The sequence below is a fragment of the Lujinxingia vulgaris genome (assembly GCF_007997005.1).
In the GTDB taxonomy this organism is placed as follows: Bacteria; Myxococcota_A; Bradymonadia; order Bradymonadales; family Bradymonadaceae; genus Lujinxingia.
The window spans coordinates 1-57,671 of sequence record NZ_VOSL01000141.1 but is presented as its reverse complement, the minus strand read 5'-3'; the positions used below and the strand labels follow the sequence as shown (position 1 = coordinate 57,671).

Genomic DNA, 57,671 nt, shown 5'->3' with positions numbered 1-57,671 from the left:
CCCCACTCCGGCGCGCGCCAAAAGCTGCATCGCCCGAAGTTTGTCGCGCGAGCGCGAGATCCCCTGGGAGGTGTTCGCCGAGAACACCCCCATCATCTCAAACTGGCGCACCACCGAGAGCCCGTAAAAGGTGTACGTCGCCCCGATGCGCGGGACGATCGCCTCCACATCCTTGATCTCCTCGCCCGCGAGCATCACCCGGGGGCGTTTGGAGGTGATGTCCATAAAGCAGCGCAGGTAATCGACGATCTGCACGTCATGGCCCCGCTCGATGGCGGCCTCGCGCAGACGACGGGTGGAGTAGAGCGAACTTTTGCGCGAGAGGATGGCGATCTTCATGGGGTGGTGCTCCAGAGTACCTTTAAGAGTTGCGCCGCAGGTCTGACCGGCGGCGAAGAGAACAACGTCAGCGTGGGGAGGTGTTTCCCCCCAGAAAAGATGCGGCCGGATCGACCAGAAAACGCCCCCGGACGGCGTGACGCCCGAGCAGCATACGAAAACCCATATCTTTGCGGTTGGTCAGCGTCAGATCGATCGGGAAGCGCTGGCCCAACACCTCGACCACCGGCCGAATCACCACGCGAAACTCCTCATGACCCGACGAGCTGCGCACCACGCGCCGGTCCGAGAGCGGATACTCGGCCACCGCCCCGTCGCGCGCGCTGCGCTGGTGCGGGCGAACCTCAAAACGCACCCAGGGCTCCCCATCGCGCTCAAAGAGCTCGATGTTTTCGGCGTGCAGCGCCGAGGTGCGCGCGCCGGTGTCGATCTTGGCCTTGATGCGCCCCAGCCCCAGCTCGGGCAGCCCCACCCACTCGCGCCACCCGATGATCGGGCGCGCCGCTTTCGGGCTCTTCTTCTCTGTCATAACCTCGCCGGGGTGAACGTCAGGGATCTGGCCCCAGAATGTTGCGCGCGCGTACTTTGTCAACCATCCTCACGCGACTAAAGTGACTTCGCCGCCGCGCACAGCGCGCGCGCTCCAGCCCATGAAGACTGCCAACGACCTGTCAGGCCCCGGGGATACGATGTCGAAACGCAACCTGCCCACCGAACTCTGGAAGCGCTTTCAGGAGGCCAAAGAGGCCCCCGCCCTCACCCGCCGCGACGCGGCAGGCGCGCTGCACCGCTCCACCTACTGGGAGTGGACACGCGGGGTGCAGCGCCTGGCGATGGGGCTTGTGGACTGGGGGGTCACCCCGGGTGAGCGCATCGGCTTTGCGGCGCCCAACAGCGCGGCGCTGCTCGATCTGATGGTGGCCGGCTGGCTCATCGGCGGGTGCGTGGTGCCCCTCTTACCAGGCCAGGAGCGGCGCGACACCTTAAGGGCGCTGGCCCGCGCGGGGTGCTCGGTGATCGTGGTCAAAGATGAGGCGGAGCGCCAGCGTTTGAGGGGCCCGGGGGGCCAACTTCCTCCCGATCTGAAGTTCGTGCTCACCGAAGGTGCGGCCGACGCTGAGGCCTGCCTGGGCGTTGAGGCGCTCTCGGAGCGGGGGCGCGATAAGCTGCGCCGCGGCGGGCTCAACCAGCTGGCCGAGCGCATGTTCTCGCAGAACGCCGACGCCCCCTCGCTGATCCTCTACGACACCACCCCCTCCGAGGCGATGCGCGGCGCGCACTTCTCTGGCGAGAAGGTGCTCCTGATGCTGGAGCGCATCGCCCACCAGATGAACCTCGACGCCGACGAGCCGGTGCGCCTGGGCGCGCTGCTCTCGTACGGCTGGCCAGGCTCATTCTTGCTGACGATGAGCGCGCTCTACGCCGGAAAGGAGCTGGCTGTGGCCGACTCGGCGCGCCAGCTTCACGAGCAGCTGCCCGAGCTTCAGCCCACGCACCTTCTGTGCGGACCGGCCTTTCTGGAGTCTCTGGCCACCCGGTGGCAGGAGCGCCTGGAGGGCGCCCCTGAAATCCTCAAGCAGATCTCGGGGTCGACCCAGGACGACGCCTCGCCATCTCGCGCGCCGCTGGGGCGCCTGCTCGGGGGGCTCGGTGAGAAGGCCACCGACCGGCTGCTCTACGCGCCGATCCGATCGGAGCTCGGAGGCAGGCTGCGCGCCATCTACGTGCCCGAGGGCCAGGCCGACCCCACCTGGCGCCAGATCTTAGAGCGCGCCGGCACCCGGCTCCTGGGCTACCTGGCGCTCCCGGAGGCCGGCGTCTCCCACCTGGAACATCCGCAAGCCGCTCGCCCGGGCTCCGCCGGCCGCCCCATCGAGGGCATCGCCACCCGCCAGGCCCACGCCCGCCAGGGCGAGGTCGGCGAGCTGTTGTTGCGCGGCGAGACCCTCTTCGACGGCTACTGGGGTGGGCCCGGCCCCCGCGAGCGCAACGACGAGGGCTGGCTTGCCACCGGGCTGAGGGTGCGCCTGGAGAGCGGCTTTGCCTTTATCGAACCCGCCCCGGCAGACGCCCCACTCACCGAGCCCTGAGGCCCGCCACCCTCCGCGCGCGCCGGTTTGCGCCGAGCAGCCCCCTCCCCTAAGATGCGCGCGGCCGCAGCCCGCGCCGACTTTGCAGACCCCTTTGTCGAAGATCCCTATGACACCCACACACCCGACCTTGTTGCTTCGCCTCCTCGCGCTGACCGCCCTGCTGCTCGTCGTTAGCGGCTGCGGCGAGCTCCTCGATGCTTTGCCCGGCACCTCGATCTCGGGCACGGTCTATGGCGAGAGCTTCAGCGCGATCAGCTCCACCGCCGAGGTCAGCAGCGACGGCACCTATTTTTTGACCTTCTCCGACGACGCCTCCTACAGCTGCACCTCCACCCCGCCGGGCAACTACCTCACGGTGGTCGTCGGCCAGGTGACCGGCGCCGGCACCCTGAGCGCGGCGGGCAACGTCAGCTTCAACCTCGTCGAAGACGGCACCACCTTCACCGAGAGCGCGTCTGCCGGAAGCGTCACCATCGATCGCCTCGACGCCGAATTCGATCAGCTCATCGAAGGATCGATCAGCGCCGTCGGCCCCTCCAGCGACGTCGCCGGCAGCTTCAGCACCACGATCTGCAACTGATCCCCACCTCTTTATAGGCGCGACACAAAACGCGCTAACGCGACCTTTTGCCACAGGTTTCGGCCTTGAGGGCTCGCCCCGAATCGCCTTGTCGGGGTCGGGGCCATCTGGCATATTTCGCGCCATTCCCGGGCGAAAGCCCGCCAGGTGCCACCACCTGAGCGCGCCCGCCTACCGAAACGATCCGAGATGTCATGACGCCGTTGCTCATCGTCTTGTTGCCCTTCGTCGGCCTGATCCTCCCGATCATTCTGGCCCGCCACAGCCACACCGCCGCCACCGTCGGTGCGCTGATCCCCACCACCCTCTCGTTTGGGCTCTTATTGAGTCTGGCCGGCGACGTCTTTGCCGGCGAGGTCTTTGTGGCGAGCTGGCCCTGGATCGAGACGCTGGGGATGAACCTCTCGTTTCGGGTCGACGGCCTGGGGATGCTCTTCGCCATCCTGATCTTAGGCATCGGCACGCTGGTGGTGCTCTACGCGCACTTCTACTTGAGCGACTCCGACCCGCGCGGGCGCTTCTTCGGCGCCCTCTTAGCCTTTATGGGCGCGATGCTCGGGGTGGTGCTCGCCGAAAACGTGCTTCTGCTGGCGTTCTTCTGGGAGATCACAAGCCTGAGCAGCTTCTTGCTCATCGCCTACTGGACCCACGTGCCCCTGGCCCGCCAGGGCGCGCGCATGGCGCTGGCGATCACGGGGATGGGCGGGCTTTTGCTCTTCGCCGGCCTGCTGCTCGTCGGCCACATCGTGGGCAGCTACGAGCTCAGCGCCATCCTGGCCAACGGCGCGCTCATCCAGGGTCACGATCTCTACGTGCCGGCCCTGATTTTGGTGCTGATGGGCGCGTTCACCAAGAGCGCGCAGTTCCCCTTCCACTTCTGGCTGCCCAACGCCATGACCGCGCCCACGCCGGTCAGCGCGTATCTGCACTCGGCCACCATGGTCAAAGCCGGCGTCTTCCTGCTGGCGCGTATGCACCCGGCGCTGAGCGGCACCCCGGAGTGGTTCTTCATCGTCACCGGCGCCGGCCTCGTGACCCTGACCTTTGCGGCCTACGTCGCCCTCTTCAAACACGACCTCAAGGGCCTGCTGGCCTACTCCACCATCAGCCACCTGGGCCTTATCACGGTGCTCTTTGGCTTCGGCACCCCGATGGCGGCGCTCGTTGGCGTCTTCCACATCCTCAACCACGCCGCCTTTAAGGCCTCGCTCTTTATGAGCGTGGGCATCGTCGATCACGAGACCGGCACGCGCGATATGCGCATCCTGGGCGGACTTCGTCACGCCATGCCCATCACCGCGACCCTGGCCACACTGGGCGCGGCGGCGATGGCGGGCATCCCCGGCTTCAACGGCTTCATCTCCAAAGAGATGCTCTTCTACGAGTCCTGGAAGCTGCCCTTCATCGAGAACGAATGGGTGGTGCCGGTGATCGTGACAGTGGGCGGCCTGCTCTCCATGGCCTACTCGGTGCGCCTGGTCATCGACACCTTCTTCGGTGAGGAGGGCGATACGCCCGCCAAACCCCACGACCCGCCCTTTGGCATGTGGCTTCCGGTCGCTCTGCTTGTGGCGGTCTGCGTGGTGGTCGGTGTCTACCCGAGCATCGCCGAGCCCATCGTCAACGCTGCGGCGCTGGCCACCATCGGCGGGGTGATGCCCGAGGGCTACGAACACCTCTCGCTCTGGCACGGCTTCAACGCTGCGGTCGTCATGAGCCTCATCGCCATCTTCGGCGGGGCGGCCTTCTTCATGCTGCGCCATAAGCTCTTCGCGCTGGCCGAGCGCTACTGGCCCAACCTCCACGGCAAGCTCGTCTTCGAGGGCCTGGTCGAGCGTGTTGTCGACGCCACCCGCGCCACCACGGCCTCCCTGGAGAATGGCTCGTTGCAGCGCTACGTGATGCTGCTCATCGCCTTTGTGGTCGCCGCCGGCGCGCTGCCCTTCTTCCTCTTTGACTTTGCCCCGGGCAACCTCCCGGCCACCGAGCTTGAGCCGGTGACCATCGTGATCTTCGGCATCTTTGTGGCCGCCTGCCTTGGCGTGGTTGCCAACCACAAGCGCCGCCTCACCGCGATTGTTACCCTCTCGGTGGTGGGCCTTGTGGTGAGCCTGAGCTTCGTCAAATTCTCCGCACCCGACCTCGCGCTGACCCAGCTCTCGGTCGAGGTCGTCACGATTCTCCTACTGCTGCTCGCCCTCTACGTGCTGCCCAAAGAGACGCCCAGCGAGGGTGGCTTTAGCCTGCGTAAAGTCCGCGACGGCATCCTCGCCAGCGTCGCCGGCCTGGGCACCGGCTGGATGAGCTACATGGTGATGACCCGTCCCCAGGACTCCATCAGCATGACCCACCTGGAAAAAGCCTATTACCCGGTGGGCGGCGGCACCAACGTCGTCAACGTCACGCTCGTCGACATCCGCGGCTTCGACACCATGGGTGAGGTCGCCGTGCTGGCGATGGCGGGCCTGGGCATCTTCGCTCTGCTCGCCAGGCTCAACCCCGAACATATCCACGGGGTGACCCGCCGCGTGCTCGATCGCTACCCGGTGATGCTCACCTCGGCCACCCGCCCCCTGCTCAGCCTGATCCTGGTGATGGCCGTCTACATCTTCATGCGCGGCCACTACCTGCCCGGCGGCGGCTTCATCGCCGGCCTGGTCGCCACCGTCGCGCTCATCATCCAGTACATGGCCAGCGGCCAGCAGTGGTCCTCGGAGCGTATGCCCGTCAACTTCCGCATCATGGCCATCATCGGCGTGACCATCGCCGTGCTCTCCGGGGCGACCTCGCTCGCGCTGGGCAAACCCATGATGACCATGCTCGTCCCGCTCGGTGAGCCCGGCACGGTGATGACCCTCTACTTCGACCTCGGCGTCTTTTTGGGCGTGGTAGGTGCGATGATGACCATCCTCACAAGCCTCGGTGTGTTGAGCCGCCCGGCATCGGCCGAGACCCTCGCCCACAGCAAGGAGACCAATCCATGGAAGCCCTGATAGCCTCTGCCATCGCCGTTCTGGTGGCCTGTGGGTTCTACCTGGTGCTGCGCGCGCGCACCTTCCCGGTCATCGTCGGCCTGGCCCTCTTTTCGTACGCCGCCAACCTCTACATCTTCTCCACAGGCCGGCTCACCTCCGGGATGCCCCCGGTCTTGCAAAAAGGCGTGCCCCTTGAGGCCTACGCCGATCCGCTTCCCCAGGCGCTGATCCTCACGGCGATCGTCATCGGCTTTGCCATGACCGCCTTTATCCTGGTCCTGGCCATCAGCGGTTATGTGGAGCTTGGCACCGATCATCTCGACGCGAAGGAGCAGAGCCGGTGAACAACTGGATCGTCATACCTATCCTGCTGCCGATGCTCACCGCGCTTGCCTGCGCGCTGATCCCGGCCTCAAAGATCGCCATTCAGCGCACCCTCTCGCTGGCCGCCTCCCTGGCCCTGGTGGCCACCGGCTTCTTCATGATCAGCCAGACGATGTCCGGCGAGATCTTCAGCTACGCGATGGGCAGCTGGTCGGCGCCTTTTGGGATTGTGGTCGTCGTCGACCGCCTCTCGGCGATGATGGTCGCGCTGACCAGTGTGGTCGCCTTCTGCGTGCTGGCCTACGCCTCCCAGGGCGCCGATAAACGCGGGCCCTACTTCCACTTCCTCTTCCAGTTTCAGGTCCTGGGCATCTGCGGGGCGTTCTTAACGGGCGACATCTTCAACCTCTTTGTGTTCTTCGAGATCCTGCTGCTGGCCTCCTACAACCTGCTGGTCTACTCCGGCGGCAAAAAGCGGCTTAAAGCAGGCATCCATTACGTGATCTTGAACCTGGTGGGCTCGGCGCTCTTTCTGATCGGCGTGAGCACGCTCTACGGGATCACCGGCACGCTGAACATGGCCGATATGGCCGTGCAGGTCGCCGCGCTCGGCCCCGAAGATCAGGCGATCCTGCAGGCCGGCGCCCTGGTGCTGATGGTGGTCTTTGCGCTCAAGGCCGCGCTGCTTCCCCTGTATCTGTGGTTGCCCGGTGTCTACAGCGCGGCGACCGCGCCGGTGGCCGCGCTCTTTGCCGTGCTGACCAAGGTGGGCGTCTACGCCATCCTGCGTACCTCCACGCTGATCTTCGGGCCGGAAGCCGGCGTCGGTGCCGACCTGATCGCGCCCTACCTCTTCCCGCTGGCGCTGCTGACCCTCTTCTTCGGGATGGTCGGCGCAATGGGCAGCCACCGCCTGCGCCATATGACGGGCTACCTCATCATCGCCTCGCTGGGCACCATGCTCGCCAGCATCGGCCTCTTCACCGAAGCCAGCATCTCCGGCGCGCTCTACTATCTGGTGCACTCCACGCTGAACATGGCGCTCTTCTTCTTGCTCATTGAGCGCGTCAGCGCCCAGCGTGGCCCCTTCACCGACGAGATCCGCATCGGCTGGAAGCTCACCCAGCCCACCCTGCTCGGGTTGATCTTCTTCGGGGTCGCCGTGGCCGCCGCCGGCCTGCCGCCCTTCAGCGGTTTTCTGGGCAAGCTCCTGATGCTTCAGGCCGCCATCGATGAGCCCGGCGGCTTCTGGATGTGGGCGGTGATCCTCTTTACGAGCCTTCTGGGGCTTATCGCCCTGAGCCGCGTCGGCACCCAGGTCTTCTGGAAGGGCACCGAGGTCAACGACGCGCGCGCCGAGAAGGTCGAGCGCACCACCGCGCTGCAGGCCGCCCCCCTGGTCGCCATCCTGGCCATCCTGGCAGCCTACTCCGCGTTTGCCGGCCCGGTCACCGAATACACCGACGAGGTCGCCGCCCAGCTGCTCGACCCGCAGCAGTACATCGACGCGGTGATGGTCGAACCGGCCTTCTTCCCCGACACAGGCATGAGCGATGACCTCCGCAACAAGGACCACTGACGTGATCAGCATTCGACAACGCGTTCTGCCTCAGCCCCTCTTCAGCCTGGTGCTGCTGGCGGTCTGGCTTCTGGCTCAGGGCAAGCTCGAGCTCTCCACGGTCATCGGCGGGGTGATCCTGGCGCTGGTGCTCCCGGCGCTCACCTACCGCTTTACCGACACCTTCCCAAAGGTGCGCCGGGTTCGCCCCCTGATCCAGTACATCGTCATCGTGATGTGGGACATCCTCATCGCCAACCTCACCGTGGCGCGCTTGATCCTGGGCCCGACCCGCAAGCTCAAGCCCATCTTTCTGGAGGTGCCGGTGAAGCTGACCAACCCTTACGCCATCACGATCTTCGCGGCGACCATCTCGCTGACCCCCGGCACGGTCTCGGCCAACTTAAGCGGCGACCGCAAGACGCTGCTGGTGCATGCGCTGACCTCCGATGACCCCGACGCCGAGATTCAGCTGATGAAGGCCCGTTACGAGGCGCCGCTTCTGGAGGTCTTCCAATGATCTTGACCTACGCCATCGCTACCGCCTTCGGCATCGTCTCGGCGGCCATTTTGCTCAACGCGTACCGCCTCTTCCAGGGCCCCGACGTGCTCGACCGCGTCGTGGCCCTGGACACGATGAACATCAACGCCATCGCACTCCTGCTCCTGGCAGGGATCTGGTGGTCGACGGACCTCTTCTTTGAAGCGGCCCTGCTCATCGCCATGATGGGCTTTGTCGGCACCGTCGGCTTGGCCCGCTTCCTGCTGCGCGGCGACCTCATCGAGTGAACCTCCACCGGCTGACTCGCCCTTTACCGCGCGTCACCCGAAGCCTTTTGAGACCATCATGGAAGAGCTCCCCCTCTACCTTCAAAGCATCATCGCCGCCCTGATCATCTTCGGGGCGATCTTTGCCTTTATCGGCTCGCTGGGTCTGGCGAAGCTGCCCGACTTCTACATGCGCCTGCACGGCCCCACCAAGGCCACCACCCTGGGGCTGGGCGCGATGCTCGTGGGCTCAATGGTCTACTTCAGCGTCACCAAAGGTAGCCTGACGCTGCACGAGATCCTCATCACCCTCTTCCTCTTCATCACCGCCCCGGTCAGCGCGCATATCCTCTCGAAATCGGCCATCCGCTCGCGCATCTACGACTCCACGGGCATGGTCGAAGAGAAGACCCGCGAGCTCTTCTGAGCTGCCTCTGCCTCCGGCTACGCTCCGGCCGCACCGCGCTTCCCCCCGCATCACTCCTCTCCCGCCCGGGCCCCCCGAAGATGTCTTACGCCGAACAGGCGGCGATGTTCGAGAACCGTCTCCAGAAGAACATCAGCCGCATCGAGAACGCCGCCCAACGCCTGGGCCAGAGCTGCTACCGCATCTACGACGCCGACATCCCCGAGATTCCCCTGCTCGTCGACTGGTACGAGGGGTATCTGCACGTGGCGCTGATGGCCCGGCGCAAGTTCCGCGACATGGACAACGAGGCCTGGCTCGACGCGATGCTCGAGGTCCTGATGACCCGGCTCGACATCCCGGCTGAGAAGGTCTTTGTCAAAACGCGCCGCCGCCAGAAGGGCTCCTGGCAGTATTCGAAATTTGCCCACGAGCGCAGCGAGATCGTCGTCCATGAGGACGGGCTCAAGTTCAAGGTCAACCTCTCGGACTACCTCGACACCGGCCTCTTCTTAGACCACCGCATCACCCGCCAGATGGTGCGCGAGGAGTCGGAGGGCAAGAGCGTGCTCAACCTCTTCGCCTACACCGGCGCGTTCACCGTGCACGCGATCGCCGGCGGCGCCCGCAAGACGGTCACCGTCGACATGAGCAACACGTATTTGCGCTGGGCCCGCGAGAACCTCGCGCTCAACCAGATGAGCCTGCGCGGCCACCGCTTTGAGCGCGCCGACATCCTGCAGTACCTGGCAAGCCCGGACCGCGCCCGCGAGCGCTACGACCTGATCGTGCTCGACCCGCCCACCTTCTCCAACTCCAAGAAGATGGACGACACGCTCGAAATCCAGCGCGACCACCCCTGGCTTATCAACACCTCGCTGGGCTTGCTCAAACCCGGCGGCGCCCTTTACTTCTCGACCAACTTTAGAAACTTTAAGCTGCAACCGGGTCAGCTTCACGGCGCCTCGCTTGAGGAGCTCACCCATAAGACCATCCCCCACGACTTCCAACACTCCAAACCTCACCAGAGCTGGCGCATCACCCGTGCGTAACGCTCTTAAAGCGCTCGCCATCTATGACCTCTGAAACGAACGAAACAAGCGCCCCCCCCGCAGGTCCGCGCCGCAGCCTCTCGGGCATCAAGCCCACCGGCTTTCCGCACCTGGGCAACTACCTGGGCATGATCCGCCCGGCCATCGATCTTCAGGAGGACTACGAGGCCTTCTACTTTGTGGCCGACTACCACGCCCTGACCTCGGTGCGTGACCCGCAGGCGCTGCGCGACTCGGTCTACCAGATCACGGCCTACTTTCTGGCCTTTGGCCTCGATCCGAGCCGCGCGGCCTTCTTCCGCCAGTCGGATATCCCGGAGGTCACCGAGCTGACCTGGCTCTTAAGCTGCGTCACGCACATGGGGCTGCTGGAGCGCGCCCACGCCTATAAGGCCGCAAAAGATCAGGGGATTGAGAAGGATATCAACCACGGCGTGTTCACCTACCCGGTGCTCATGGCCAGCGACATTCTGATCTACGACTCGGAGGTCGTCCCGGTGGGCGCCGACCAGATCCAGCACATCGAGATGACCCGGGATATGGCCCAGAAGTTCAACACCGCCTTCGGCGGCGACTTCTTGCGCCTGCCCGAAGCCCGCGTGCGCGAAGACGTCGCCACCGTCCCGGGCATCGACGGGCGCAAGATGAGCAAGAGCTACGGCAACATCATCGAGCCGCTCCTGCCGCCCAAAAAGCTGCGCAAGCAGATCATGAAGATCCAGACCGACTCGAAAGGTCTCGACGATCCCAAAGATCCCTCAACCTGCACGATCGTGACCCTCTACAAGCTCTTCGCCTCCGCCGAGGAGGTCGCCGAGATGGAAGCGAACTACCGCCGCGGCGGCTACGGCTACGGCCACGCCAAACAGGCCCTCTTTGAGGCGATGGACGCCTACTTCTCTCCCTTCCGCGAGAAGTACGAGGCCATCATCGACGACCGCGACTACCTCGACCAGATCCTCGACCAGGGCGCCGAAAAAGTGCGCCCGATTGTCGAAGATGTGATGACACGCGTGCGCCGCGCCACCGGCCTTCGCCGCTAGTTTACGCAACTTCTGAGCTCTTCGCTTCGCGGGGATGCGCACCTCATCACGACAGCGCGCGCCCCTCGATGACCCCAGCCTCACCTCTCTCCAAGGCAACCGACATGGCCTCCAAAGACGACAAGAACCAGCCCGTGCCTCCTCGCCCCCGCAAGAAAAAACCCGAAGGTCAGGCCAGCGCCCAGGGGGTGAAGCCCGACGAGAAAGTCGAAGTGATCCGCGCGCCCAAGCCCCCCACCGCGCCCAACGCTCCCAGGAAGGACGCGCCCAAAAAGGACGCGCCGGCCGCCTCGAAAGACGAGGCCAAAAAGGAGGAGCCGAACGCCGGCATGAAGTTCGGCGACACCTCGGCCACCATGGACGACTTTGCCGCGATGTTTGAGAGCCATGAGGCCGCCGCCCCCTCCCGCCAGCGCTTCGATATGGGCGATCAGGTTGAGGGCAAGGTCATCTCGGTGGGCTCCGCGGCGATCTTCGTGCAGATCGGCGCCAACCAGGAAGGCGTCGCCGAGCGCGCCGCTTACGAAGACGAAGAAGGCAACGTCACGCTTGAGCCCGGCCAGACCTACTCCTTCTACGTGCTCGGCTTTAAAGGCGGCATCCAGCTCGGAAAAGAGCTCGGCGCCGGCCGCCAGGGCCTGGCGGCGGTCGAGACCGCCCACGACACCGGGCTCCCCATCAGCGGCAAGGTCACCGGCACCAACAAGGGCGGCTTCGAGATCGATCTCTCCGGCGTGGAGGCGTTCTGCCCCATCAGCCAGATCGAGCTCGGCTTTACCGAAGAGCCCGACGCCCACGTCGGCCAGACCTATCAGTTCAAGGTCCAGGAAGTTCGCGACGGCGGACGCTCCATCGTCGTCAGCCGCCGCGCCCTACTTGAAGCTCAGCAAAAAGAGGCCCGCGAAGAGACGCTGAAAACGCTCGAAGTGGGTCAGGTCATCGACGGTGTCATCACGCGGGTGGCCGATTTTGGCGCCTTCGTCGACATCGGCGGCGTCGAGGGGCTGGTGCACGTCTCCGAGCTCAGCCACACCTTCTTCGACCACCCCACCGACCTGGTCAAAGTCGGCCAGGAGGTCAAGGTCGAGGTCTTGAGCCTGGAGGAGCCGGTGGGCGACAAGCCCATCCGCATCGGCCTGAGCATGAAGGCCACCGAGCAGGATCCCTGGCTTGAGGTCAACGAAAAATTCGCCGTGGGAAGCCGCGTGCTCGGCCGCGTGGTGCGTCTTGCGCCCTTTGGCGCCTTTGTGGAACTTACCCCGGGGGTTGAGGGTCTGGTGCACGTCTCGCAGATGAGTTGGGAGCGCCACGTCGCCAACCCCGCCGACGTCGTCTCGGTGGGCGAGGAGGTCTCGGTGGAGGTGCAGGACATCGATCTGCTGCGCCGCCGCATCGGCCTGAGCATGAAGACCGCCGAGGGCGATCCCTGGGCCAACATCACCGAGCGCTTCGCCATCGGCCTCGAAGTCACCGGACACGTGGCCAAAGTCGAAGATTTTGGCGCCTTTATCGAGCTCGGCGGCGGCATCACCGCGCTCTTGCCGCGCAGCGAGATGAACCTGGCCAGCGACTCCACTCCCCACCGCCAGTTCACGGCCGGTCAGGAGGTCAAAGCCCGCGTGCTCAACATCGAGCCCGAGCGTCGCCGCATGGCGCTGAGCCTCAAAGACGCCGAGACCATCGCCGAGCAGACCGATCTCTCCAAAGCCGCTCCCACCAGCTACAAGGACGAGAGCCTCTCCTCCGGCGGCAGCATGGGCACGCTGGGCGATCTGCTCAAAGCCCGCAAAAAGGACTGAGCTCACACGAAAGACATACGCAGGCTCTGTGGCCTGAAAAAACGACGCGCACCTCCCGGGTGGGCGTCGTTTTTTTTGTTTTCGCTCCCCAAAAGCGTCTTCGTCGCACCAACTCAACACGACGTAACGCGCCATATTGGCTTTAAAATCAACCGCTTAGCATCTCATCACAAGCCGCGTGACTCATCGGTCATTATTTCCCTTGATTCAAACCGGCCGCCTTCGTTAAGACGTGGCCCCCTTTTAAATCCATGAACTGCAATGATCTGTGAGGACATGATGATGCGCCCCTTTAACCTTCTGGCCCTGGTGTTGATGTGTTGTGTGAGCGTGGCCTGCTCGGGAAATGAACAGGACGAGGATCCCATCCCCGTCATCGACGACACCGGCCCCGACGCCGAGCCCGACACCAACCCCGGCGACGACTGCGACGGCCTGAGCGAAGGTGCCTCGCGCTGCGATGGCGCGATGATCGTCACCTGCACCGCTGGCGAGCTGCAGAGCGCGAGCTGCGGGGAGGGCTCCACCTGCGATGGCGGCGCCTGCATCTGCGACAACGCCAACGACGGCGTCTGCCCGGAGGGTTGCAGCAGCGACCCCGACTGCAACACCACCTGCGTGCCCGAGTGCTCCGGGCTTGATTGCGGCCCGGACGGCTGCGGCGGAAGCTGCGGCACCTGCGACACCGGCGACTACTGCAACGCCGGCACCTGCGAGACCTTTGACCCCTTGTGCAACGATACCTGCGGTCCGGTTGGCGAGGCCGGCGGCTACGCCAACGACGGCGAATGCGATGATGTTGGCGAGGGCGGAGCCGGCTACTGCGAGCTGGGCAGCGACTGCAGCGACTGCGGCGCCCGCGAGCTCCCCCCCATCCACTGCGAGCTCAACTACAACGACGACTGCCCCGTCGGTCAGCGCTGCGACTGCGATGAGACCAGTGGCGAGTGCATCTGCGAAGTAGGCGCACGCGGCACTGCGGGCCCCGGTGAGGCCTGCACCGACACCCACGACTGCGAAAGCGGCCTGTGCTTCGACGAGCAGTGCAGCGCGCGCTGCGATACCGGCGCTGACTGCCCCTCCGAGATGCCCAGCTGCAACTTCCTGGGCTACTGCGCGCCCGACGCCTGTGAGCCGAGCTGCGACGGGCTGACCTGCGGCGATGATGGCTGCGGCGGAAGCTGTGGCTCCTGCGGCGACGGCGACATCTGCACCGACGGCGCCTGCGTCAGCGGCGACGACGAGGCGATCTTCTGCCTGGCCAGCGGCCACTGCACCTCCGATCAAGTCTGCCTGCTCTCGCTGAGCACCTCCGGCGTCACCTCGGTCTGCAAGTCCGATGATGATCCCATCGCCGAACGCGTCTTCGAGGCCTCCGAAAAGGGTCAGGGCTACTTGCACATCGGCTGCGACGACGACACCGACTGCGACGCTGGCGAGCGCTGCAAATGGGGCGTCTACTCCACCTACTGCGCCGATGATGACTCCAACCGGATCGCCTGCAACACCGACGCACCCCAGCCTCAGTGCGGCAGCGGCAACCGCTGCTGCCCCCGCTCCAGCTTCACCCGCGGGGAGCTCTACGAGGAGCTCAACCTGGGGATCTGCTACCCCAACACGATGGCCTGCCCCTGACCGGCCCTCGTCGATGACGCCGCCCCATCCGGCGGCGCCATCGGGATGATGCCGCATCAAAAACCCCCGCTCGCCAGGTCCTGGCGAGCGGGGGTTTTAGTATCCTCAATAACGCGTTGATGCGGCGTGTTTACTGGTCCTCGGGCTCCCTCAAAAAGACGTACTCCCCATCGCTGGAGCGCTCGTCGCTGAAGTAGTAACCACCGCCGGTAAAGCCCTTGAGCCGCTCGGGGTCGGTGATGCGCTCGCGCACGATGTAGTCGGCCATCATGCCTCGGGCGCGCTTCGCCCAGAACGCGATGATCTTATACTTATCGCCCTTGCGATCGCGAAACACCGGGGTAATCAGCTTCCCTTTGAGCGATTTCTTGTCGACCGACTTAAAATACTCGTTGGACGCCAGGTTGATCACCACCTGACTCTCCTGCTCGGCGAGCTTGTCGTTGAGCGCCTCGGTGATCTTTTTGCCCCAGAACTCATAGAGGTTCTTGCCGCGAGCGTTCTCCAGGCGCGTGCCCATCTCCAGGCGGTAGGGCTGCATCAGATCGAGCGGGCGCAGCACGCCGTAGAGCCCCGAGAGGATGCGGATATGCTCCTGGGCGAACGCCACGTCGTCATCGGTGTAGGCGTCGAGCTGGAAGTCGGTGTAGACATCGCCCGTAAAGGCCCAGAGCGCCTGGCGGGCGTTCTCCGGGCTAAAGGGCAGCTCGAAGTCGCGGTAGCGGTCGTAGTTGAGGTCGGCGAGCTTGTCGCTGATGCTCATCAACGACTTCAGGTCGGCACGCGAGAGCTCGCGCAGCTTCTCGATGAGCTTCTGCGAGTCGTCGAGAAAGGGCGGCTCGCTGTGGGTATCGACCGGCACCGGCGATTCGAAATCCAGGGACTTGGAGGGGGAGAGTAGGACCAACATAGACGACCTGCTGCAGACGGCTGGAGTGACTTCAACGGCTAAAATGCGATGGCATTTCACACGCCGGGGGGACCACAGCGCGCGAAAAAGCGCGCCGGGTCGGCGCGCCTAAGGATTAAGAACCGTCGGCTATCTGGCAAGCTGCACTGCACGCTCTCACCACACAACACGCTCGCCGCACCGCAACGGCCGCGCCGGGTGACCCGCTCAACGCGCTCAGAAAGGTTGAAGCCCGGAGCGGTCTTCCCGGATGACGCGCTGGCCTCCTCGCCACATCGTCCCCCGCTCCAGTGCTCCCGGATCGAGGGGAAGGATGTCGACGGCGGCGGCCTCGTCGGCGCCGAGGCGGCGCAGAGTCTGGCGACGGCGCACTTCGGGGAGCACCCAGCCGCCGATCACAAAGCGTTGAAAGCGCCTGTTCTGGCTGATCTTTTGCGTCAGCCCGGCCATCACATCACCAAAAAGCCTTCGATAGAGCTGCGCCAGATCTCGGCGGGCGAAGTTGCGACACGCCAGGCTCACCGCGTCGACGGTGCGCGCGACCTGCTCCTTCATCCCCAGAAAGTCGATCACGAAGGCCTCCCCGCCGAAGGCGTCCTCGAGGATCTGCGAGGCGTCGACGCCAAAGGGGAGCGCGCGGCCCAGGCGCGCGCCGCGCAACGCGTAGAGGGTGCGCAGCCGGGCGATGGGGCGCTGGTAGCGAAGCTCCAGCATCGGTCCGGCCACATAGCGGGCCACGCCTTGCTCATCGTCGAGGATCTGATCGAGCAGGGTCTGCTCGCGCTGGCGCAGCTGACGGGCGGCGCCGGGGCGGTTGAGGGTAGACTGCATCGCCAGCACGCTGTCGTGAAGCGCCTCACAGACCATCGCGTCAATACGCTCAAGCACGTCGATGTAAAGGCGGCTGAAAGTCTCGCAGCCGTAACGTTGCAGCCCGGCCTCCACGGCCTCGATCAACCAGGGCTCGCCCGCTACGTCCGCAGCGCTGCCGACCTCCCCGAAGTCGTGCAGCTCGGGATGAAGCGCGATCAGATCGCTCGCGCGGATGGCGGTGGTCCAGCGGTCGCCGCGGGCCGGCGCGTCGACGAAAACAAAGAGCTCTTCCATGGCTTCTCCCGGGGCTTCCCTGCCCCTCTTTTGAGGAACGCACCTGGTACGGCTCGGCGCACGACGTTCAAAAAACCCAACAAAACCAACAGGCTACGCACACAAAGCAACATCTTCGCCGTGGGTTCGGCGCGCGCCACCTGACCTTCACCCCTACTGCTGGTCTGAATGCACTCAGTCTAACTCGCCGGAGCCCTGAGTTCAACGCGTTCGAGCCGGGAAGCTCGCGCAGGCTCCAAAAAATCGGCGCCCACAAAACAAAAAGACGCGCCCCTGAAAGGGGCGCGCCTCATCGTTTGCGCGACACGACGCGGCGACATCCCGCGTGCATCGCAGCCCGGCCGATTGGACTTATTTCGAGCCGAAGGTCTGGTTGAAGTCCGGGAAGAACTCCCAGTCACCAACCTGGCGGTACTCTTTGGCCTTGATGAGCAGGAAGGCGTCGATCACCGAGGCGATCGAAATGAGCCCGCCGCCGCAACCGGTGACGATCGCCGCGGCCAGGATCACAAGGCCCTTGGCCGTCTGCCCCATCATGATCTGCCCCACACCGGGGATGAGAAACGAGAGCACCAGCGCGATGATCTGGTCGGTGGTCATGCTGCCCGGGTTGTTCTGGTGGCTCTGCTGGGGCAGATGATCCTGCGGGGGGCGGTAGTCTTTAAAGTTGCCCGCGGGCGGCGGCTCATGCGAAGGCGCGGCCCAGTCGTTTTGCGAGTTATCCTGATTCTGATCGTTCATCGACTTCTCCTGCAAACGTGCGCGTAAAATAACGGGGAGACGCCAGGCCAAAACCCGCGCCAGGCGGCGGTTGGTGCGGCTTATATGGTGCGATGCTTATACGTTGCCGCATCGCACCTGTCTTTTACAAGTTGCAGCGCCGCTCCTCAGAGCTTGAGCGCCTCGCTGTCGGCCGAGCCCACCAGCGCCTCAACCTCATCGATGGCTTTGGGGCACATCGCGGTGAGGTTCTCGTAGCCCTCGGCGGTGACCAGGATGTCGTCTTCGATGCGCACGCCGATGCCGCGCAGCTCCTCGGGGGCGTTCTCATCGTCGGCGGGCACGTAAATGCCCGGCTCAATCGTGAGCACCATGCCCGGCTTCAGGGGGCGAGAGGTGTCTTCGTCGAGCTTGTAGAGGCCGACGTCGTGCACGTCCATGCCCAGCCAGTGCCCGATGCCGTGGGGGTAGTACTTGCGATACGACTTCGACTCCAGCGTCTCTTCCAGCGTCTCATTGAGGATGCCCAGGTCGATCATCGCCTGCGCCAGCATCTTAGAGGCTTCCTCCTGCAATGACTCGTAGGGGAGCCCGGGCTTGATCATGGCGGTGGTGGCCTCCAGCACGTCGAGCACCGCCTGGTAGAGGCGCCGCTGGGGCTCGGAGAAGCGCCCGCTGGCCGGGAAGCTGCGCGTGATGTCGCCGGCGTAGTAGCCGTACTCGCAGCCGGCGTCGATGAGCACGACGTCGTCTTCGCCGATGCGATCTTCGTTCTCGGTATAGTGGAGGATCGTGGCGTTATCGCCCCCGCCCACGATCGAGGCGTAGGCCGGGCCGGTGCCTCCGCTGCGGCGGAAGTGATACTCGATGAGCGCCTGAAGTTCATACTCCATCATGCCCGGGCGGCAGTGCTTCATCGCCAGGATATGCGCCTCCGCCGAGATCTCGCAGGCGCGGCGCAGCACGTTGAGCTCGGCCTCTTCTTTGATCAGGCGCGCCTCAAAGAGCAGGTCGCGGGCGTCGGCGATGGCCGCCGGCATCGCCAGGTGCTGGTTGCGGCGATGGCGCAAGGACTGCACCCAGCCGATCACGCGCTGATCAAAGGCGGGCTCCACGCCCAGGGTGTAATAAAGGGTCTGGCGACCTTTGAGAAACTTCGGAAGCTCCTCATCGAGCTCACTCAGCCCGAAGGCCACATCGGCTCCAAAACGGGCCACAGCGCCCTCGGGTCCGGCGCGGCGGCCCTCCCACTGCTCCTTGCTCGGGTCGCGATCCGGCACAAAGAGCCCGTAGGCACCTTCTTCGCGGCCCGGGGCGAGCACGAGCACCGACTCGGGCTCGCGAAAGCCGCTCAGGTAGAGAAGATCGCTGGAGGGGCGGTAGGTGTACTCGGTGTCATTGGAGCGCTGGCGCATCGAGGGGCCCACCACGATCAGCACGCCCTCGGGGCCGATCGTCTCCATCAGTCGCGCGCGGCGCGCCTCAAAGACCTCTTGTTCGATCATGACCATCGTTGCCTCATTGCTAAGCGGGGATTTTGGAGTCCGTTCACAGGCGGCATCCTGCCATCGAAGGCGGCATCTGTCGAACCCGGAGCAGCGCCCACCCTTTTGACGCGACCTGCGCCGGCTGACTTGAGCCGACGCGCGCGGTGAGCAGACTCCCGGCGGGCGGCGCTCGTCGCCCTTTGCCGCCAGCCCCCTTCCTTTGTTACACCGGCTTCAGATGATGGCGTATGTCCCCCTGATGAAAGGAGCACCGATGGCCGCGACTGACACCTCCGACACACTGGCAAAGACCCTGCAAACCTGGCTGGAGGTCGACTCCACCAGCGGCCGCGAGAAGGCCTTCTTAGAGCTTATGGAAGACGAGCTCAAAGAGGCGGGGTTTGGCCGCATCGATCGTCAGGAGGTGGCCCCGGGGCGCTACAACCTTCTGGCGCGCACCGAGCAGCCCGCGCGCCTGCTCTACTCCACCCATGTTGATACGGTGCCGCCCTTTTTGCCGGTGCGACGTGAGGGCGATTGCGTCTACGGCCGCGGGGCCTGCGACACGAAGGGGGGAATTCTGGCGATGCTTCAGGCCGCAAAGCGCCTGCTTGCTGCCGGGGAGCGCCAGGTGGGCTTTTTGCTGGTGGTCGGCGAAGAAGTCGACCACTGCGGGGCGAAAAAGAGCGTGGAGCTCGGCGAGCTCAAGGAGGAGGGGCTGGAGCGCATCATCCTCTGCGAGCCCACCATCAACCGGGTGGTCGCCGCCCAGAAAGGCATGCTCAAGTTCACGCTGAAAACCGAGGGCGTGGCCGGGCATTCGGCCTTTGTGGATCGGGGCACCTCCGCCATCAACACGCTCCTCGATGTGCTTGAGCGGATGCGCCGCCACGACTGGCCCACCGACTCGATTCTGGGGCCGACCACGCTGAACATCGGCACGATCGAGGGGGGCGTGGCGGCCAACGTCTTTGCGCCCTCGGCCCGGGCCCAGGTCTTGATGCGCGCGGTCAGCCCGATCGGTCCGCTTTTGGAGACGGTCGAGGCGCTGGCTGGCGAGGAGGCCCAGGTGGAGGGGGCGGTCTATAACGACCCGGTCTTTTTCGATCCGCCCGAGGGCTATGAGGTGGCCACCGTGCCCTTCAACACCGACGCGACCTACATGAGCGAGCTTGCGCCGGTATGGCTTGTGGGTCCGGGCGATATTCGCGTGGCTCACGCCGACCACGAACATATTGATTTGAGCGAACTTCAGGCGGGCATCGACCTCTACACCGAGCTCGGCACTCTGGCGCTCCGACCGTCACACTGAGACGAGCCCAACCCCCTTCAAAGGCCCACCCCGTGCGCAGCAACGCCGCGCCCGGGCCCGGCCACTCCATGCGAACCGAGCGAACCCGTGAACTGGACATTTCAATAGAGGTGTACAAGTTCGCCTGTGACGGAAATTGACCGGGTGAGATCGCTCACCCGACCTCTTCGCCGACGCGGCGCATCCCACTTCGGATGCCTCGCCCCTCTCGGGGAGCCGCGCCTGGCCCTCAACGCCTGGAGGACTCATGACACGTTCACCCCACACCCAGGTCGTCTTCGACGCACTCGACGCGCTCGCTGGCTTCGGCACCGGCCCGGCCATCACCGCCGAGCAGAGCCCCCATGCCGCGCTGCAGGCGCTGCTTCCGGCGCTGGCCACCCTCAGCCCGACCAAAGCGCCCCGACCGACCTTCGAGCGCCGCGGTGAGGCGAAGTTTTTCCTCGATCACTTCGCGCTCGGCGAGGAGGTCGCGGTGGTGCCGCTGTGGCATATTGAGCACCATGACCTGCACGCCAGCGAGATCGTCGGCTGGACCTACGCCCGACACCTCTGCTGACGTCCCGATGTATCGCTACATGCCTCCTGAAGCGCCCGGGGCTCTCCCCGGGCGCTTCTCTGCACCGGACCTATCCCCCTCCCTGTGAGATTGTCCTATGGCCCTGCTCGAAACCCAGGCCCCCGCGCTCGGCACGCCCGCTCCGGACTTTGCGCTCCCCGACACCGAGGGCGTCACGCGCCGCCTCGATGACTTCGACTCCAGCAAGGTGCTGGTGGTGATGTTCATCTGCAACCACTGCCCCTATGTGAAAGCGGTGCTCGACCGTCTGGTCGCGCTCCCCGGCGACTTCCCCGAAGGTGAGGTGGCGTTTGTGGCCATCAGCGCCAACGACGCCGAGCGTTACCCCCAGGACGGCCCGGAGGCCATGGCAAAACTCGCCCGCGACAACGACTTCCCCTTCCCCTACCTCTATGACGAGAGCCAGGAGGTCGCCCGGGCCTACGGGGCGGTGTGCACGCCCGACTTTTTTGTGTACGACAACGATCGCAGGCTGGCCTACTGCGGCCGACTCGACGATAACTGGAAAGATCCGGATGCGGTAAAACGTCGCGAGTTGCACGACGCGATCGCCGCGCTGCTTGACGGCGGCCGCCCCGTCGAGGAACAACACCCCTCGATGGGTTGTAGCATCAAGTGGAAACCCTGAGCGCCCGATCACCGGGCGCTGTTCACGACGCCGTGAGCAGACGTTGACGTCGATAGCTTACGGCGTACTAAGGCCAACAGACCCGGGCTTTCGATGTTCGGCATCTCCTTTCCAGAATTGATGATCATCGCCGCGCTGGTGCTGGTGGTGGCCGGCCCCGAGAAGTTGCCGGAGTTCGCGCGCTGGGCCGGCAAGGGCATGCGTGAGCTGCGCAAAGCCTCAAACACCCTGCGCGACGCGTTGATGATCGACGATCTCGATCTCGACTCGCCCAAAAAGCGCATCACCACGAGCGCGCCCTCCGCGAGCGCAGCCCCCACGACGGCGGCGAGCTCCGGGGCCGAGGCGGTCTCACCCGCATCTTCAGCGGACGCCGCCCCCACCGCCCGGGTCTCTACGGCCTCGGCGCCGCGGGAGCGCTACCCCAGCGCGGAGCCCTCGGGCCTGGACCAGCTCGATGAGCGCGACTTCGATCGCCTGCTCGAGCAGCAGTACCTCATGCATCACAACCAGCTCAAAGCCGTGGCGCTCTCCCCGGCGCTCCCCACTGCCGAGACCCACCCGGTGAGCCTGAGCGCGGCGAACCCTGAGGCCGCGGACGCTGCGCGCCACTCGGTGGCGCTGGTCGCCTCCCAGGCTCCGGAGCCGATGCGATGAGCCCGAACAGCCCCCTTGAGCCCCGCTCGGAGGCCTCCGCCGAGAGCCTTCAGGAGATGCGCATGAGCTTTATGGCGCATCTTGTCGAGCTGCGTCGGCGCTTTCTCTACAGCTTCATCGCGATGGTCATCGCGTTTCTGATCTGCTGGGGCTTCGCGGCCGAGATCTTCGACTTTTTGCTGCAACCCCTGATCAAGGCCGCCCCCGAGGGGGAGCTGGCCAACATGCACAACACCGACCTGGCCGAGCCCTTCTTCACCCTGCTCAAGACCGCGCTCCTGGCGGCGGTCTTTCTGGCCTCCCCGGCGATCATCTACAACGTCTGGAAGTTCGTCGCCCCGGGGCTCTACCCCGACGAGAAGCGCGCGGCGGTGCCCTTTGTGGCCGGCGCGACCGTCTTCTTTTTGCTGGGCGCGAGCTTTTGCTACTACGTGGTCATCCCCTTCGGCTACGCCTTCTTGCTGGGCTTCTCGCTGGAGGTCTCCAACCCGACCTTGATGATCAAAGACTACTTCGCGCTCACCACCAAACTTTTGCTGGGCTTCGGGATGGTCTTTGAGCTGCCGGTGGTCACTTCGCTGCTCTCGGCGGTGGGCGTGCTCACGCACCGCCATCTGCTGCAACACTGGCGCATCGCGGTGATCGCCGCCTTCATCATCGCCGCCATCCTCACCCCCCCCGATGTGGTCACGCAGCTGATGCTCGCTGCTCCGCTGATGCTGCTCTACGGCATCTCAATCGCGGTGGCCTACGTCATCACAAAACGTCGAGAGCGGCGGATTGCAAAAGAGCTGGCGGAGCTGTCGTAACCCGGCGGCAACGCCGCCCGCGACCTGAGAACCGACCTGGAAAGGTCGGTTTTTTTGTGTCCGGGAGGCAAACGTCACCTTGAGCGCGCGATAACAGCCTCAGGATGTTGGTCCACATCGACCCACCAGGGAGGATGCTATGCCTGAGCTTTTGACCTCGTTACGTGTGCTCAACCTTGCTCGCTTTGCCGTAACACGCCAACGATTCGGGAGCCGTCGCCTCCACCACCCAACGCGCCTGGGGCTCTGCCTGCTGCTGTTTTTCAGCGCCTGCGACAGCGCCAGCGCCAGCGAGTCGGCGCGGGTCTACCGCCCGCTCCAGGCCAGCTGCCTCACCCCACCGCAGGCCTCCGGCGAGGGGCTGCAACCGGCGGTGTTCTTCGATGAGGAAGACCTCTCCGACGAGGCTCCCAACGCGACCGAGAGCGATGCGTTTGATGCGCCCGACCCTCTCGACCGCATGCTCGCTGCCGACGAAGGCGACGCCACCTCCGAGCTGCTTTTGGAGACCTCGACCGAGCTTGAAGATCCCCTCTTCGCCAGTGTGGACCACGACCTTTTGAGTCATGGCGACACCGCGCTTGTCTCGGAGAAGACGCCATCGCGGACCGCCTCGGCGGATCGTCTCGATGAGCTCCAGGCGCTTGAGGGGGCGGAGCTCGACACGCTCCCGCACGCCGAGCCGGATGGGCCGCAGGAGCCTCATCCGCCCCATCCTCACAACGCAATGGCGACCGATGAAGATCGCGACGAAGGCGATGACGCTCCAGACTCCGCCCGCGACGAACGTAGCGCACAGCCCCCACAGACCGAGCCCGCTGAAGCGGAACCGGCCATCGCCAAAATCAACCTCAACACCGCCACCGAGGCCGAGCTCACCTCGATCCGCGGCATTGGCCCGGCGCTGGCCGGGCGCATCCTGGAGTATCGCAGCCGGCGGCCCTTCACGCGCCTGAGCCACCTCAAACGCGTCAAAGGCATTGGTCCGGCCACCTTCCAGCGCCTCGCGCCCTACCTCACGGTCGAGGATGCCCCACCCCCTCGGGAATCGGCCGCGCAGAATTGACCTCGGCACCCGGTTCCAGCCATAGTGCCTCCCATGCTGGAGACCTTTGAGATCCTCGAAAAACTGGGTGAAGGCGGCATGGGGGAGGTCTTTCGTGCCCGCAACCGCGCCACCGGCGTGGAGGTCGCCATCAAGGTGCTGCGATCGAACTTCGCCACCGAGACGCGCTACCGTGAGAGCTTCAACCGGGAGGTGCGCGCGATCGCCACGCTCAACCACCCGGCGATCGTCAAAGTCCTCGACTACGGAACGACCACCGAGGCCTGCCAAGCGGCGCTGCCGGACGCCCCGACAGGCTCGCTCTGGCTGGCCATGGAGCTTGCGCACGGTGCCCTGGAGGAGGCCCCCCTGCCGCCGGACTGGGCCAGCCTGCGCCGCCTGCTTCTGGAGGTCCTCGACGCGCTGGCCCACTCCCATGCCCGCGGCATCATTCACCGCGACTTAAAGCCGGCCAACGTGCTCTGGACCCCGGATGAGGCCGGCCACGCCCGCTGGATGCTCTCCGACTACGGCATCGCGCATATTCAGGATCCCTCGTTCTCCAGCCAGACCGCCGACATCCACTCGCTGGCCGCCGGCACCCCGACCTATATGGCGCCGGAGCAACTTCACGGCCACTGGCGCGACTACGGCCCCTGGACCGATCTCTACGCGCTGGGATGCATGGCGTACCTGCTCAGCAGCGGGCGTGCGCCCTTTGAGGGCGACACGCTGATGGCCATCGCCATGCAGCACCTCACCGCCGAGATGCCGCCGCTGCGAGCGCGCATCGCTCTTCCCGATGGTTTTGAGAACTGGGTCCGGCGCCTGCTCTCCCGCGACATCTCCCGGCGCTACCGCCGCGCGGCCGACGCCGCCCGCGGGCTCCTCTTGCTCGGGGAGCCCGAGCTCGACCCGAACGCTCCAGCACCGGCGGCGACGCTGGAGGAGGCCACCCTCCCGCACGCGCTTACGCTGGCGTTTTACCGCGACTCCGAGACGCTCGACGCGTTGGACCTCCCGGCGCTGGCCATCAAGACCGCCCTGCTCGACACCCACCAGCTCGAAGCGATGGCGCACCACGATCGCGTAGACACGAGCACGCAGCCAGCCCCCAGCGGCCCGCAACGCCCGGTGCGCATCGCGCGCAGCGTCGCCCCGCCGCCGGACTGGCGCGCCCCGGAGCTTCCCCAGCTCAGCGATCTCACCCTGGGGCTGGGCAAGGGCCTCTTTGGCATCCGCGACGCCCGCTTTATCGGGCGCCAGGAGGAGCGCGACCTGCTCTGGCGCCATCTGCGCGAGGTTCACCGCGAGGGCAAAGCACGCGTGATCCTGCTGCGCGGCGACGCCGGCATGGGCAAAACCCGCCAGATGGACTGGCTGGCGACCCGCGCCGAAGAGCTGGGCGTGGCCACCGCGCTGCGCGCCACCCACAGCCCGATCATGGGCCCGAACGACGGCATGCCCCGCGCGCTGCAGAGCTTCTTCGGGGCCACCGGCCTCTCTGGCGAGAAGACCGCGCGCAGGATCGACCACGCCCTGCAGACCCACTGGGAGCTCTCGCCAGGGCCGCACCTGAGCGAGGGCCTGGCCAGCTGGATCGCCCCCGACGCTGCCCGGCCCCCCTCCCTGACTTCGCCGCTGGAGCGCTACGCCCTGCTCGAAGAGGTGATTCACCTCATCGGGGCGGAGCGCCCGATCATCCTCGGCCTTGATGATGTGCAATGGGGCCAGGAAGCCCTGGGCTTTGCGCTGCACGCTCTCAACACCCGGGAGGAGAAGAACCTCCCCTTGCTCATCGTCGCCACGGTTCGCCCGGAGGGCCTCGATGAGCGCCTGGCCGAGCGCCAGCTCCTCGATCTGCTCGACGCGCACGAGCATTGCGAGACCCTCGATCTGCAACCTCTCGCCCCGGCCCACCAGCGCCAGCTGGTACGCGATCTTCTGGGGCTCGAAGACACCCTGGTCCGCCAGATCTGCGGCCGCACCGCCGGCATCCCCCTCTTCGCGGTGCAGCTGATCGAAGACTGGGTGCACACCGGCGCGCTGCAGTCCTCACCCTATGGCTATGTGCTGCGCGAGGGCGCGCCTTTTGACGACGACCTGCGCGCGCTTTTGGCACGACGCATCGACGCGCTCATCGCCAGTCGCCCCGATCCGCAGGCAGCGCGCTGGGCCCTGGAGGTCGCCGCCGCGCTGGGCATCGACATCGATCAGCAGGAGTGGCAGCTGATCTGCGATCGCCTCGATATCCCCCCCGATCCGGGGCTGCTCGACGAGCTCTTGCTGCGCGCGATGGCCGGGCTGCGCCCGGGGGGCTGGCACTTCCGCCTGCCCCTGTACCGCGATGTGATCGAGAGCATCAGCGCGGCCACCCCGCGCTGGCGCCGTATTCACCGCTGTGCGGCTACCGTGCTCACCGGCGCCTCGCACGGCTCGGCCTCACTGGCCGAGCGCCGCGCTCGCCACCTCCTGGCCGCCGAGGCCTTCGAGGAGGCCCTCCCGCTTCTGTGGCAGGCCAACCAGCATCATATGTTGCGCAGCGCGTATCTGCCTTCACTGGCGATCCTGGAGCGGATCGATCACTGCCAGGACGCCCTCCAGCTGGAGGCCAGCCATCCGGAGCGCGCCCGCGCCTGGATCGCGCGCGCCGAAGCCGAGCGCTACATGGGCGCGTTCCGCTCCGCGCGCGAACTTCTGGGCCGCGCCCTCGACCTGGGCGAGGCCCTGCCGGCGGCCTACCGCGCCGACGCCCACCGGGTGTTGGCCAACATCGAGAACTTCTCCAACCACCCCGACCTGGCCCTGGCCCACTACCGCCGCGCCCTCGATCTTTTTCATCGCGCCAAAGATGATCGCGGCACCGCGCGCTGCCTCCACGGCCTGGGCTGGATTCTGGCCGGCCTGGGAGATGTCTCCGCGGCCCGTCAGGCTTTTGTCGACGGGCATCAAATCGCCGAGCGCTCCGGCGAGCTGCTGGAAGCGGCCTGGTGCGTGCACGGCATCGCCGAGACGCACATCCGCACCTGGGACGCCGAGGGCCTGCCCTTTGCGCAGCGCGCCCACCAGCTCTTTGAGGCTTCCGGCAGCCGCAGCGGCCTGGCGCTGAGCCTGCGCACCCTGGGCGACTTTGCCCGCTACCGCGGCGATCTCAGCCAGGCCCGCCAGTGCTATCGCCAGGCCCGCCACCTGGCTCACTCCATCGGGCATGTGCTCTCGAGCCTGACCGACTCGTTGCTGGGCTTCTGCGACCTGGAGGAGGGCAACTACGCCCAGGCCGAGCGCCGCTTCGCCGCCTTTGAGTCCTCCCCCCAGAACCTGATGTTCCCGCTCTACCGCCCCATCGGCGCCATCGGCAGCCTGGTGGTCGCCGCTTGCCATGACGACCTGGACGGCGTTGACGCCCACCTCGACGCGCTCCAGGCCACCCTGGACGCCCGCACGCCGATGGCTCGCGACTTCTCCATCTTTCTGGAGCAAGCGGCCGAGCTCCTGCTCAGCGGTCAGCGCTTTGAGCGCGCCGCGCGCGCCCTGGAGCTCTCCGCCCTCTGCGTGGAGCGCGTCGCCCCGGCGCGCGCCGAAGCGCTGCGCGCGCGCCGAAGCGAGCTGCTCGACTCATCCCCCGCAGGGTAACGCGACGAGCTTTAAGACCTCTTCGCCATCCTCAAGCTCCACGACTTTGCTGCCCTTGGCCGAGCGGCCCATCAGCGAGAACTCCGCCGCCGGCAGGCGCCACACTCGCCCGCTGCTCAAGATCAGCCCCAGATCTTCGCCCGGGTTGCACGCCACCACCCCGGCGACCCGATCGCCCGGGTTCAGCCGCAGCACCTGCATCCCCGCCCCGCCGCGCCCCTGGGTGCGAAACTCCCCGAACTCCACGCGCTTGCCCAACCCCTCGGCGGTGACCACCGCCAGCTGGCGCACCCGCGTGCCCTCAAAGGCGCTGACGATGGCGTCATCCTCCCCGCCCAGCTTCATCAGGTTGACGCCCACGGCCTTTCGCCCCATCGAGCGCAGCTCCGAAGCCTCAAAATGAATGCCCTGCCCCTGGGCCGACGCACAGAAGATCGTCGCGCTTCGCCCCACCGCCATCACCGCCACGGCCGCATCGTCCTCATTGAGCAAAAACGCCTCGCGACCGGAGCGGTCGAGCCCATCGCCCTTATCAAACTCCGCCCCATCGCTGGCCTTTCCCTTACCCTGGGCCGTCACATGCACCACTCGCCCGGTCGCGATCTGGCGCCGCGGCACCAGAAAACGCGCCTGCTCCTCCCCCGATAACCTCAGCACATCGCGGATCGTGCGCCCCTCCCCCCTGCGATCCCACAGCGGAATCATCCGCGGATCCACCCCGTAAAACCTCCCCTCGTTGCTGAAGATGTAGATCGCGTCGCCCTCCCCCACCCACGTCACATCCACCACCTCGCCAATGCCCTCCGGGCTCTCGATGGACTCCGGCCCCTCCCCCACCTCCAGATCCGGCCCGTGCATCGCGTAGAGCAGCCCCTGGCTCGTCTCCACATAGAGCGGATGCTCATACGCCTCCCCCACCACACGGTCCACCTGCGTGGGTTCGCTGCGCGCGCTGCGCCTCTTGCCTCCCACTGCCTCCACAAGCGCCGCCCACAACGCCCCCTCCACCTCTCCGAAAGCCTCGCGGGCCTCGGCCCTCAGCGCCTCGGGCATCGTGCTCTCCTCATCAGCGCTCGCATCTTTCGCAGCCTCCACCAGCGCCTTGATCACCGCTTCTTTCTCAACCATCACAACCTCCCATTCAGACTCGATATGTTCATCTGCGACCCCCATCACTCAGCAGGCCGCGGCCCCCGAAGCCTACTCGCGATTGCTCGCTGCTTCCAGACAGCAGCTCGCCACACCGTGCACTTCCTGATTCCGCATACCCCAAAATCCGGCGGTCTTTAGGGCGACGCCCGGCAAGGAGCAAGGAGCAAGGAGCAAGGAGCAAGGAGCAAGGAGCAAGCTGTAGCAACGCTACCGCGACGACGCAGCCAACGTCCCCGCATACCAAAAGACCCGAGCGCATCCAGGGCGACGTCCAGCCAGGAGCAAGAAGGGGCGTGTAGCAGCGCTACCGCGACGACGCAGCGACACCGCTGGCGTCGTCCTGGGGCGCCTGGCAGCAAGGAGGAGCGTGTAGCAGCGCCACCGCGACGACGCAGCGACACCGCTGGCGTCGTCCTGGGGCGCTCGGCACCGAGCGCATCCAGGGCGGCGAATGGGCAAGGAGATTGGGATGAAGCTGTAGCAGCGCTATCGCGAATCCCAGGCGACGCAGCCAACTCCCCCGCATAATAAAAGATCCGAGCGCATCCAGGGCGACGTCCAGCCAGGAGCAAGGAGGAGCGTGTAGCAGCGCTACCGCGACGACGCAGCGACACCGCTGGCGTCGTCCTGGGGCGCTCGGCACCGAGCGCATCCAGGGCGACGTCTGGCAAGGAGGCTGGGATGAAGCTGTAGCAGCGCTACCGCGAATCCCAGACGACGCCGCCAGCGTCGTCCTGGTGCGCTCGGCACAGCGCCTTGACAGTGTTGGAGAGGAGCCCGTAACTTCCCCAACTTGAATCGCAGCGGGTCACTCGAAGGTGGCCTTTCTGACAGGGCGCACCGCCCCGCACGAACGGAGCACAGGCACATGTCTGACGACACCAAGAACACCGATAAAAAGTCCAAAAAATCCGACGACATGATGTCCGGCATCGGCGGCATCTTCGATGTGCCCGGTGGCACCAAGAAGAAGAAAAAGAAGAAAAAAGCCTCGGACACCCCGCCGGCGCCCCCCACCGATGATATCGGCGCGGCGATCGAAGAAGAGCTCGCCGCGGCCTCGGAAGCCGAAGAGGTCGACGTCGACGACGACGTGGTGAGCGCTGCCGACGAGAGCAGCGAGCATGAGAGCACTGCCGACGAGAGCGACGAGGTCGAAGCGGCCCCCGCGCCCAAAAAAGCGAAGAAGGCCGAGCCCAAAGCGGCCGCGCCCAAAAAGAAGAAGTCGAAAGCCGCCACCGCCGGCATCGAGGGCGTCTTCACCCCCTCGAAGTCCGACGATGACGACGACATCGACCTCTCCTCGACCTACCTCGACGATGACGATCTGGGAGACATCCCGGCGCCCAAAAACCCCATGACCAAAGTGCTCGTGGGCGTAGTCGTTGTGCTGGTGGTCGGCATGCTGGCGATGCTGCATCACTTCACCGGCTTTGGCGACGACTTCATGCTCCTGCTGCAGGGCAACTACCAGGAAGAGATGCTGCGCCGCGCCCAGCAGGCCGAAGAAGAGCACCTGGCCGCCCAGCTCGCTGCGATGCCCCGCTACGGCAACCTGACCATCACCGGCAACCCGGTGGGCGCCACCATCAAGCTCAACGGCCAGATCCAGTACGGACAGGTCGGCGGCGAAGACGGCCCCTGGCGCGCGCTGGAGCTGGGTCCGAGCACCGCCATCCAGAACCTCTCGGTGCGCGACACCCACCACATTGAAGTGACCGCGCCGGGCCACCAGCCCGCCACCATCACCCTGACCGAAGGCATGTGGCAGGACGGCGGCAACGGCGACTACCGCTTCAACTACAACGCCAACCTGGTGCCCATCGACGCGAAATACGGCCAGGAATTCGCCCAGCGTATGGAGTCGGATCTCGACAACGACTTCTACGGTGAGGCCACCATCAACACCATCCCCTCCGGCGCGCAGATCCTGCTCAACAACAACGTCGCGCTCAACGAAGATGGCGAAGAGCTGCGCACCCCGGTGACCTTTGGCACCTACTACATCAAGGATGAGGAGAGCGGTGAGCTCAAAGAGATGCAGCTTCGCGTCGACACCCCGCCGGACCGCGGTGACCGTCTGGAGCTGGCCTTCCCCGACAACGACGAGCTGCCGAACTTCCTGACCTCGATCAACCGCCGCACCTGGGAGTGCAACTGGAAGGATGAGGCCGAGACCCGCCGTCTGCCTGACGACGCCAGCATCCAGCTGCAGTGCGACTACACCTGGACGCTCGAGAAGGACTTCAACGCCATCAACCGCTACATCGCCGAGCGCGAGGCGGAGTTTGAGCGCATCCAGGCCCAGCAGGAAGAGGCGATGAAGAAGGCCCAGGAGGCCGCCGCCGAAGCCGCCGGTCAGCAGGGCTGAGCCACCATCATGTCAACACGAAACAACCTCTGTGCCCGGCTGGTGCGCATCGCGCATCCAGCCGGGCGTCGTCCTGTTTACGCCCGCTGCGATGGCGAGCATTTTGTCACCCTGGAGGGTGACGTCGCCGAGCTGCATCAGGCCATCCGCGACGGCCGCCCGCTCTCCGAAGACGGGGCGCGCATCCGCAAAGATCGCGCGCAGCTGCTCGCCCCGGCCTGCCCCACCAAGGTGGTCTGCGTCGGGCTGAACTACCGGGCCCACGCCGAGGAGATGGGCAAAGCCATCCCTCAAGAACCCCTTATCTTCCTCAAACCCTCCACGGCCGTCATCGGCCCCGATGAAGCCATCGAGCTGCCCGCGGCCTCCGAGGAGGTTCACCACGAGGGTGAGCTCGCGATGATCGTTGGCGAGCGCCTCAAAGCGGTGCGCGCCGAGGATGCGATGCGGGGGATCTTTGGGTTTAGCTGCGCCACCGACGTGACCGCCCGCGACATCCAGCGCCGCGAATCGCGTTACACCCGCGCCAAGGGCTTTGACACCTTTGCGCCGCTGGGCCCGGCCGTCGCGCTGACCGCCAACTTCAACCCGGCCGAGCACTCCCTGACCTGCCGCGTCGACGGGGAGGTTCGCCAGCAGACACGCCTCGACGACTTTATCTTCGGGCTCCCCGAGGTCGTGGCGTTTATCTCAAGCGCGATGACGCTCTTGCCCGGCGACGTCATCCTCACCGGCACCCCCGCCGGCGTCGGCCCCATCACCCACGGCCAGAGCGTGGAGGTGACCATCGATGGCATCGGCACCCTGCATAACCCGGTGCGACGTGCCGACGACACCCCCCCCGGGTAACCCGCATCGCCGCGCTCGCGAATGAGGCCTCTCCCCCCGATCCACACGCCTGCTCGCACCCCGCCGGGATAGACGCCCCTGCCCCCCTGTGTTACCTTCCCGCGACGCTTGAGCGCGCCACCCCCGGCGAGTCCCAACTCGCCATGTGAAGGGGGCCTGTGGCTTGCTCCTTTTACGATCGCTGACCTCGCGCTCGCTTCCGGCTGCGCCCCCCAAAGGGCGCGCCACAAAAGATCCCGAGCGCCCTTGTTGGTTGTGACCCACCGACCCAGGCTAGACGTACTATGGCCCAAGATAACCAGACCCCTCAAGACGCCGCCCCCCAGGGCTCCGACTACAACGCCGAATCCATTCAGGTCCTCGAAGGCCTCGAGGCGGTGCGCAAGCGCCCCGGCATGTACATCGGAGACACCGACGACGGCTCCGGCCTCCACCACATGGTCTACGAGGCCGTCGATAACTCCATCGACGAGGCCCTGGCCGGCTACTGCGATCAGGTCACCATCACCATCCACACCGACGAGTCCATCTCCGTCGAAGATAACGGCCGCGGCATCCCGGTCGATATGCACAAAAAGCAGGGCCGCTCCGCGGCCGAGGTCATCATGACCGTGCTGCACGCCGGCGGGAAGTTCGACCAGAACTCCTACAAAGTCTCCGGCGGCCTGCACGGCGTGGGCGTCTCGGTCGTCAACGCCCTCTCCGAGCGCCTCGTCCTGGAGATCCGCCGCGACGGCCAGATCTGGACCCAGGAGTACGACCGCGGCGTGCCCAAAGAGCCCCTGCGCTCGATCGGCAAAGCCAAAACCACCGGCACCAAGATCACGTTTTTGCCCGATCCGGAGATCTTCCAGATCACCCGCTTCTCCTTCGACGTGCTCTCCCAGCGCCTGCGCGAGCTCTCGTACCTCAACAGCGGCGTGCGCATCGTGATCATCGATGAGCGCGACAACAAGCGCCACGACTTCAACTACGAGGGCGGGCTCAACTCCTTTGTCGCCGACCTCAACAAAAATAAGTCGCCCCTGCACGACGAGCCCATCTACATCACCAAAGAGCTCCCCGAGCAGGGCATCACCGTAGAAGTCTCCATGCAGTGGAACGACTCCTACAACGAGAACATCTTCTGCTACACCAACACCATCCGTAACCGCGACGGCGGCAGCCACCTCTCGGGCTTCCGCGGCGCGCTCACCCGCACGGTGAACCTCTACGGCGTCTCCAACGGCATGCTCAAAGAGTCCATCACCGGCGACGATATCCGCGAAGGGATCGCCGCGGTGCTCTCGGTGAAGATGCCCGACCCCAAATTCTCCAGCCAGACCAAAGACAAGCTCGTCTCCAACGAGATCAAGGGCGCGGTGGAGTCGGTGGTCAACGAGCGCCTGGCGATCTTTTTGGAAGAAAACCCCTCGGTGGCCAAGGCGATTATCGAGAAGGCGATCGCCGCCTCCCGCGCCCGTGAGGCCGCCCGCAAGGCCCGCGAGATCTCCCGCAAAAGCGCGCTGCAGATCTCCGCGCTCCCCGGCAAACTCGCCGACTGCCAGTCGCGTAAGCCCGAGGAGAGCGAGCTTTACATCGTCGAGGGTGATTCCGCCGGTGGCTCCGCCAAGCAGGGCCGCAACCGTAAGTTCCAGGCCATTCTCCCGCTGCGCGGCAAGATCCTCAACGTGGAGAAAGCGCGCTTTGATCGCATGCTCTCCAACAACGAGATCTCCACGATCATCAGCGCCCTGGGCACCGGCATCGGCCAAGAGTACTTCGACATTGAGAAGCTGCGCTACCACAACATCGTCATCATGACGGACGCCGACGTCGACGGCAGCCACATCCGCACCCTGCTTTTGACCTTCTTCTACCGGCAGATGCCCGAGATCATCGCCCGCGGCTACCTCTACATCGCCCAGCCGCCGCTCTTTTCCATCAAGCGCGGCCGCTCCATGGAGTACCTCAAGGACGAGCGTGAGCTGAACGATCGCCTCATTGAGAACGCCAAAAACGCCCTGACCCTGCGCGGCGAAAACGGCAAAGAGCTCTCCGGCGACGAACTGGCCACCTTCATCGACGACCTGCTCAAGTACCGCAGCGTGCTCGAGCGCGTGGCCCGCAACCACGACGATCGCGTCGTCGAAGAAGCCATTAAAGCCGACTTCACCATCGAAGATCTCCAGGACAAAGAGCGCCTCACCTCCCGCAGCCAGGAGCTCTTGGAGCGCCTGCGCCAGAGCTACACCACGGTGCCCTGGCGCACCCCCGAGATCCTCGAAGACGCCGAGCTCGATGACCTCTTCGTGGCGCAGTGGAAGAGCCGCGTCTCGGGCACCTCGATCACCTCACGTCTCGACCGCGCCTTCCTCTCCGGCGTCGACTACAAAGAGCTCCTGCGCATCCGCCGCGCCTTTGAGGCCCTCGGAGAGCACGTCATTGTCGACGACGGCAAAGAGACCGAGCCGCTCACCTCCATCGCCCAGGTGCTCAACCGGGTGCTCGCTGCCGGCCGCAAAGGCCAGACCATCCAGCGCTACAAGGGTCTCGGCGAGATGAACCCGGACCAGCTCTGGGACACGACGATGGATCCGGAGGCGCGCACGATGCTGCAGGTGCGCATCGAGGATGCGGTCGAGGCCGACGCTCTCTTCACCGTCTTGATGGGCGACCAGGTCGAGCCGCGCCGTGAGTTCATTGAGACCCACGCCCTCGACGTGCGTAACCTCGATATCTAACGCGACTTCGGGCGCCTGCGGGGCGGCCTGGCAGCTCTCTCCTCCTCGCCAGCGCCGCCCCTTCACATGCAGGTTGCCTGTGTCCCGCATTCGACTCTTAAGCGGTCCGGCCGTCCAGCAGACCTTAAACGACGAGCCCGGCGCCAGACTCTTCCGCTACCAGCTCAACATCCCCGTCATGGGGCTGGCGCTGGGCCTGGGGCTTATAAGCCTTCTGGCCGCGGTGATCCTTTATTTTGTCGCAGGCCTGGGGGGCTTTTACACCGCCGCGTTCATCGTCCTGATCGCGCTGGGCCTCTCTCTGTGCAGCATGGTCTCGTACGGCTCCAACTACGCGCGCAAGCATTTTGTGGCCACCTCCGAGCGCTGCCTGCTGGTGGGCAACAACGACAACGCCTGGCGCGTCGAATGGCCGCTCATCACCCGGGAGACCCTCGACTTTGAGGGCATGACGCTCTCGCCGACCCGCGCGCGCCTGGATCTTCGCACCGCCGGCCAGCATATTCAGATCCCCATCTTCACCCCCTTTGCCTTCCTCACCGATCTCGAAGATCTGATGGCGGAGCTCCTGCAGCACCTCGACATTGAGGTGCCGGACGATGCCGAGGCGCAGGACGACGCCGGGGCACCAGACGATGCCGAGGTGCCAGAAGACGCCGAGACACGCGTCGCCGCCGAACCCAAAAAATCCTGAGCGCCAGCCCCCTTCTTTTCACCAGACGAGGCTCCTATGGCCAGCCCCCGGATCCTTCGCCCCAACGCCCGCCCCTTCGTGCTCCGCCCCACCCTCTGGGCGGCAGCCTTTTGCCTGGGCGCCGCGCTCCTCGCCATGGTCGCGCACGCGGCGATCCTGGAGCCCTCCGCCCTGATGCTGGGCTGGCCGGTGCTGGGTGCGATGATCTCGGTCTTTGTCTACTTCGAGCGCCAGGCCGCTCTGGAGAAGACCTTTTTTGAGATCTTCGACGACCGCATCATCTGCCACTACGGCTCGCTCTTCAGCGAGAACGTGCTCGATCTGCCCTTTCGCAACGTCACCCAGATCGAGCTGACGCTGCCCTGGCTGGAGCACCGCATCTACCAGACCGGGCACCTTAAGGTGCATGCCGCTGGCTCCGCCGCCGGTGCCCCGCTGATCTCGGTCGACGCGCCCGAGGCCCTCTACCAGCTGCTCGAAGAGCGCCTGCGCCAGAACGGCTTTGTGATCACCCGCCAGAACCTCGTCCAGCGCGAAGAGCCCCATTTTCTGGGCACGCTCATGGACGCCGGCTCCCGCAACAACCCGGTGGTAGGCATCCCCTTTGTGCTCCTGATCGCCTTCGCCCCGATGCTCCTTGAAGATCCCTCGATGCTGGAGTCGGCCCTTGTCATGGGCGCCGGCGTCGGGCTGCTGCTCACCTTCGCCGCCGGCGCGCTGGCCTTTCAGATCATCCGCATCATCGATCTCAACAAGCGCGTCTACTCGCTCTACGACGACGTCGTCGACTACGAGGACGGCTTCCTCACCCGCAGCCGACGCCTCATCCCCATCGAAAACCTGGCCGACACCAACATCCACCAGCCCTTTTTGAAAAACCTGCTGGGGATGGCCGACGTCATCATCAGCTGCCAGGGGAGCAGCGCCGACATTCATTTTCCCTCGATGCCCAACGCGAAGACCTTTCGCAAAAACCTGGGCCATCTGATCCAGATCACCGACGCCCCGACCGCCGGCCCGAGCACCCGGCACGACGCCGCCGGGGTGATCCGGGCCGATGGCAATCACGACACCTCCTCCTTCCCCTCATCCCCCGGATTGAGCGATGGGGGCCCGGCGCGTGAATCAAGGACAGTAGTGAGCTCCGCGCAGCCAAGCGCAGCCCCGCCGGCCGGCTGGATCCCGACCGGGCTCCCCTCGCTGCGCCTCAAACCGAGCATCGTCTCAAGCGCACTCGCCAACCTCGTCGTCGCTCCGATCATGGTGGTGATCGGCGGGGCGCTCTTTCTCTTCTCCATCGCCGACGAGAGCGATCTGACGGCGCTGGGCGGCATCATCGCGGTGGTCGCGCTGGTGGCGATCGTGGTCGGCTCACTGGGCAAAGCGATCCAGGACTACCTGATCACCGAGGCCGAAATCACCGACCAGAAGGTCGGCCTGACCCGCGGTCTGTTTAATAAAGAGACCACCGAGTTCACGCTCGAGAAGATCACGCGCCTCTCCATCTCGCAGTCGCCCATCGACCGCTGGCTTAATACGGCCACCTTCCGCTTTAGCTCCATCGGGGCGGCCAACGTGCTCAAGCTCGCGCATATCCCCGACGCCGACCGGGTCATCCCCCGCATCGAAAAGGGCCTGGGCTTTGGCGAGGCTGCCCCCCGGCAGACGCTGAGCGCCGAGCCCACCACCGCCACCCTGCTCTACAGCCAGCTCTCCCTGCTGGTGATCTGCGCGCTGACCGCCATCGGCGCGATCGTCGCGGTGATCTTCTTGAAGCCCGCGTTGCTGGCCTGCGCGCTGATTCTGCTCGGTGGATTTGGCGCCTTTGCCCACGAGGCCCTCTACGCGCCGACGTGTCGCCTGGAGCTCTTTGATCACCACCTGGCCACCCGCGGGGGCATCCTGATTCACACCCGCGAGCTGATGGCGCTGCACCACGCCAAAGACGTGCGCACCACGCGCTACCCCGGCCTCGACACCGGCGGCGTGACCATCTCCGGGGGCGGCGGCTCCAGCGCGCTGAGCATCGGGCATCTTCCCAACCTCACAGCCCTGCACGAGCGCCTCGACGATCTGCTCTTCGCCCACCCGCCTCGCCAGACGCGCCAGGCCCCCCGACGCCGCACCGACATCACCCACGAGTTCAAGCCGGTGATCCGCGCCGCGGTCATTCAAAACACGGCCGCCACCGCCGCCGCGGTGGTCACCATCCCCTTTCTGCCCCTCTTCTTTGCCTACTTCCGGCTAAGCGCCGCGCACATCACCTACACCCTGGAGCTCGACCGAGTGCGCGTCGACCAGGGGATCTGGTTTAAAACCCGGGCCACCGTGCTGCTCAACCGCATCGACCAGGTGCAGACCTCCCGCGGCCCGCTCGACACCGCGCTCAAGGTCGGGAACGTGCAGATCTCTACGGTCGGCAGCGCCTCCCCCGAGATCTCGATGGGACCGGTCTCCGACCCGCGCGCCATCTACGAGGCCATCGACACAAAGAGCGGCTACGCCCCCACCCAGCCCAGCGCGTAGGCCATCGCCACCCCCAGATAATTGCCCAGCGCAAACCCCAACAGTCCCATCGCCACCCCCGGCAAAATCAACGCTCGCCGCCCCAGCCGCTCGGCGACAAGGGGCACAAAGGGCGGCCCGTAGATCGCGGCGGTCGAGGTGATGAGAAAGGTGTCGGCGTCCACCCGCATCACCTTCGCCAGAAGCGCGTGCAACACCACCGACCCCAGCATCACCACCCCCATCGCCATCACCACCTCGGCGCCCACCCCCATCAGCGCCGCTGGCCGCGTCAGCGCCCCGATCCCCACACAGAACACCAGGATCAGGTACTCCCCAGCCTCATAGGTGCCGCGTAATCCCCGCACCCTCGGCCACAATGACCCGGCGATCCCCCCGGTGGTGATCCCCAGCATCACCAGCGCCACCGAGATGCCCCCCGTCACAAGCCACGAAAACCCCGCGCTCAACACCACCACCCCCAGCGACACCCCCACCCCCAGCGCCACCTCCCGCCAGATGCCACGCAACGCCACCGGCGTCTCGTTCGCCTCCTCGTCCGCCAGCGCCACAGCGTCGTCCGGCGCATCCCCCAGCCACGCCCGAAACACCACCTGCCCCACGCTGAGCAAAAAGAGCAGGTACGCCCCGCCCACCACCACGTCGGCGGCGTTCATCGCCACAAACACCTCCTGACTCACCTCCAACGCCCGCCCCACGCTCAACATATTGGGCGTCCCCCCGGTGTAGACCCCGACCATCATCCCGGCGACTTTTGCCGACTCGTCGGACCACCCGGCCATCCACCCGCTGGCCAGCGCCACCACCACCAGCACCGAGACCACCGCGCACCCGAAGGACACCAGCACCGGCCGCCCCTGCTTAAGCCACGCGCGCACATCGCTCGAAAAAAGAAGCAGCGGAATCGCCAGCGGAATCGCCGCCTCGCTGATCGTCTTCGCCACCGCTTCGTCAACGACCACACCGGGTGTATTCGCCAGGAGGATGCCGGCCGCATAACAGAGCAGCACGGGATGAAAGACCTCAAACGCCCGATGGCGTTTTTCCAGATACCGTGCAAGCGCGGGCATCCCCAGGGCTACAACGACCACCACCAACGTCCAGAGCATGCGTGCCACCTTGTTTGATCGGCCTGGATTCGCGACTCATGGGCATCATCGCCCGGCGGGTGGCGAGGGGCAAATGGGGGTAGGTCGGGCTGGGGCTCGTACTCGTACGGGTCCTCGTTCTGGTACTCGTACGGGTCCTCGTACGCGGGCGCGCCCCCCAACCCGAGCGCATCCAGGGCGACGCCTGGCAAGGAGCAAGGAGGAGCGTGTAGCAGCGCTACCGCGACGACGCAGCGACACAGCCAGCGTCGTCCTGGGGCGCTCGGCACGCACGAATCGACCCACGCCGCGAACCCCGGCGCCCCGCAACCACCTAACCACAAACCTCCCAACCCCCGCGAACCCCGGCGTCCCGCAACCACCTAACCACAACCCGCGAACCCCTCAACGCTCAGCCCGATCGACCCACACCGCGAACCCCGACGCGAACCCCGACGCGCTACTACTCGTCGTGCACGAACACCTGGAGCGCGGCCGCGCGCACTGCGATGTCGCGATCGCGACGCAATCGACACAACACCGAGACAAGCTCCTCGGGCCAACACAGGCGCGGGCCGATCACAGCGAGCAACGCCACGCACAGGCGGCGCAGCCCGCCCTCTTCAGTATCCGCCATCTTGAGGCTCACCGCGTATAGCAACTGCTCATCCCGAGAGCCGAGGTCGCGACTCAAGTGCGCTGTGAATCGGCCACTCAATTCTGCGAGGCCCAACGATGTAGTCGTGACGTCGGCGAGCAGCCTTTGCAGGTCCTCGACCGCCGCTTCGACGCCTTTCCAGCGCACTGCGCTAAGTCGAAGTTCGACCCGAAGCGACGCCAGCGTTTCGTCCGCCGAGAGCTCTTCGTCGAGGCTCAGAAGAAGGGGCCGCAGCCTTTCGGTCCACGGAGTTCCGATCCCGGCGAACTCCCCCACGAGCATGTGCAGCCGCTGGCGCGCCGGCAAATCGCGCTCTGCTTCGGCCTCGGGTTGGTCATCGAGGCCCCGGGAACGCAAAGCTCGCGCCGCAAAAAGGACATGCTCTTGCACATCGCCGTGACGAGAGGTTTTCACCAGGCTGTGCACCGCAGCGCGCCAGCATCCGCAGTCGAGGTCGATGGCGTGCTTGGCGCTCACCTCGGCCACCTTCTGGGGATCGACCGGCGCCCACCGGCCGAGCGCATCGATGGCCTGCTCCCGCGCGAAGGCATCCTCGTGGCCCACCACATCGAGGATGATGTCGAGGTAGCGACGCGCATCGTCCCGGGAAAAACGAGCCCAGCTCTCTCCCAAAAGGCTCGCGACCACATAGCGATCGTCATCCTGTGCGAGCTTCTCAACGACCTCCCACGCCGGCTGGTGACGCAGGAGGTTACGAGCAGCCCGGCCGACCGCGATTTTGACATCGCTGTGCAGGTCGCCCCGCTGCACATAATCGAAGAGCAGTTGCACATTCTCGGCACTCGGAAAACGAGAGAGCAGGCGCACCACCTCCTTCTCGACGGTCACTTTAAGCCGGTCGCGCCCGAGGATCGCGGCGAGCAATCGATGCACGGCAGCTGACGGCGTATAGCTCGCGCAGCGATACATCGAGCAGATCGCGACACGCGCCCTGCTCGACGCCAAATGCTCGGCCAGGAGCGAACACGATCGCGATGGGCAATCGAGGTGCGACGCCCCGTGCAGCGCAGCCTCGGTGATCGTGACCTCGTTGGATTCCATCCACGGCTCGATCTCCTCGAGCCGCGTCGTGAGCAGCCGCGCCCTGACTCGCAGCGCCGACGTTCGATTCCATGTGGATGCGCCCTCGTCGCCAATGAGCTTGTCGAGTAGATCGCCGTAAGCGCGCTGCTGCCGCGGCAGCCACCGAAAGAACCCACTCCACGCCGGCACGATGTAGATGGTCTCACCCGACATGTACCGGCCCAGGATCGGCCGCCGGGTCAGATACGGGTCCAGCAGGTCCTGGCGGCGACGATGAACGTGCTGGAACACCGCCCGCAGCCGAATGCTGCTGCGATCGCGTCGCAGCAGCTCGACCACACGCTCGTCGCGAGTCCCGGGCGGCTCGAGCCAAAAGCTGATGGCGGTGTTGGCGATGCCGTCGGGCCTGGCGCGGGTGGCCTTCTCCAGCAGCGACTGAACGACTCCCGAGTCCCATGCGCGCCGGCCGAGCGCGCGAGCAAAGAGAAAGAGCAGCGCGTAATTTTCGCGCTGCACCGAATCGCGCAGTGGTTTCTCGAGGACCTTGATGAGCGGCTTCTCGGCGCCTCGAGGCAGACGGTGCTCAAGGTCGACGCGCAGATAACTCGACTGTTTGGCCAACTGCTCGACCAGGTCCAGGGCCACCGAGAAGAGCTGGCTGCGAGGCTGAAGAGCGTGGGCTTGAAGCAGTCGAACCGAGAAGTCCTGGATGTGAGAACGCGTCATCCAGGAGGTGTCGCGAGCTGCGAACGCATGCGCAACGAGCCAGAAAAGCGGCTCCGCGTGCGCGTCCTCAAGAACGGTCGGCGGGAACGTTGCCAGCGCCCGGTACACGCCCTGGCGCACGGGGTCCTGATCGTTTTCGATCTTCTGGCAGAACTTCAGCGCCTCGTCGATCCCTCGACGGTTCAAACCCGCACAGCGCACGAGGCTGTGAAGCGCCACGGCGCGTTCGTTCGCCTCGGAGGCCCGCGCCCCTTCCTCGAGCACACTCCTCGCCACCTCGAAGGGGAGATACGCAGACAGCGCCAGGGTCTGCATCCGATTCGTTCGGACCTCGTCGCGCTCAAGGATCCTCCTGGCCTCCCGATGCCGCGCGTCGTGAGGGAGGACGTCGAGCAGTGTTTCGTGCCACGGTGCGCGTCCTTCCTCAATGTCCTGGCGAGCGTATTCCAGCAGGTCGGCTCGCTCGGAGGGCGCATGCCTGGCGAGGAGAGCAGCGAGGTGAGTCGGCGTGCGTCCCAGGAGTCGCGCGAGCTCACGGCGATGGTCCAGGCTCAGGGAACGTACACGGCCGAGCAACCCTCTCGGCAGCCCGTACGACTGCAATCTGGAGCGGTTCTGCTCGGCGGTGAGCAACGCGAAGGTCAGCTCCGGCACTCGACTGGCGAGAGCCCCGATGATCGCTTCGATGGCAGAAGGAAGGCCGTCGGCCGGACCATACTCGAGTGCTAGCCGGGCGAGCTCTCCTGCGTGATCCGCGTACAGAACGTGCACCGCCTCGCGATACTGACCCCAGATCGTCGCCCGTTGTGCCAGATTCGCCGCTTCGAGACGACGGCTTAACAGCTCCAGCACGACGTTAGGATGGCGAATCGCCAGTGACTTCCAATGTTGAACGGCGTGTTCGTAGTCGGCGAGGGTTCCGCAAACGGTCTCGGCGCGACACACCGGAAGCAGGCTCACAGCGCGCGATGGCCCGGCCTGCTCGAGGACGTCAGCAAAGAGGGCTTCCGCTGCTTCAGTTCGCTCCCATCGCACTATGTGCTGAAGCAAACGACGCCGCACGGCCGGAACGGCACGCTGGTACGCACCCACCAGCGTCTCAACGTCGTCTGTCACCCGCACCAGGTGCTTTGCTGCCGACTGCATCACGAGCACCGATCCCGACACCAGCCCACGACGGAGCGCTTCCACGCGTCCGGTCAGCGAAGCGAGCCGCACCGCAAGGTACGCCTCGGAGGACTCGCCGGCCTCCAACTCGGTGATAAGGCGGTCCATCTCGGGACTCTCGCCATACTGCTGCGCCAGAAGGCCCAGGCGGCGCATACGTTCATCGTGACACAGCGAGTCGAACTGACGCAGCAACGTCGAGGCCGAGGGAACAGACATGAGCAGATCTCCGTAAGGTCTGGTACTGCCGATCGCGAGAGATTCCCCCTGACTCCGGCCTCAGGATCCTACGCAAATCGACAGGCCAAAGGAGCCTGACCGCCCAGGTCTGGCAGGGAAACGATTTACAGCAAGACCGAGATGCTCTTGCTCCTATCGAGAGGCGCCTCTGAGAGAGCGAAGAGACGTACGCCATGATGAGCCGCCCCCGGCACGCTGTCGTCGATCGCGTTGAAATCAAGATGTGTAGGCGTACCACGAGACATGATCTCCGTCATCATACACGCGCAAGGTTCGAACTCGCCTGTTGGACTCCGGTGGATGCGAACGTTAGAGGACGCGTCCTATCTTCGAGCGGGCCCAGTGAATCGTAAATCGAAGGCTCGACGCGTGGTCCATGTTGACTAACCGGGCCCATGCGCAACTCGAGAAGCTCGCTCGGCGCTATGACGCGATTGTCCGTCCCTCGGTCAGGCTCGCCCCCCCTGCGATGGTCCGCCCTCGGTCAGCCTCGACTCCCCACCGATCGCCACCGCGACCACCACCGCGTTCGCACCGACCAAAACGCCGCTAACCCACATATTCACTTACGATTGTCCGTCTCCCGGACGGTCACAGGCAGACGGTCACAGGCAGGACGCCGGCGAGCCCTCGACGGAGGAGGCCGATGCGCCGCCTGTTGTGGCGCAAGACGCCGCACGTCGTCTGACCTGCGCTCAACAAGCCCCCTCGCCGATGTGCGGGAAACCTTATTGTGTGCGGGCGCCCTGGCGCTTCTAGCGAGCAGGGGAGGTGAACACCCTCCGGCGGCAGAGGCCTTCTGGTTCCGGAGGCATACTAAGGCTCCGGTGCCAAAGGCCCTCTGGTCCCGGAGGCATACTAAGGCTCCGATGCCAGAGGGTGTCTGGCACAGGAGGGGGTTGCACCCCCTGCAAGGCCAGAGGGTGTCTGGCCAGGGAGGGGGGCGGACGGCACGGGGGGGCAGAGGCGGTCTGGTTGGGGAGGCTCAGCGGAGCTCGGGCGGGGTGAAGCGTGTGGGTGGGGAGGGCTGGTGGGGCTCGATCTCGGGCTCGATCTCGGGCTGGATCTCGATCTCGGGCTCGATCTCGGGCTCGATCTCGATCTCGGGCTGGATCTCGATCTCGGGCTCGATCTCGGGCTCGATCACGATCTCGGGCTCGATCTCGGGCTCGATCTCGTACGGGTACTCGTTCTGGTCCTCGTACTCGTCCTGGTACTCGGCTCCCCCCAGATCCGAGCGCATCCAGGGCGAAGCCCGGCAAGGAGGCAGGGCTGAAGCTGTAGCAGCGCTACCGCGAACCCCTGACGACACCGCTGGCTTCGTCCCGGGGCGCTCGGCAAAAAAAATAAAATCTCTGTCACACAGCCCCGCCCCTCCCGACACTTATTTATGTTCCACCCGCGCTGAAGGCTTCGTCCCGGGGCGCTCGGCAAAAAAAAATAAAAATCTCTGTCACACAGCCCCGCCCCTCCCGACACGTATCTATGTTCCACCCGCGCCACAGACCGGCGCTCGGACTCAACCCCAACCCGCGAACCCCCAAACGCCCTCACGAATCGACCGACACCGCGAACCCCCGCGCCCCACAACCACACAACCACACAACCACATAACCACAACCCGCGAACCTTTTAACGCTCAGCCAAATCGACCGACATCGCAGACCCCGGCGCCCCACAACCACACAACCACATAACCACATAACCACAACCCGCGAACCCCTCAACGCTCAGCCAAACCGACCCACACCGCAAACCCCCGGCGCCCCACAACCACCCAACCACCCAACTACCCAACCACACCCCGCAAACCCCCAAACGCCCTCACGAATCGCCCCACACCGCGAACCCCCGCGCCCCACAACCACACACCCCCTTAACCACCTAACCCCAACCCGCGAACCCCTACCGCCCACACGAACCTCCCAACACCGCGACCCCCCGATGACCCCACTCCGCCACCAAATCGAAGCGCTGCACGCCGACGCCTTCCGCTGGGCGCTGCACCAGGCCGGTGATCGCCAGCTGGCTGAAGACGCGCTCCAGGCGGCCTACGAGGCGCTGCTCAGCGGCGCGGCGAGTTGTCGGGAGCCGGAGGCGTTCAAGAGTTTTTTCTTTGGCGTGGTGCGCAACAAGGTGCGCGCGCTGCGGCGGCGCCAGACCTTGTCGCGCTTTGTCGCGCTCGACTTCAACGCCCTGCAGAAGAGGCCGGCCCCGCCGCCTTCCTCCTCCGGGGCCGACCCGCGGGTGGCTGCCGTGCAACAGGCCCTGCTCACGCTCTCCCCACGCCAGCGCGATCTGATTGAGCTGGTCTTCTACCACGAGCTCACGCTGGATGAGGCCGCCCGCACCCTGGGCATCAACCCGGGCACCGCCCGCACGCACTACGACCGCGCCAAACGCGCCCTTCGCACCCACCTCGACGCTCAGGAGGACGCATGTCTCAGCAACCCGACCCGCTAAAAGAGCTCTACCGCCAGGCTACCGACGAGGCGCTCGCGGGCGACCCTCCAGACTTCGAGACCACCTGGGCGGCCGCATCCTCTTCACCCTCAAGCCCGGGGGCCGTGACCTTCAAGGGCCTGCTCACCGCCGGTGGCGGCCCCCCCGCCCTGGCCGCCCTGCTGCTGATCATCGTCGTCGGTGCGGCGCTGCTTCGCCCGGACGCCGAGCCCCCGGCTGTGCTGGAGACAGACGCCGACGCGGCCCCGGCCATCGCCACCTCCCCCACACCCGCCGCCACCGAGGAGGAGTGGGAGGAGCTCGCCAGACTCGCCGACGACATCTGGAGCTGGCAGGCCCCCACCGACGCCTATGTGCTCGACGAGACGCTTGATGATCCCGGCGGCAACCCCGGCTGACGCCTTCACCGAAGCACCACGCAACGCTCACCCCGTGCCACACCTCACGCAAAGGAGTCCTTATGAACCGCCTCTTCCTCACCCTCGCGACGCTCATCGCCCTGGCGCTGGTCATCCCGGCCACCGCCACCGCCCAACAACGCCCCCATCGCCACCAGGACGCCGTGCAGAACCTCTTTCCCAACCCCCGTCATCTGATCGCCCTGCGGGATGAGCTCGGCCTCAACGAGGCCCAGCAAACGCAAATCCGCGCGCTCCTCGAAGGCAAACGCGACATCCACGAGGCCCGACGCCAGGAGCTGCGCGAGGCGCATCAGGCCATGCGCGAGCTCGCCACCTCCGATGCCTCTGCCGACGCCATCCGCGCCAAACTCGATGAGATCCTGGAGCTCGAAAACCAGCTCAAGCGCGATCGCCTGGAGCTGGCACTGGAGCTGCGCGCCATCCTCACCCCGGAGCAACGCACCCAACTCCAGGAGCTCGTCGCCGAGCGTCGCGAGCAACGCCAGGAGCGCCGCGAGCACCGCGGCAAACGCCGCCAGGGACGGGGCCAGCCCGCCACGACCTTCTAACCCCCGCAGCGACACACCAGGCTAAAAAACCCACGCGGGGCGCCCTTGAGAGCGCCCCGCGTGGGTTTTTGTGATGGTAACAGGGTGGAAAGGATCAGGGCGACCAGGGATCGCTGAGGTCCTCACCCTCCCGAAGGTGCGGGTTGAGCATATTGGCCAGGCGCAGCTGGTCGCGGCAGAGCAGCTCGTTGGTCTCCTGCACCTTGCACACCCGCACGTGGGTGGAGCGCGTGGTGGTGGGGCTGATGATCCCCTTCGACTGCTGGCGCTCATACACCACGATCAGGGTCTGATCGTCATGCCAGTGGGTAAACGTCGCGTCGCGCAGCGTCGTCTGCCCGGCACACCCCACCGCCGAGGCGGTGACCAGGCCGATGAGCCCGGCCTTCATCCATGTCATCATCTTCATTGGTACTCCTCGGTCCTCAGCAGCACCGTCTCCCGGCACGCCGTCTCCTCTCCGGGGCTCTGCGCCTCCACCGAACACACCTCCAGGACCAGCGCCGCGTCGTTGATCGCGCCGCCGGCCATCGAGGGGTAGAGCGGGTTGTAGATGTATTTGACGCTGCGATCGCCCACGACCTGATAGTCGGTCACGTACACATACTCGGGCATCGCGCAGCCGACGCCGGCCGCAAGCACCACCGCGCTCAAAAGCGCGCTTCGCATCCATCGTGCCATCATTGCACCTCCTCGGGCTCCACAGCCTCATCGGTCGGAGCGCTCTCTGGCGTCTCCTCCACGTCACCCTCTTCCGCCGGCTCGGCCTCGGGCACAACCTCCTGCTGCCCTTCCCCCTGATAGAGCGCCGGCGCCTGGCCGGTCTGTGTAAAGGCAGGCGGAAGGTTGATCTGACCAAAATTGCCGGCCAGGTAGGGCGCGCAGACGCGCGAGCCCATATCTTCGCAGATCTTGGTGCAGGTCATCTGCCCCTCGACCCGGCCGCAACGCCAGTAGTTGATGCCCTCGGGCTCCACAGTCTCGTAGAAGGGTCCCAGCCGGGTGACCCGCTCGGCGGAGGTCTGCATCGTGAAGAAATTGCCCTCCCGGTGCGAGTCCGCCTGCCGAATCGTGTAACGCACCTCGGTGCATCCCACGCCCAGCACCATGAGCAGGCCGAGCGCCACGCTTTGCGTCCACCTCATCATTTGTACTCCACATCAAGAATCTGACAGTCCGAGAGGCGATCCTCCTCGATCTCACACGAGATCACGCCCCGCTCACTCTCCTCGCCAGTGTGCTGGCTGTAGAGAAAGGTGACCGACGAGGCCGACGAGTCGACCGCCTCCACCTCCCGCATCCCCGGGGTCACACACCCCACGAGGCTCACCGCAAGCACCACCAGCGCAGGCGCATATCGAAGCGCGCTGCCACGTCTTCCATCACTCATCATCACTCCTCTACCACACGTCGTTACGTCCACGTCGTCTTGGCGCCGTCCCGATGGGATGACCTTCAACCTCTGAGGTTGACGTCTCCCCCGGTTGCCAGCTGGCGCGTGCCTGCAAACCTAACGCATCCCCACAAAACTCAACAAGGATCTTCGATGGAGCCTCATCCCCACCTCGTGCCACAGCGCGCGCCGAGGTGTAACATGGTGTCTCAACGCCGGGCGGCCTATGCTCTCCACAGCGTCACCCCCTCCCTGGTTTGAGCCTCGCCATGATGATGACCCTCGTCACACCCTCCCGCCTTCGTCCGATGGGTCGGGCCGCCTTCAGCGGCCTGATCGCTCTCGTTTTGGCCACCCTGGTTCTTCCGGGCTGCCTGGACGTCGATCCGGATCACCCCGAGGGCTGGGTGTGGGAGCAGGAAGAAGCCGCCCGCGATCGCTACTTTGGGAGCGTCATCGCGCTGGGAGGTCGGGTGGTCGACAGCCAGGGGCGCCCGGTGGAAGGCGCCTCGGTGGTCGCTCAGGAGCGCACCGCCGGCACCGACGCCGAGGGCCGCTTCGCCTTCGACGATCTTTCGCGCGACAACACACTGGTCACCATCGAGCACGCCGACTTCTACAGCCCGGTCCTCCCCACACAGCTCGCACTTCCGCTGAGCACCGACACGGTTGAGCTGGGCGACATCACCCTGGAGGCGCGCAACCCCGACACCACGCGCCTGCTCTTCAGCGGCGACGTCAGCCTGGGGCGTCGTTTTCTGCGCGCGGCCGAAAACCCACCCGTCGACCGCCTCCCCGACGACGACCCCGACGCCTTGATTCAGGCTTCCAACCCCTTCCCCGGCTCCCAGAATGTGGTGCAGTTCATGCGCCCCCTCTTCCAGCGCGCCGACTACAGCATCATCAACCTGGAGACCGTCGTCACCGACGATCCCCGCACCCCCTACGACGCCAAGCCCTACATCTTCTTTACCCTCCCCGACTCCCTCGACGCGCTGAGCTGGATGGGCGTCGACTACGCCGGGCTGGGAAACAACCACATCTACGACTACTTCGACGGCGGCGTCGCCGACACCCTCTACCACCTCGACCAGCGCGCCATCGCGCACAGCGGCGCCGGTCTCAACGCCGAAGAGGCCTTCCGCGCGCACCGCAAGACGCTGGCCAACACCCCATACGCCTTCCTCTCGCTGACCTCGATCGACGGCAACCAGTACGACACCCCCTTTGTGGCCAGTGACACCCAGGGCGGCGCGGCCAACCTGCGGGACACCGCCGCGGTCAGCGCGGCCATCCGCGGCGAGCTCGACGCGGGATTTGTGCCCATCACGATCATTCACCTCGGTGTTGAGTACACCTACGCGCCCACCCCTTACGTGCTCGACCGCCTGGAGCTCGCCAGAGAGCATGGCTCGCCAGTGGCCATCGCCCATCACCCGCACGTCGCCCAGGGCTTTGCCTTTGCGCAGGGCACCCTGATGGCGCACAGCCTGGGCAACTTCATCTTCGATCAGGAGCGCCTGGAGACCATGCTCGGCGTCCTCCTCCAGGTCGATATGCGCCGAGGCCAGCCTCAGCGTGCCACCGCCATCCCCGTCTACCTCAAGGACTACCGCCCCCGTCACATCACGGGTCGGCTGGCCGACCTCTTCCTGCGCCGCCTGGCCGAAGCGTCGGCCCCCTTCGACACACCGGTCCTCGCCCGGCACGGCCTGGGCACCATCCTCCCCAAATCCGCCGACGCCCCCACATCGACGCGCACGCTGACCCTCGACGTCACGATCGATGCCACCGGCCAGGCCACCCTCGATCTTCGCGGGAAGGCCGAGAGCGACGAGTCCGTCTCCGGCCTCACCCTCCCTCCGGCCATCACCTCGGCGAAGCTGGGCCACGACATCCTGCTCCACGGCGACTTCGACGATCACGACATCGGCCCCGAGCGCCTGGATCCGGCCCGCTGGTACTACGCGGGCTCGTCCTTTCCCTGCATGCACGACACCTACCGGGGCACCACCGCGCTCTGCTCCACGCGCAGCTCCACGCACACCACCGACTCGGTGATCGCCTTTCGCAACCGCATCCGCGTTGATGGCGACGCGCTGCACGAACCCAACAAAGATCTGACTCTGCTGGGCTACTACAGCGCACAAAACGCCGGCCCGGTCACGCTGGAAGCGCGCTACTACGCAAGCTCCGGCGACCGGGAGTTCCCTGGCGAGGTGGCGCTGAGCACCGAGGCGGGAAGCGTCGGGTGGACCCCTTTTACCTTTGATCTGAACATGCCCCCCGACGATCCGGAGAACCCGTCGAGCACCACCCTCAACCCCCGCGCCACACGCTTCTTTTTACGCCACAGCCCGCCCGAAGCGGGCAGCGGCGAAGGCGTGTTTCGCATCGACGAGCTCGCGCTGATCACCTGGCGCGACGCCCTCGATCCGGTCGCCGCGCAGGCGATCGCCTCCCCCAACACGGCCGAGTTTATCCGCCTCAGCGGCCCCCCCGGCAGCTACACCCTTGAGGTGCAGCTCACCCGCCACGAACGCCCCCTTTAGGCCCGAGCGTGTCGCTCACGACGACGCATGCTCACTGCGCTGCGGGCTGCTCGACGTCCAACCAGCCGCGCCCCCCTTCTTCCACAATCTCCACCAGGTCGCGGCGCATCACCGTGACCTCCTCGCCGCGGTACGTCTCCACCGCGACCACCTCCCAGCCCAGGCGAGCGTAGAGGGGCGCCTGGTCCGGGGTGTAAAGGTAGAGCTCTTCGACCCCCTGACTGGCGGCGACCTCTTCGACCCGCTGCACCAATCGGCTGCCAATGCCCTGCCCCCGCTGGGATTCGTCCACGTAGACCGTCGAGAGCCAGGGTGAAAACTCCGGATGGGTCGACAGATCCTCTTCAGCGAGGCTGATCGTACCCACAATGGCTTCGTCCTCCACGGCCACCAGGGTCAGCGGGAGCCCCTCTTTGACCGCGCTCTCGCGCAGCTCTTCGACGCGGGTGCCCACCGTCTTATCGGGGCTCAAATGCGCCCACTCTTCCTGATGCCAGCGCGCGACCTTCTTCATCTCCGAGAGCTCCTGAGCGCTGAGCTCTTCCGGCGCAGGTTCTTCCACCCCGAGGTGATCCGAAAGGTACGTAATTTTCACCATCTGTGTTGCTCCTTGCTTAAGATTCACTGAACACATGACACTATGTAGGTCATCGACCTACCCATTTCAACCCCGCCTCCCCGACCGGCCCCCGCAGAGCGTAGAAGTTGACTTTGCCACCGAGTCGCTATGCTCTCCGCGCGCCCGCCACCACCCGCCACGGAGTCCTTTATGCACCGCGTCATACGCTTCAACCTGATCACCATCATTGCCCTGTCCACCCTCGCCTGCGATGCCCCGACTCCCGAGCGCACCGAAACCGCCGAAGAGGCCACTCCCGAACCCCCCGCCGATCCGGCACCTCCTGAAGAAGAGCAGGCCGCCCCCGATCCCCACTGGGTGGAGTCCCGCGTCGCCGAAGCCCACGAGCGCCTGGCCGAGTCCGAGGCCGGCCAGCTCCTCCAAAAATCCATTGACGCCCACGGCGGCCTCGAGAACTTCTTCAACAAGGGCCCGCTGCACTTCCGCTTTAACTACCGCCCGCTGGACGGCGAGCCGCGCGATACCCGGCAGCTCGTGGATACCTGGTCGTCGCGCGCGTCCCACACCCTCGTCGAATCTCCCGAGATCGCCTTTGGCTGGGACGGCGAAAACGCCTGGATCGCCCCCGAAGACGCCGAGACGCCCTTCAACGCCCGCTTCTGGGCGCTGACCCCCTACTACTTCGTCGCGCTCCCCTTCGTACTCGCCGACCCCGGCGTCATCCTCACCTTGGAAGACGACGCCACCTTTCATGACCAGAATTACCACCTCATCCGCGCCACCTACGAGCCGGGCACCGGCGACGCCCCCGACGACTTCTACGTGCTCTACATCCACCCCGAGTCCTTCCAGGTGCACGCCATCCGCTACATCGTCTCCTACCCGGGCTTCTTCCCCGAAGGCGGCCACTCCCCGGAGCGATTCATGACCTACGGGGACCAAAACACCATCGAGGGCATCACCCTGGCCACCACCCACAAGACCCACCTCTTTGAAGACGGTCAACCTGGCGACCCCATCACCAACACCGAGGTCACCGAGCTTCGCTTTGTGCCCGACGCCCCCCTCTCCGCTATCCTGCCCCCCGAAAACGCCCGCATCCTCGAAGATTTTTAGATCAGAAAACCCAACACAAACGCCATGAACCGCCGAACCCGAGCGCATCCAGGGCGGCGCCTGACGACATCGCCAGCGTCGTCCTGGGGCGATCGGCACCCGAGCGCATCCAGGGCGGCGCCTGGCAAGGAGGCAGGGATGAAGCTGTAGCAGCGCTACTGCGAATCCCTGACGACACAGCCAGCGTCGTCCTGGGGCGATCGGCAGTTGAACACACGTTGGGCCATGGCGTAAAAACTCCACGGCTCTTCCCCCCGCGCCTCCCCTCCCCACGCAGCACCGGACTTCCCATGAACGCCCCCTTCCCCGACCTCCTCGACCGTCTCACCCACACGCTGCGCGCCAACACCGATCGCCTCATCGAGCTGCGCCGCTACCTGCACACGCACCCTGAGCTCAGCCAGCAGGAGTTCGAGACCACCGCGCACATGGTCGAGCGCGTCCAAGAACTTGGCTTTGAGACCTTTGTGCGCCCCGAAGGCACCGGCTTCTACGCCGACCTGACCCCCGAGGGGTTTGATCCGGCGATTCACCCCACCGTCGCCATCCGCTCCGACATCGACGCGTTGCCCATCGAGGAGCTCAACGACATCCCCTACCGGTCCCAGACCCCCGGGGTGATGCACGCCTGCGGCCACGACGTGCACATGGCCACCGTCTTTGGCAGCGGCCTCAGCCTCCTGGAGCTCAAAGAGCAGCTGCCCGGCCGCCTGCGCCTGATCTTCCAGCACGCCGAAGAGACCGTGCCCGGCGGCGCCACCGAGATGGTCGACTTCGGGGCGATCGATCATGTCGACGCCATCCTCGGCCTGCACTGCGATCCGGAGCGCCCCATCGGAGAGATCGGCGTGCGCCCGGGGCCCTTCACCGCCTCCTTCGATCTTTTCGAGATCCATATCGAAGGCAAAGGCGGCCACGGCGCTCGCCCCCACCAGTGCATCGACCCCATCTTCATCGCCACCCAGGTCGCCAACGCCCTCTACCAGCTGCCCGCCCATAACTTCGACGCCCGCATCCCGGCGGTGATCACGCTGGGCACCTTCCAGGCCGGCATCGCCGCCAACGTCATCCCCGAGACCGCGTCGCTCTCCGGCTCCATCCGCACCATCTCCCCGGAGCACCGCGATCAACTCGACGACCTCTTACGACGCACCATCGGCGGCATCTGCCTGGCCCACGGCGCCTCCTACGAGCTCAAGCTCACCCGCGGCGCCCCGGCCATTCATAACGACGCCTACATCACCTCGGTGATCGCCGAGGTCGCCACCGACCTTTTGGGCGAAGACGGCGTCCAGCGCATCCCCCTGCCCTCGATGGGAGGTGAAGACTTCTCGGTGTACTGCGAGCGCATCCCCGGCGCGATGTTCCGGCTGGGCACCGGGGCGCAGGCTCCCCGAAACTTCCTGCACTCCCCCCACTTCAACATCGATGAGCGCGCGATCAACGCCGGCGCCTCCATCCTGGCCCGCGCCGCCCTGCGCCTGCTTCACGAAAAAGCCGTCGAGAAGAAGACCGACCGCATGGTCGAGCCCCTCTGAGCCGGCGAGCAGCGGGAGGGGGACGAGGTCAGCCTCGCATCCCTCCCCGCTCCCCCTCCTCGACCGTCGTTTCGCCTCGGGCGACCTCGCCAACAACCTGCCTCAACCCTTTTAAATCAAAGGGCTTTTGAACAAGGCGCATCCCGGCGTCCTTCACGAGCTCACCGGCCCGATCTCGCTGGCTGATCCCGCTCATGATCACCACCCGCTCGGCCTGCTCCGGCCAGCGACGACGGATCTCCTGATAGACCTCCATCCCGCTGCGCTCGGGCATCATCATGTCGCAGAGAAACACCGCGTAGCGCTCCCCCTCCTCCAACGCCGCCAGCGCCTCGGAAGGCCGCTCGAAGATGCGCACCTCCCACTGCCGCTTGAGCGCCCGCGAGACGATGTCCCCGATCAGCGGCTCATCGTCGAGCACCGCTACCTTCTTTGATGTGATCATCGCCTCTCCCTTCGGGACCACGCCTCCACCCGCTCTCCTCAACTTAAGCAACTTTACGCCCCCCGCTACCACTTAGGAAGAGCCGCACCCAGGTATCCTGCGCCCCCACCCCCAGCGCCCCGACCCGCACCCGCTCCAGCGCCCGCGCCCTCACCGCGATGCCGCGCCCGATATCCCAGCGCACCACCCCGGCCGGCACCAGCACCTCATCCATCAACGCCCACACCGCGTGCTGCGCCGCGCGCCAGCAGACCTCCTCGACCACCACCTGCAGTTGACCGGCATCTTCGTCATCATCGTCGTAGGCCACCACCCGGGCAAAGCGCATCGCCTCCTCCACAAGCCGTGTCAGCGCCCCCACCTCATAGATCCGCTCGCCAGTGAGCCGGCGCAGCACGCCGACGACCACCGCCAGACTCACAAACACATGCCGGCGCACCCCCTCGAGCCGCCGCGCTCCCAGGATCGCGTCATCGCGTACCTCCCGGCCCGGATCCAGGCCCAGCAACGCCCCCTCCCGATGCACCTGCCTGGCGAGCTTGAGCCCCCAGAGCGGGTGCACCCCCAGGGCCACAAACCAGCTGGCCGCCGTCGCCGGCGGCACCAGCCAGCGCGTAAACCCCTCCACCAGGCGCTGCTCCAGCTCCGGCGTTGACCACGCGCAGGCCTTCTTCAACTTCGGCCCCGCCTCAAACCCGCCTCCCCGGGCCACCAGCACCCCGGCCCCGGCGCATAACCCCACAAATCGCACCCAGCCCCCCTCGGGCACCACCCCGCTTACCTGCGCCAGCCGCATCGCTTCGGCCTCATCGAGCTCCCAGGCCGCCCGCGTGCGCAACCTCCCCTCGGCACGCATATAGCTCGCCAGCGCTCCCACCGTCTCGCACACCGGCGCACCCATCGCCGCGCACTCCCCGCGGCTGCCGCTGCTCAACAACGCCTCAAACCTGCCCATCCCGTCCATCATAACCCCTCCTCGATCAGCCCTGCGTTGAACGTCTGCCTGGAGCCGAACGCCCTTTACACCCCGGGGCGCTCTGCTCTACCTGAGCCCGGCGGTGGATTATCCTCGCCAGGACGCTAGTTTTACTCCTCGACCTCTGCTGCTTCTTTTGTACGCTTCCTCCTTTGCTTCTCTGTCCCAGGCCTTCTCCGATGCGTATCCGTCAATCTTCGGGCCCCCGCTGGAAACTCGCGACCTTCGCCGGCCACACCATCTTCATGGAGGTCTGGTTTCTGGCCCTGGTCGCCTTCTTCGTCTTCTCCGGGCTTCAATCCGCGCAGCAGCTTCCCTACCAGCTGATGTGGGCGCCGATCCTCTTCTTCGGGGTGCTCCTCCACGAGCTGGGCCACGCCGCCGCGTTCAAAAAGAGCGGCTTTGGCAACTCCACCATCGTGCTCCAGGGCATGGGCGGGGTCGCCATCAACCACCGCGCCAACCCCACCCCCAACCAGGGCATCTTCATCGCCCTGGCCGGGCCGGCGGCAACCCTTGTCATCGCGCTCGTCTCCTTTGCAGGCCTGATGGCGCTCAACGCTCTGACGCCCGCCGACGCCTGGCCGCTCTTGCGCCACCTGTTGCGGCTCTCAGCCATCGTCAACACCTTCTGGCTCGTCTTTAACCTCCTGCCCATCTTCCCGATGGACGGCGGCCAGGCCCTCTTTCACTTCCTGCGCCGCTCCAAACCCCAGCGGCAGGCCCTGGCCACCACCGCGAAGGTCGCGATCGGCACGCTGATCCTCACCGGCGCTATCGCGCTCTACGCGTTGCAGGGAGGCATCCTGATCTTCTTGATCCTCGGCTACTTCGCCTACACCAACTGGCAGCTCCTCGAACAAACCCGCAGCGCGTAGCGCCGCGCCCTCCCCGGCCGCGCTCCACCCCAGCGCGGCGACCACCTCCACGCGCACCGGCACACTCGGCCGCTCGGGCAGCGCCTGCGCCTCCTGCCAGAAAGCCCCGGCGCCAGCGCCCAGCGCCAGCATCCCCTCCCAGCGCCTCAACACCCCGGGGGGCTGCTCCCCGAGCACCCGCTGGCGATACGCACCGAGCTCCGAGAGCCCCACCCCCAACGCCCCACTCCGAGCGGCCTCCACCAGAAGCTCCCACACCCGCACCCGGGCTGACCCCCGCTCCACCACCGCCGGCGCCAGCCGCGCGGCCTCAAGCTCCTCACGACGCCCCCGAGCCCACGCCTGCACCACCTCCCAGCAGGGCTCCTCCCCCGGCGCCCAGACCCGCACCTCCAGCGCCTCCTGACTCAACGCCACAAGCCCCCCCAGGCGCTCGCTGAGCCGCCCCACCCGGGCCTTAAGGCCATCGGCGCTCACCCACACCTCGCGCGCCACCGCCGCCTCAATGCGCACCCGCGCCAGCACCCGCTCCACCTCCCCGGAGCCCACCTTCCCAAAGCGCGGCGACACATCCCCCTGCCCGCGCAGCTGTTCGCGGAGCCGATCTTCGAGCGTCATCGCCTCCAGCACCCCGATCCCCACACGCGGCGCGGCCCCCTCCACCTCCCAGGTCCCCTCCCCGGCCTCATCCGCCTGCCCTAACCCCTGCCACACCCCCGCGGCCAGGCCCGGCGCAAGCCCCACCCCCTGCGCCCGGGCGATCTTCGCCTCCAGCCGCCGACGCATCCCCAGGGTATCGGCCCACACCGTCGGCCGGGGCAGATACACCCGAACCTCTCCCGCACACACCCCCGGCCGCACCACGCGCCCGACCCGCTGCTCCAACTTCAGCGGCGAATAGGGAAGATCCGCCAGCACCAGCCGTTTGCAGCGCTGCAAGTTCACCCCCTCGGCCAGACAATCCGTCGCCACCAGCACCCCCACCCGATCGCGCGGGGCCACCTCCCCTGCAAAACGCGCCACGAGCTCCGCCGCATCAAGCCTCCCCACCCCCGTGGCCCGGGCCATTTCCCCGGTCATCAGCCCCACGCCCACCCCACCTCCCAGCCTCCGGCTGATCGCCAAAAAGAGCGCGCGCGCCGCGCCCTGGTAGGCCGTAAACACAAGCCACCGCGCCTGGGGCTCCTCCCGCACAAGCCCCACCACCGCGCCGGCCACCCCGCCCCCCTCCTCCCGCATCGCCGCCAACCTCGCCAGCAGGCCCCGCACCCGTCGAAGATCCGCCTCTACACCCTCCTTAGCCTTCGCCAACGCCCCAATGCGGACCTCCCGATCGCCGTACAAAAACCCCATCACCTCCTGGGCGCGGCTCACCCCCTCAAAGACCTCCCGAAACGCCCCGGCGTCGAGCCACCTCCCCCGCTGCGCCGCCTCCAGCCAACGCTCAAAGTAGTGAGCCAGCCGCTCCAACGCCTCCCCCAGCGCCCCGGCGCCCCCCTCCCACTGGCGCAGCCCCGTGGCCACAAAAAGCCCCCGCGGCCAACCTCCCTCAAAGGCCGCCAGCGTCATCGCCCGCAGCTCTTCTTCCAGGTGACGCCACACCCAGCGCTCCTGGTCCTCAGCCTCATAACGCACCACCTCAAAGCGCACCTTCGGCCGGCGCACCTGGCCAAAATCCGCACTCCCACGCCGGATCACCACCGCCTCCAGCAGCTCCGTCAGGTCAAAGCGTCCCGCCACCGCCCGCTCAAACGCCTCCACAAGCCCCATCCCCACCAAGCCGCGCGCGCTGGCGTCGCTCAAAAAATACGAGAGCAACCCCCGCAGATCCTCAAGCCCGTTGCACACCGGGGTCGCCGTCACCAGCACCACCGGCGCCTCCGCGGCCAACCTCATCAACGCCGCCCCTCGCCGCGTGCTCACCCGGCGAAAGCGATGCGCCTCATCGACCACCACCACCGACCACCCTCCCCCCACCCGGCCGTGGCTCATGCGATGATGCGTGACCACCTCAACATGCCGCCCCTCCACAAGCCCCATCTCGGAGGCCGCGCGCCGCCAG

Annotated in this window: 48 protein-coding genes and 1 pseudogene (1 of these 49 running past the window's edge); 31 read left to right on the top strand and 18 right to left on the bottom strand. The window is 66.0% G+C overall.

Annotated features, from left to right (window positions below; genetic code table 11):
- Both rimK and FRC96_RS19310 read right to left on the bottom strand, forming a co-directional pair.
- Positions 1-339, bottom strand: partial view of a 30S ribosomal protein S6--L-glutamate ligase gene (gene rimK / locus FRC96_RS19315; protein WP_146976978.1) — the 5' portion only. Its footprint begins 567 nt before the window's first position; only the first 339 of its 906 coding nucleotides appear in the window; its start codon is at positions 337-339; its stop codon lies off the left edge, out of view.
- Between the two features lie 67 nt (positions 340-406).
- A complete protein-coding gene (locus FRC96_RS19310; RefSeq protein ID WP_146976976.1) occupies positions 407-868 on the bottom strand; it encodes an ATP-dependent zinc protease family protein in 462 nt (153 codons plus the stop codon).
- Positions 869-1,028: 160 nt separating this feature from the next.
- Between FRC96_RS19310 and FRC96_RS19305 the strand changes: the two genes are divergently transcribed.
- The 12 genes from FRC96_RS19305 to FRC96_RS19250 all read left to right on the top strand — a co-directional run bounded on the left by FRC96_RS19305 (position 1,029) and on the right by FRC96_RS19250 (position 14,572).
- Entirely contained in the window at positions 1,029-2,429 is a 1,401-nt protein-coding gene (locus tag FRC96_RS19305; RefSeq protein WP_230470471.1) for an AMP-binding protein, read from the top strand.
- Positions 2,430-2,538: 109 nt separating this feature from the next.
- Entirely contained in the window at positions 2,539-3,012 is a 474-nt protein-coding gene (locus FRC96_RS19300) for a hypothetical protein (protein ID WP_146976972.1), read from the top strand.
- A 194-nt stretch (positions 3,013-3,206) separates the two neighbouring features.
- Positions 3,207-6,005: a monovalent cation/H+ antiporter subunit A gene (locus FRC96_RS19295; protein WP_146976970.1), complete on the top strand. Its 2,799-nt coding sequence runs from the start codon at positions 3,207-3,209 to the stop codon at positions 6,003-6,005.
- Complete coding sequence (locus tag FRC96_RS19290; RefSeq protein ID WP_146976968.1) at positions 5,993-6,331, top strand: Na+/H+ antiporter subunit C; 339 nt, start codon at positions 5,993-5,995, stop codon at positions 6,329-6,331. Before FRC96_RS19295 ends, FRC96_RS19290 begins: the two co-directional genes overlap by 13 nt.
- A complete protein-coding gene (locus FRC96_RS19285) occupies positions 6,328-7,890 on the top strand; it encodes a monovalent cation/H+ antiporter subunit D (protein ID WP_146976966.1) in 1,563 nt (520 codons plus the stop codon). The genes FRC96_RS19290 and FRC96_RS19285 overlap by 4 nt, the downstream gene beginning before the upstream one ends.
- Before the next feature lies 1 nt (position 7,891).
- Entirely contained in the window at positions 7,892-8,389 is a 498-nt protein-coding gene (locus FRC96_RS19280; RefSeq protein WP_230470470.1) for a Na+/H+ antiporter subunit E, read from the top strand.
- On the top strand, positions 8,386-8,658 hold the full coding sequence (locus FRC96_RS19275) for a K+/H+ antiporter subunit F (protein ID WP_146976965.1): 273 nt from the start codon (positions 8,386-8,388) through the stop codon (positions 8,656-8,658). Before FRC96_RS19280 ends, FRC96_RS19275 begins: the two co-directional genes overlap by 4 nt.
- A 58-nt stretch (positions 8,659-8,716) precedes the next feature.
- Positions 8,717-9,064 (top strand): Na+/H+ antiporter subunit G, encoded by a 348-nt coding sequence (locus tag FRC96_RS19270; RefSeq protein WP_146976963.1) that lies wholly within the window; start codon positions 8,717-8,719, stop codon positions 9,062-9,064.
- A gap of 80 nt (positions 9,065-9,144) precedes the next feature.
- Positions 9,145-10,095 carry a class I SAM-dependent methyltransferase gene (locus FRC96_RS19265; RefSeq protein WP_230470469.1) on the top strand — a complete coding sequence of 317 codons (951 nt, stop codon included), beginning with the start codon at positions 9,145-9,147 and terminating at the stop codon, positions 10,093-10,095.
- A 23-nt stretch (positions 10,096-10,118) separates the two neighbouring features.
- Positions 10,119-11,138 carry a tryptophan--tRNA ligase gene (gene trpS, locus FRC96_RS19260; protein WP_146976961.1) on the top strand — a complete coding sequence of 340 codons (1,020 nt, stop codon included), beginning with the start codon at positions 10,119-10,121 and terminating at the stop codon, positions 11,136-11,138.
- Between the two features lie 104 nt (positions 11,139-11,242).
- On the top strand, positions 11,243-12,937 hold the full coding sequence (locus FRC96_RS19255) for a S1 RNA-binding domain-containing protein (RefSeq protein WP_230470468.1): 1,695 nt from the start codon (positions 11,243-11,245) through the stop codon (positions 12,935-12,937).
- A gap of 261 nt (positions 12,938-13,198) precedes the next feature.
- Entirely contained in the window at positions 13,199-14,572 is a 1,374-nt protein-coding gene (locus FRC96_RS19250) for a hypothetical protein (RefSeq protein ID WP_146976957.1), read from the top strand.
- Between the two features lie 130 nt (positions 14,573-14,702).
- Here FRC96_RS19250 and yaaA read toward each other — a convergent pair whose 3' ends face one another.
- The 4 genes from yaaA to FRC96_RS19230 all read right to left on the bottom strand — a co-directional run bounded on the left by yaaA (position 14,703) and on the right by FRC96_RS19230 (position 18,820).
- Complete coding sequence (gene yaaA / locus FRC96_RS19245; protein ID WP_146976955.1) at positions 14,703-15,482, bottom strand: peroxide stress protein YaaA; 780 nt, start codon at positions 15,480-15,482, stop codon at positions 14,703-14,705.
- A 216-nt stretch (positions 15,483-15,698) separates the two neighbouring features.
- Positions 15,699-16,589, bottom strand: a complete 891-nt coding sequence (locus tag FRC96_RS19240; protein ID WP_146976953.1) for a hypothetical protein — start codon at positions 16,587-16,589, stop codon at positions 15,699-15,701.
- A 351-nt stretch (positions 16,590-16,940) separates the two neighbouring features.
- A complete protein-coding gene (locus FRC96_RS19235; protein WP_146976952.1) occupies positions 16,941-17,330 on the bottom strand; it encodes a hypothetical protein in 390 nt (129 codons plus the stop codon).
- 146 nt (positions 17,331-17,476) lie between these two features.
- Entirely contained in the window at positions 17,477-18,820 is a 1,344-nt protein-coding gene (locus FRC96_RS19230; protein ID WP_146976950.1) for an aminopeptidase P N-terminal domain-containing protein, read from the bottom strand.
- A gap of 250 nt (positions 18,821-19,070) precedes the next feature.
- Between FRC96_RS19230 and FRC96_RS19225 the strand changes: the two genes are divergently transcribed.
- From FRC96_RS19225 to FRC96_RS19195, 7 genes are all read left to right on the top strand, one after another.
- Entirely contained in the window at positions 19,071-20,108 is a 1,038-nt protein-coding gene (locus tag FRC96_RS19225; RefSeq protein WP_230470467.1) for a M20/M25/M40 family metallo-hydrolase, read from the top strand.
- 247 nt (positions 20,109-20,355) lie between these two features.
- On the top strand, positions 20,356-20,667 hold the full coding sequence (locus FRC96_RS19220) for a hypothetical protein (RefSeq protein ID WP_146976946.1): 312 nt from the start codon (positions 20,356-20,358) through the stop codon (positions 20,665-20,667).
- Positions 20,668-20,764: 97 nt separating this feature from the next.
- Entirely contained in the window at positions 20,765-21,316 is a 552-nt protein-coding gene (locus tag FRC96_RS19215; protein ID WP_146976945.1) for a thioredoxin family protein, read from the top strand.
- 93 nt (positions 21,317-21,409) lie between these two features.
- Entirely contained in the window at positions 21,410-21,973 is a 564-nt protein-coding gene (locus tag FRC96_RS19210; RefSeq protein WP_146976943.1) for a Sec-independent protein translocase subunit TatA/TatB, read from the top strand.
- Positions 21,970-22,782 (top strand): twin-arginine translocase subunit TatC, encoded by an 813-nt coding sequence (gene tatC, locus FRC96_RS19205; protein ID WP_146976941.1) that lies wholly within the window; start codon positions 21,970-21,972, stop codon positions 22,780-22,782. The genes FRC96_RS19210 and tatC overlap by 4 nt, the downstream gene beginning before the upstream one ends.
- A 139-nt stretch (positions 22,783-22,921) precedes the next feature.
- Positions 22,922-23,848: a ComEA family DNA-binding protein gene (locus FRC96_RS19200; RefSeq protein ID WP_146976940.1), complete on the top strand. Its 927-nt coding sequence runs from the start codon at positions 22,922-22,924 to the stop codon at positions 23,846-23,848.
- A gap of 33 nt (positions 23,849-23,881) precedes the next feature.
- Positions 23,882-27,460, top strand: coding sequence for a serine/threonine-protein kinase (locus FRC96_RS19195; RefSeq protein WP_146976938.1), 3,579 nt, complete (start codon positions 23,882-23,884; stop codon positions 27,458-27,460).
- Here the strand turns inward: FRC96_RS19195 and FRC96_RS19190 are convergent.
- Entirely contained in the window at positions 27,443-28,588 is a 1,146-nt protein-coding gene (locus tag FRC96_RS19190) for a DNA gyrase C-terminal beta-propeller domain-containing protein (protein WP_146976937.1), read from the bottom strand. The two genes, FRC96_RS19195 and FRC96_RS19190, sit on opposite strands and share 18 nt — an antisense overlap.
- Before the next feature lie 892 nt (positions 28,589-29,480).
- Between FRC96_RS19190 and FRC96_RS19185 the strand changes: the two genes are divergently transcribed.
- From FRC96_RS19185 to FRC96_RS19165, 5 genes are all read left to right on the top strand, one after another.
- Entirely contained in the window at positions 29,481-30,983 is a 1,503-nt protein-coding gene (locus FRC96_RS19185; RefSeq protein WP_146976935.1) for a hypothetical protein, read from the top strand.
- Positions 30,984-30,992: 9 nt separating this feature from the next.
- Complete coding sequence (locus tag FRC96_RS19180) at positions 30,993-31,832, top strand: fumarylacetoacetate hydrolase family protein (RefSeq protein WP_146976934.1); 840 nt, start codon at positions 30,993-30,995, stop codon at positions 31,830-31,832.
- Positions 31,833-32,116: 284 nt separating this feature from the next.
- Positions 32,117-34,555, top strand: coding sequence for a DNA topoisomerase (ATP-hydrolyzing) subunit B (gene gyrB / locus FRC96_RS19175; RefSeq protein ID WP_146976932.1), 2,439 nt, complete (start codon positions 32,117-32,119; stop codon positions 34,553-34,555).
- 79 nt (positions 34,556-34,634) lie between these two features.
- Positions 34,635-35,249, top strand: a complete 615-nt coding sequence (locus FRC96_RS19170; RefSeq protein WP_146976930.1) for a hypothetical protein — start codon at positions 34,635-34,637, stop codon at positions 35,247-35,249.
- 36 nt (positions 35,250-35,285) lie between these two features.
- Positions 35,286-37,775: a PH domain-containing protein gene (locus FRC96_RS19165; RefSeq protein ID WP_146976928.1), complete on the top strand. Its 2,490-nt coding sequence runs from the start codon at positions 35,286-35,288 to the stop codon at positions 37,773-37,775.
- On the opposite strand, the gene FRC96_RS19160 is transcribed toward FRC96_RS19165, so the two are convergent.
- From FRC96_RS19160 to FRC96_RS19150, 3 genes are all read right to left on the bottom strand, one after another.
- A complete protein-coding gene (locus FRC96_RS19160; RefSeq protein WP_146976926.1) occupies positions 37,748-38,884 on the bottom strand; it encodes a DUF819 family protein in 1,137 nt (378 codons plus the stop codon). The two genes, FRC96_RS19165 and FRC96_RS19160, sit on opposite strands and share 28 nt — an antisense overlap.
- Before the next feature lie 442 nt (positions 38,885-39,326).
- Positions 39,327-42,677, bottom strand: a complete 3,351-nt coding sequence (locus tag FRC96_RS19155; protein ID WP_146976925.1) for a hypothetical protein — start codon at positions 42,675-42,677, stop codon at positions 39,327-39,329.
- A 1,006-nt stretch (positions 42,678-43,683) separates the two neighbouring features.
- A complete protein-coding gene (locus FRC96_RS19150) occupies positions 43,684-43,941 on the bottom strand; it encodes a hypothetical protein (protein WP_146976923.1) in 258 nt (85 codons plus the stop codon).
- A 701-nt stretch (positions 43,942-44,642) separates the two neighbouring features.
- Here FRC96_RS19150 and FRC96_RS19145 point away from each other — a divergent pair.
- The 3 genes from FRC96_RS19145 (at position 44,643) to FRC96_RS19135 (ending at position 46,131) form a co-directional block, all read left to right on the top strand.
- Complete coding sequence (locus FRC96_RS19145) at positions 44,643-45,161, top strand: RNA polymerase sigma factor (RefSeq protein WP_146976921.1); 519 nt, start codon at positions 44,643-44,645, stop codon at positions 45,159-45,161.
- Positions 45,137-45,559 (top strand): hypothetical protein, encoded by a 423-nt coding sequence (locus FRC96_RS19140; protein WP_146976920.1) that lies wholly within the window; start codon positions 45,137-45,139, stop codon positions 45,557-45,559. Before FRC96_RS19145 ends, FRC96_RS19140 begins: the two co-directional genes overlap by 25 nt.
- 62 nt (positions 45,560-45,621) lie before the next feature.
- Entirely contained in the window at positions 45,622-46,131 is a 510-nt protein-coding gene (locus FRC96_RS19135; protein ID WP_146976918.1) for a Spy/CpxP family protein refolding chaperone, read from the top strand.
- A gap of 94 nt (positions 46,132-46,225) precedes the next feature.
- On the opposite strand, the gene FRC96_RS19130 is transcribed toward FRC96_RS19135, so the two are convergent.
- Genes FRC96_RS19130 through FRC96_RS19115 form a run of 4 tightly spaced genes read right to left on the bottom strand, consistent with a single transcriptional unit; the run spans position 46,226 to position 47,521 of the window.
- Positions 46,226-46,540 (bottom strand): hypothetical protein, encoded by a 315-nt coding sequence (locus FRC96_RS19130; RefSeq protein WP_146976916.1) that lies wholly within the window; start codon positions 46,538-46,540, stop codon positions 46,226-46,228.
- The gene (locus FRC96_RS19125) at positions 46,537-46,812 is read right to left on the bottom strand and encodes a hypothetical protein (protein ID WP_146976914.1); all 276 of its coding nucleotides are present in this window, start codon (positions 46,810-46,812) and stop codon (positions 46,537-46,539) included. Before FRC96_RS19125 ends, FRC96_RS19130 begins: the two co-directional genes overlap by 4 nt.
- Positions 46,812-47,276, bottom strand: coding sequence for a hypothetical protein (locus FRC96_RS19120; RefSeq protein WP_146976912.1), 465 nt, complete (start codon positions 47,274-47,276; stop codon positions 46,812-46,814). Before FRC96_RS19120 ends, FRC96_RS19125 begins: the two co-directional genes overlap by 1 nt.
- On the bottom strand, positions 47,276-47,521 hold the full coding sequence (locus FRC96_RS19115) for a hypothetical protein (RefSeq protein ID WP_146976911.1): 246 nt from the start codon (positions 47,519-47,521) through the stop codon (positions 47,276-47,278). The genes FRC96_RS19120 and FRC96_RS19115 overlap by 1 nt, the downstream gene beginning before the upstream one ends.
- A gap of 272 nt (positions 47,522-47,793) precedes the next feature.
- Between FRC96_RS19115 and FRC96_RS19110 the strand changes: the two genes are divergently transcribed.
- A complete protein-coding gene (locus FRC96_RS19110) occupies positions 47,794-50,076 on the top strand; it encodes a CapA family protein (protein WP_146976909.1) in 2,283 nt (760 codons plus the stop codon).
- Between the two features lie 31 nt (positions 50,077-50,107).
- On the opposite strand, the gene FRC96_RS19105 is transcribed toward FRC96_RS19110, so the two are convergent.
- Complete coding sequence (locus FRC96_RS19105) at positions 50,108-50,674, bottom strand: GNAT family N-acetyltransferase (RefSeq protein ID WP_230470466.1); 567 nt, start codon at positions 50,672-50,674, stop codon at positions 50,108-50,110.
- Positions 50,675-50,845: 171 nt separating this feature from the next.
- Here FRC96_RS19105 and FRC96_RS19100 point away from each other — a divergent pair, with 171 nt between their 5' ends.
- A complete protein-coding gene (locus tag FRC96_RS19100) occupies positions 50,846-51,772 on the top strand; it encodes a DUF6503 family protein (protein ID WP_146976905.1) in 927 nt (308 codons plus the stop codon).
- A 290-nt stretch (positions 51,773-52,062) separates the two neighbouring features.
- A complete protein-coding gene (locus FRC96_RS19095; protein WP_146976903.1) occupies positions 52,063-53,310 on the top strand; it encodes a M20 metallopeptidase family protein in 1,248 nt (415 codons plus the stop codon).
- 28 nt (positions 53,311-53,338) lie between these two features.
- Here FRC96_RS19095 and FRC96_RS19090 read toward each other — a convergent pair whose 3' ends face one another.
- Together FRC96_RS19090 and FRC96_RS19085 are read right to left on the bottom strand one after the other, a co-directional pair.
- A complete protein-coding gene (locus tag FRC96_RS19090) occupies positions 53,339-53,755 on the bottom strand; it encodes a response regulator (protein ID WP_146976902.1) in 417 nt (138 codons plus the stop codon).
- A gap of 43 nt (positions 53,756-53,798) precedes the next feature.
- Positions 53,799-54,722 (bottom strand): hypothetical protein, encoded by a 924-nt coding sequence (locus FRC96_RS19085; RefSeq protein ID WP_146976900.1) that lies wholly within the window; start codon positions 54,720-54,722, stop codon positions 53,799-53,801.
- A gap of 188 nt (positions 54,723-54,910) precedes the next feature.
- Between FRC96_RS19085 and FRC96_RS22470 the strand changes: the two genes are divergently transcribed.
- Positions 54,911-55,609, top strand: a complete 699-nt coding sequence (locus FRC96_RS22470) for a site-2 protease family protein (RefSeq protein WP_230470465.1) — start codon at positions 54,911-54,913, stop codon at positions 55,607-55,609.
- A 909-nt stretch (positions 55,610-56,518) separates the two neighbouring features.
- Here FRC96_RS22470 and FRC96_RS22465 read toward each other — a convergent pair.
- Positions 56,519-57,601: pseudogene (locus tag FRC96_RS22465) on the bottom strand (SNF2-related protein); the annotation flags it as partial.
- Positions 57,602-57,671 lie beyond the last annotated feature (70 nt).

Excerpts from the sequence above, each read along its gene's own strand:
- FRC96_RS19090 (WP_146976902.1), bottom strand. The coding sequence starts at position 53,755 with ATGATCACATCAAAGAAGGTAGCGGTGCTCGACGATGAGCCGCTGATC.
- FRC96_RS19290 (WP_146976968.1), top strand. The coding sequence starts at position 5,993 with ATGGAAGCCCTGATAGCCTCTGCCATCGCCGTTCTGGTGGCCTGTGGG.
- FRC96_RS19100 (WP_146976905.1), top strand. The coding sequence starts at position 50,846 with ATGCACCGCGTCATACGCTTCAACCTGATCACCATCATTGCCCTGTCC.
- trpS (WP_146976961.1), top strand. The coding sequence starts at position 10,119 with ATGACCTCTGAAACGAACGAAACAAGCGCCCCCCCCGCAGGTCCGCGC.
- FRC96_RS19125 (WP_146976914.1), bottom strand. The coding sequence starts at position 46,812 with ATGGCACGATGGATGCGAAGCGCGCTTTTGAGCGCGGTGGTGCTTGCG.
- FRC96_RS19305 (WP_230470471.1), top strand. The coding sequence starts at position 1,029 with ATGTCGAAACGCAACCTGCCCACCGAACTCTGGAAGCGCTTTCAGGAG.
- FRC96_RS19295 (WP_146976970.1), top strand. The coding sequence starts at position 3,207 with ATGACGCCGTTGCTCATCGTCTTGTTGCCCTTCGTCGGCCTGATCCTC.
- FRC96_RS19215 (WP_146976945.1), top strand. The coding sequence starts at position 20,765 with ATGGCCCTGCTCGAAACCCAGGCCCCCGCGCTCGGCACGCCCGCTCCG.
- FRC96_RS19145 (WP_146976921.1), top strand. The coding sequence starts at position 44,643 with ATGACCCCACTCCGCCACCAAATCGAAGCGCTGCACGCCGACGCCTTC.
- FRC96_RS19270 (WP_146976963.1), top strand. The coding sequence starts at position 8,717 with ATGGAAGAGCTCCCCCTCTACCTTCAAAGCATCATCGCCGCCCTGATC.
- tatC (WP_146976941.1), top strand. The coding sequence starts at position 21,970 with ATGAGCCCGAACAGCCCCCTTGAGCCCCGCTCGGAGGCCTCCGCCGAG.
- FRC96_RS19110 (WP_146976909.1), top strand. The coding sequence starts at position 47,794 with ATGATGATGACCCTCGTCACACCCTCCCGCCTTCGTCCGATGGGTCGG.
- FRC96_RS19300 (WP_146976972.1), top strand. The coding sequence starts at position 2,539 with ATGACACCCACACACCCGACCTTGTTGCTTCGCCTCCTCGCGCTGACC.
- FRC96_RS19120 (WP_146976912.1), bottom strand. The coding sequence starts at position 47,276 with ATGAGGTGGACGCAAAGCGTGGCGCTCGGCCTGCTCATGGTGCTGGGC.
- FRC96_RS19105 (WP_230470466.1), bottom strand. The coding sequence starts at position 50,674 with ATGGTGAAAATTACGTACCTTTCGGATCACCTCGGGGTGGAAGAACCT.
- FRC96_RS22470 (WP_230470465.1), top strand. The coding sequence starts at position 54,911 with ATGCGTATCCGTCAATCTTCGGGCCCCCGCTGGAAACTCGCGACCTTC.
- FRC96_RS19130 (WP_146976916.1), bottom strand. The coding sequence starts at position 46,540 with ATGAAGATGATGACATGGATGAAGGCCGGGCTCATCGGCCTGGTCACC.
- FRC96_RS19235 (WP_146976952.1), bottom strand. The coding sequence starts at position 17,330 with ATGAACGATCAGAATCAGGATAACTCGCAAAACGACTGGGCCGCGCCT.
- FRC96_RS19265 (WP_230470469.1), top strand. The coding sequence starts at position 9,145 with ATGTCTTACGCCGAACAGGCGGCGATGTTCGAGAACCGTCTCCAGAAG.
- FRC96_RS19230 (WP_146976950.1), bottom strand. The coding sequence starts at position 18,820 with ATGGTCATGATCGAACAAGAGGTCTTTGAGGCGCGCCGCGCGCGACTG.
- FRC96_RS19160 (WP_146976926.1), bottom strand. The coding sequence starts at position 38,884 with ATGCTCTGGACGTTGGTGGTGGTCGTTGTAGCCCTGGGGATGCCCGCG.
- gyrB (WP_146976932.1), top strand. The coding sequence starts at position 32,117 with ATGGCCCAAGATAACCAGACCCCTCAAGACGCCGCCCCCCAGGGCTCC.
- FRC96_RS19155 (WP_146976925.1), bottom strand. The coding sequence starts at position 42,677 with ATGTCTGTTCCCTCGGCCTCGACGTTGCTGCGTCAGTTCGACTCGCTG.
- FRC96_RS19150 (WP_146976923.1), bottom strand. The coding sequence starts at position 43,941 with ATGCGCTCGGATCTGGGGGGAGCCGAGTACCAGGACGAGTACGAGGAC.
- FRC96_RS19095 (WP_146976903.1), top strand. The coding sequence starts at position 52,063 with ATGAACGCCCCCTTCCCCGACCTCCTCGACCGTCTCACCCACACGCTG.
- FRC96_RS19185 (WP_146976935.1), top strand. The coding sequence starts at position 29,481 with ATGTCTGACGACACCAAGAACACCGATAAAAAGTCCAAAAAATCCGAC.
- FRC96_RS19135 (WP_146976918.1), top strand. The coding sequence starts at position 45,622 with ATGAACCGCCTCTTCCTCACCCTCGCGACGCTCATCGCCCTGGCGCTG.
- FRC96_RS19180 (WP_146976934.1), top strand. The coding sequence starts at position 30,993 with ATGTCAACACGAAACAACCTCTGTGCCCGGCTGGTGCGCATCGCGCAT.
- FRC96_RS19240 (WP_146976953.1), bottom strand. The coding sequence starts at position 16,589 with ATGGAAGAGCTCTTTGTTTTCGTCGACGCGCCGGCCCGCGGCGACCGC.
- FRC96_RS19225 (WP_230470467.1), top strand. The coding sequence starts at position 19,071 with ATGGCCGCGACTGACACCTCCGACACACTGGCAAAGACCCTGCAAACC.
- FRC96_RS19195 (WP_146976938.1), top strand. The coding sequence starts at position 23,882 with ATGCTGGAGACCTTTGAGATCCTCGAAAAACTGGGTGAAGGCGGCATG.
- FRC96_RS19210 (WP_146976943.1), top strand. The coding sequence starts at position 21,410 with ATGTTCGGCATCTCCTTTCCAGAATTGATGATCATCGCCGCGCTGGTG.
- FRC96_RS19115 (WP_146976911.1), bottom strand. The coding sequence starts at position 47,521 with ATGAGTGATGGAAGACGTGGCAGCGCGCTTCGATATGCGCCTGCGCTG.
- FRC96_RS19310 (WP_146976976.1), bottom strand. The coding sequence starts at position 868 with ATGACAGAGAAGAAGAGCCCGAAAGCGGCGCGCCCGATCATCGGGTGG.
- FRC96_RS19165 (WP_146976928.1), top strand. The coding sequence starts at position 35,286 with ATGGCCAGCCCCCGGATCCTTCGCCCCAACGCCCGCCCCTTCGTGCTC.
- FRC96_RS19220 (WP_146976946.1), top strand. The coding sequence starts at position 20,356 with ATGACACGTTCACCCCACACCCAGGTCGTCTTCGACGCACTCGACGCG.
- FRC96_RS19140 (WP_146976920.1), top strand. The coding sequence starts at position 45,137 with ATGTCTCAGCAACCCGACCCGCTAAAAGAGCTCTACCGCCAGGCTACC.
- FRC96_RS19190 (WP_146976937.1), bottom strand. The coding sequence starts at position 28,588 with ATGGTTGAGAAAGAAGCGGTGATCAAGGCGCTGGTGGAGGCTGCGAAA.
- FRC96_RS19250 (WP_146976957.1), top strand. The coding sequence starts at position 13,199 with ATGATCTGTGAGGACATGATGATGCGCCCCTTTAACCTTCTGGCCCTG.
- FRC96_RS19275 (WP_146976965.1), top strand. The coding sequence starts at position 8,386 with ATGATCTTGACCTACGCCATCGCTACCGCCTTCGGCATCGTCTCGGCG.
- FRC96_RS19255 (WP_230470468.1), top strand. The coding sequence starts at position 11,243 with ATGGCCTCCAAAGACGACAAGAACCAGCCCGTGCCTCCTCGCCCCCGC.
- FRC96_RS19085 (WP_146976900.1), bottom strand. The coding sequence starts at position 54,722 with ATGATGGACGGGATGGGCAGGTTTGAGGCGTTGTTGAGCAGCGGCAGC.
- yaaA (WP_146976955.1), bottom strand. The coding sequence starts at position 15,482 with ATGTTGGTCCTACTCTCCCCCTCCAAGTCCCTGGATTTCGAATCGCCG.
- FRC96_RS19200 (WP_146976940.1), top strand. The coding sequence starts at position 22,922 with ATGCCTGAGCTTTTGACCTCGTTACGTGTGCTCAACCTTGCTCGCTTT.